We start from the raw sequence: 57,671 nt of genomic DNA, 5'->3' as shown, positions 1-57,671 counted from the left end.
TCTGCTCACATGATGCTTACGCCACCTTAAGTTTTACATTTCCTATGTATTAACTCATCACTGTCTAGTGATGTGGTGTAGTTGTGTGTCCGTATATCACATCACTAGCCTTTAAAAATTCCTAAAAAATAGGCTATTTCTATGTTTTCCAATATTCGAGCGCAATGGTTCTCCAATATCCGTGCGGATATTTTGGCTGGACTGGTTGTCGGTTTAGCACTGATCCCAGAAGCCATCGCCTTCTCTATTATTGCAGGGGTCGACCCCAAAGTCGGTTTATACGCTTCGTTCTGTATTGCGGTGGTGATTGCTTTCGTTGGTGGTCGCCCTGCCATGATTTCAGCCGCAACAGGCGCTATGGCCTTGGTCATGGCCAGTTTGGTTAAAGAGCATGGCTTACAATATCTGCTAGCTGCCACCTTGCTCACAGGTGTATTGCAAATTATCGCGGGTTATTTAAAACTGGCGAAACTCATGCGTTTTGTGTCCAAATCTGTGGTGATTGGATTCGTCAACGCACTGGCGATTTTGATCTTTACGGCGCAACTGCCTGAACTGGTCAATGTCACATGGCAGGTCTATGCCTTGGTGTTATTGGGCCTGCTCATTATCTACCTATTTCCGCTGATTCCGAAAATCGGTAAATTATTGCCTTCACCCTTGGTCTGCATCATCACGGTGACTTTGCTGGCAATCTACTTCGGCATTGATATTCGTACAGTGGGAGACATGGGTTCATTACCCGATACGCTTCCTGTGTTCTTAATTCCTGATATTCCCTTTAATTTTGAAACCTTAAAAATCATCTTTCCCTATGCAGTTGCGCTAGCAGCAGTCGGTTTACTTGAGTCGATGATGACGGCGACGATTATTGATGAAATGACCGATACACCAAGCGATAAATTTCAAGAATGTAAAGGTCAGGGTATCGCCAATATCGCTTCTGGTTTTATGGGCGGCATGGCGGGCTGTGCCATGATTGGGCAATCGATGATTAATGTAAAATCAGGTGGCTTGACCCGTTTATCGACCTTCTCAGCAGGGATTTTCCTTCTCATCTTGGTGGTATTTATCAGCGACTGGTTAAAAGTGATTCCCATGGCTGCCTTAGTTGCCGTGATGATCATGGTCTCGATTAGTACCTTTGAATGGAAATCCATCCGCAGTTTTAGCAAGAATCCAATCAGCAGTAATGTCGTGATGCTTGCCACTGTGGTTGTGGTCGTTGCAACCCATAATTTGGCCTTGGGCGTGCTTACAGGCGTGTTACTGTCTGCTTTATTCCTTGCCAATAAATTAGAGCAAGATATTCGAGTTGAGCGATATTTTGAAAATCAGGCACGCGTTTATAATCTGAAAGGTCAAATTTTCTTTAGTTCTTCAGAAAAATTTATGCAAAGCTTTGATTTCACTGAAGATGTGAAAGAAGTCATTATTGATTTAACCCATTCACATATTTGGGATGTCACTTCAGTAGCCATGATCGACAGTGTGGTGTATAAATTCCAGCGCAAAGGCGTACACGTCATTGTACGGGGTCTAAATGAAGCCAGTTCGATCATGATTGATAAATATGGTACGCATCAAAGCTCAAGCTAAGTTTGAAAAAGAATCCATAAATGCTACAGGTGCTTAAGCAATCAAACTTAAGCACCTTTTTTTAACGTTAATAAATCACGTTCCGAATAAAACGAACGCTACGATTACCCTGATTGAGATAACGATAATTGACAGAACTCTCAAATAAAATCGACTCGCCTGCCTGAATCACTCGATTTTCATGTTCAAAGGAAATCGTCAACACTCCATCCAGCACATAAATCAATTCTTGCCAGCCTTTTTGATCTGGTTCAGCCTGATACACCTCTCCAACAGCCAATGACCATGTCCATAATTCGATTTGTGTCTGGGTTGGCACAGCAGCCAACAGCGTGGCATGACTTTCAGTCTGTTGGCCCTGCCAAGCCAAGGTATTGACGATGGCAGATTCACTCAGCTCAGATGGGCTGACCAGCTTTTTAAAATCGACTGTTAAAGCCGTTGCAATCGCATCAAGCTTGGCCAGACTAATATTGACTTGTCCTGTTTCCAAAGCAGCAATAGTACGACGACTGACACCTGCTCGATCTGCCAAATCTTGCTGGCTGAGCTGACGTTCGGTACGAAACAGACGAATATTCTGTCCCACATCTTGCAATACCGTCTCTGAATGACTCATTCATTCCTACAGTGAAAATAAAAATCTGCGCAATATATTGCACAAAGATAACAAGCAATGCAATATGTGCAGTATATTGCACGTTACTCATGAGGATGGCTGCGTTGACCGCTTTGTCTCAATCTCCTAAAGCCGCACAATTCGCGCTTATTTTTATTACCATGATTTGGGGTGGCACATTTCTAGCCGTGCAATATGCACTGAATTTTAGTAGCCCCATGTTTTTTGTCGGCTGCCGTTTTGCAGTCGCGGCTTTGGCGATCTTCTTAATCTCAATTAAATCGATGCGTGGCCTAACCCTAAAAGAGGGCTTGGCTGGTACAGCCATCGGGATTGTAATCGCGATTGGCTATGGTACTCAAACCATTGGCCTACAAAGCATTCTCAGTAGCGAATCCGCCTTTCTAACCGCACTGTATGTGCCCTTAGTGCCCATTTTAATGTGGGTGATCTTTCAAAAGATGCCTTCTATGATGACTTGGGTCGGTACAGTACTGGCCTTTACCGGTTTGATCTTGTTAACAGGCAATGGCTTTTCCAGCATTAACTTTAGTTATGGACAAGTACTCACCCTAATTTGTGCCTTTGTGATTGCACTCGAAATTATACTAATTGGTTATTTTGCAGGGAAAGTGAATCTAAGAAGGGTCACAGTGATTCAACTGGCAGTCGCTTCATGCTTATCTTTTGCCAGTATGCCCTTAGTGGGTGAACACAGTATTCCTAACTTTTCATGGGGATTGCTGATTATTGCAGTGGCGCTCGGCTTAGCCAGTGCCTTGATTCAATTTGTGATGAACTGGGCACAACGTATGGTCGATCCAACACGTGCAGCGATTATTTATGCAGGTGAACCCGTCTGGGCGGGGGTGATCGGTCGTATTGCAGGAGAGCGTTTACCCTTACTGGCCTTGTTTGGAGGAGTATTGGTGGTGCTTGGAGTACTCGTCAGCGAATTAAAATTTAAATTCTTTACGAAGAAAACATTGCCAGAAAATAAATAGAGGCAGGCAAGCGCACAACAGTTTTAGTTCAATAAAACCTATTGTGCGCTGAGATCACTAAGCTGGAATTTCTTTTTGATTCGCAGCAATAGGACTATTGCCAATCTGCCACACGTACGGCAAAGGCGCTTGATTGACTTCCCAATCTCCAATCACTTTCTGTTTATACACCAATGGGTTGTGTGATGCGACCACACGAGCATTGCGCCAAAAACGGTCCAACTGCTTGTCAGTACTACTGGCCGATGCACCCAAAGCATTAAACAGCTCGGTACTCAAATTCAAGACCAACTCCGCAATTACCACTTGCCCCTGTGCCGATACTAATTCAGCACGCTCATTGGCCTCTAACTCAGCCTGTTCATCATTCTGAAAATGTTGTAAATACGCAGCATCCAAAGCTTCGGCAGTGCTCAGTGCAATACTTTGCGCCGCATAAGCTTGTGCAGACGCTTTGCCAATCACTTGCAGGATTTGTGCATCTTCACGTACCAAACTGGCATTGCCATGACTATAAATCCGCGTCCGCTGACGCACTTCCTGCTTAAAGGTCTCCACTGCACTGTGTGCAATCCCCGCCAAAGTCGCGAGATGCACCACCTGATAAAATGCGGTTTGATATTTAAATCGGTTTTCAAACACCAAAATATGATCTCGGGCAATTTCTACATTATTTAAGGTCAAGGTTCCGCTGCCCGTGGTTTTTTGCCCAAAGCCATCCCAATCATCCACAATATCAATGCCTTCTGCTTGCGTAGACACCGCAGCAATCACATGCTGATTGGTGGTTTCATCCAAAGCGAAGAGATCAATCCAGTCTGCGAAAATCGTACCTGTGGAATAATACTTCTGACCATTGATACGGAGTTTGCCATCTTGCGTTGCCTTGACACGAGTCGCCACATCTCCGATTTCAACTTTACCAATTTCTGTCCACGCATTCCCCACAATCTCACCACGGACAAAGCGTTCAAACCAGAGGGTCTGCGCTGCATTTTTTTGGGCATTTAAACGGTCTTCGACAAAGGCAAAATGCCCCCGTAAGGCCTGAACCACATTGGAATCTGCTTGAGCAAGTTCAATTAATAACTGAAACAGCTGCTTTTGCGAAACCCCATCACCACCAAAAGCCACAGGCACCCGTACCGCGCCAAAGCCAGCCTGTTTTAACCATTGAATCGGTTCATAGGGTAGGGTTCGGTTTTTTTCCCGTGCTAAAGCACCTTCCGCAATTCGCTTGAAGATCGGACGGAACTTGCCCGCCACCTGCTCATAATGCGCGCCCAAAGAGAGATTTTGATTCGTTTGACTGGTCATAATATCACCCTCCTAGCTCCACGCATGACGTGGCAATGCCACACCATTCAAATAATAATTACCCACAAGATTGTATTTCCAACGTACAGGATCATGCAGGGTATGCGTGCGTGCATTACGCCAATGCCGATCCAGATTCAACTCGGATAAGGTGGAACGGGTACCGGATAACTCAAATAATTTATTGGCTGCCAAGAGTGCGATTTCCGTGGTTAATACTTTCGATTCAGCCGTGAGTAAAGTTGCTTCTGTTACGCTGTCTTCGGTTGGATTGGCTAAAGCACGATCAATTGCCTCGCCTGCCAAAGCTAAAACCGCCTCTGCGGCGCGCAATTTAATTTTTAGCTCGCCAATATTGCTAATGGTATAGGGATCTTCACTGGCGTGTTCCACACCTGAATCAATCCACGGACGAGCATACTCACGCACATAGCGAATGGTTTCCTCAATGGCCCCACGCGCAATCCCCGCATCGACAGCGGACTGAATAATTTGCGAAATTGCACCTGCTGCTGTTGGACGTTCAAAAGCCTGATGAATCGGTACCACATATTTTAAATCGACTCGCACATGATCCAGCTGCACGCTGCCACTGGCTGTGGTGCGCTGACCAAAACTGCTCCAGTCATTCACAATGGTCAAACCAGGGGTATGTTGTGGAACCAGTGCTGCAAATACTTTGCCATCGTCACTCACAGCAACCACAGGAATCCAGTGTGCCAATAAAGCGCCTGTGGCAAAGAATTTTTGACCACTAATCAGTGCATAATCCTCTTTAAATTCAATTTTGGTGGTCAAATCCGCGACTGTTTTCGAGTTTTTTTCAGAGAATGCATTGCCTAAACGCTTGCCTTGCAGCACTTGTTCGAAGAAGAACTGCTGCTGTTCCAATGACGCATCCAAACGGATATGTTCTAAAAAGGCCCAATGATTTTGTGCAATCTGACCTAAAGATGAATCTGCGCTGGAAATAATGGTCACCACCTCAGCAAGGGTTTTATAACTCACCCCTGCACCACCGAACTGTTTTGGAATATTGATCCCCCACAGACCCGAGGCGGAATATTGCTGAATTTCCTGCAGTGGCAACTTGCGTTCATGGTCACGCTTTGCCGCCTCTTTAGCAAAAGCAGCCGCTACGCGATGGGCCACAGCAATGGCTTCTTGATCTGAAGCAATCACATGAGCTGACGTATTATTCAAGTAAAAATCTTGCGGAATACTCTGTGCATCTTCCAATTTTATTTCTATTTTTGAGGTCATTATAAATACTCATTTTCCAGTTATAAAAATAAACTAGCATTATTTTTATTGCATATTTATAAGTTAAATTTAGAACCTAATCTTTTTATTTAAAATAAACCCAGACCATTACTTATTTATTTAAAAAATAATTTAAAATCAAAAACAAACAACTCAACAAGACAAACTAGCGCGTCAACATACTTTGCTCGATCAAAAACAAAATAACATTTTGAATTTAATAAAAAATATTTTTTAAAACTACAATCTAAAACCCCATTAAATACATTCATGATAAACATTTATTTTTTTATGATTAATCAATTCAATCTTTTTTAATTAATATCAATAAAAATCTTTAATTTAGTAAAGAGCAATGAGCAAGCAAATTAGATTTAATGCCTTTGAAATGAACTGTATTGCGCATCAATCGCCTGGATTGTGGCGTCACCCTCAGGATCGCTCGACTGAATATAAAGACCTCGAATATTGGACCGATTTGGCCCAGATCTTAGAGCGTGGCAAGTTTGATGGGGTTTTTATTGCCGATGTTTTAGGTATTTATGATGTTTATCATCAATCAGCAGAACATGCGCTCACAGGTGCAGTACAAGTTCCCGTCAATGATCCCTTGCAAATCGTACCTGCTATGGCAGCAGTCACCAAACACTTAGGCTTCGGTCTGACGACTTCGATTTCGTTTGAACACCCTTATCCCTTTGCACGGCGCATGAGCACTTTAGATCACCTGACCAAAGGTCGCATTGGTTGGAACATCGTCACCTCATACTTGGAAAGTGGCTCAAAAAATTTGGGGCTTAAAACGCAAGTCAGTCATGACCAACGTTATGACATCGCTGATGAATATTTAGAAGTTCTCTATAAACTTTGGGAAGGTTCTTGGGAGCAAGATGCTGTGCTGCGTGATAAAGAAAAAGGTATTTTTGCAGACCATCGCAAAGTTCACCCAATCAATCATCAAGGTCAATATTTTAGCGTTCCCGGCATTCATATTTGCGAACCTTCACCACAACGCACCCCTGTACTCTACCAAGCAGGCGCATCTAGTCGTGGACAATTGTTTGCCAGCCAAAATGCAGAATGTGTATTTATTTCTGCGCCAACTAAAGCCGCGGTGAAAAAACTAGTGCAAGGCATTCGTTCCAACCTAGTTGAACAAGGCAAAGATCCTCATTCGATTTTGATCTATACCATGCTGTCGATTGTAGTGGATGAAACCGATGCAAAAGCCCAAGCAAAATTCAAAGAATATCAAAACTACGCCAGTTATCATGGCGGCTTAACTTTGGCCTCAGGTTGGTCAGGGGTCGACTTCTCGCAATTCCATGCAGAAGACAAAGTTGAATATATTCATACCAATGCGATTCAATCGATGCTCGACTCTTATGTAAAAGCCGACCCGGTTCGAATCTGGACCATTGAAGAGATTGCCAAATTTATTAGTATCGGTGGCAATGGCCCAGTACTGGTGGGCTCAGCTGCAACTGTGGCTGATCAACTACAGGCATGGACGGAAGAAACCGATATTGACGGCTTTAACTTGGCCTATATTTTGGCGCATCAAAGCTTTGAAGATGTGGTGGAATATCTGGTGCCGGAACTACAGCAACGTGGCGTGTATCCAACGGAATATACCGAAGGGACGTTGCGTGAGAAACTATTTGGACAAGGCCCATTGCTGACAGAACAGCATCGAGGAGCAAGCTATCGCTATCATGCAACAGCGAAAACCAATAACAATACAGAACTCGCTTAAGTTAATACGCCACCCAGCGAGTTCTAGCCGACCTTAGACTTGATACATCGGCTTATTGTCATTTAAGGCAATAAGACCACGGATGGCACGATAGACAATCCAGATCCATGCACCAAAAATTACCGCAAAGGCAAAAGTGGTTGCAGAAACCGCAACGCCTGCAAAGGCCGTGCCGTTATCACCAGTAAAGAACAGGAATGAGAACGGAATAAAGGCAATAATATTCCAAGCCAAATACCACCAGAAGGTGCGGATCTGCCAAGTAAAGTGGCTTTCAAAAATTGAGCCTTGTACATCACTACGTTTTACATAGTTAATGATCAAGGCAATGATTGCCAACAGACCACCAGTAAAAATTGCAATGATATAAAGTACATACAGCACCAAGGTCAAAGTACGGTTTGGATCTTGATCAACGGAATAATTCATTTTTATTTATCTCCAGAAACAAACTCCCTCAATCAATAGAACACATTGAGCGGAGAAATTAGCCAACATATCAATAGTATATGGAAGACTATGGTACAGAAATAAATCTTACGAAACGGTTGTTTTTGTGTTTTATGTCTCAGTTTTTGCTGAGCAAGCCAACCACCGCACCATCCACCCAAAGAATCCACGATATGTAAGGTCTGCTCTGGAATACGCCGATTGCCCAACTGCGCAGCTTCTTTATCTTGCGCATACAGCCAATAACTCAACACATTCATTAAGCTGACAAATAATAAAGTATACGGTGGCAGCAATTTACTAAAGCTTGCAATCACCATAAAAACAATATAAATCACAATACCAATCTGCATCGCAGACCAGCGTTTCGACGCTGTAGGCTGACTCGGACGAGCACGATGCTCAATCACCTGCGATGCTTTTAAATATGTCGCCTGCTGAGCGCGATAACGACCGCGCTCATCCAGAATCACCACATATTCCAAGGCGCAACCGACCAAGGGTCGCGGTCCTGTGCGAGCAAAGTCTTTGATATGGATAAAGACACGATCTTTTGCTGTGTCATTGGGTTGGATAAAGCCATAGCCTTTATCATCAAACCACTCAACTAAACGACCTTGATCTCGCATGTCTATTCCCTAAGCTGTGATTCGTTGTAAACGGTCTTGTAACATCATGCGCATTTCCAGCGGATCTTTTTGCAAAATATCATCGCCGGTACGCCCTTGCTCGGCATTTTTCTGCGCCACTTGTAAGCGCATGCTCCAGAAACGGCACGCCGCCATTGCCAAGAAGATATTTAAACAGGCCAATTCATCAACGGTGAGCTGACGAATACTTTGATAGGCCGCAAGAAAGGCATCGGCCTTGGCTTGATCTAAATGCGCTTGTGGATAGGCAGTACAGAAATCATTGATACTAATCGCAATATCAAATAACCATTCATCTTGATTCAATTCATAAAAATCAAGAATACCCTGTAGTTGATCGCCTTCAAACAAGGTGTTATCTCTAAATAAATCCGAATGAATAAAGCCCGTAGGACGGTCTGGATGCTGCTGGGTAATTGCCGCAAACTGCTGGAACACCTGAGCTAATAATTTCTGATCTTGCGCATTCATTTGTGGCTTAAGTTGTTCAGCGACATCTGACCAATATTGATGATTACGATTAAAATCACGTTCTAAAGGAAAGCCTTGTAACGCCAAATGCAATTTTGCCTGTGCTTGTGCAATCGCCTGAATTTGGATAATGCTGGCGTCTTCCGGATGCTCACCCATCAGGCGCGGCGCAATTTGTGCAGGTTTATCTGCAATACTATGAATGGCCTGACCACTATGCTTTAAAGGCACTGCCACAGGTACACCTGCCTCACCCAAACAATCCAGTACAGGTACTAGCTCACCTGCACCTTCAGCATCTAATTCTTCAAAAACCGTTAAAACATATTGTTTCTGTGATTGATCCACCAAAAAATAATTGGTGTTTTGAATACCGCCTTGGATTGGAATCAGGTCAATCACCGCTAAACCATAAGGCCCAGCAAAGGCTTGAACTTCTTCTAAACTCAACGGGGTATAAACCGACATGGAAAACCTGCAAAAAATAGCTGTGAAGTTTGATAGAATACCTGTTCCCTCCATGAAGGTGTAGCACCCCTTTCTTTATTGGCGATTTTTTGGAAAATTTTATGCTCGCAAAACGTATTATCCCTTGCTTAGATGTTGATAATGGTCGAGTCGTCAAAGGCGTTCAATTCCTTGATATTCGTGACGCAGGTGACCCTGTTGAAGTCGCCCGTCGTTATAACGAACAAGGCGCCGATGAAATTACCTTTTTAGATATTACTGCTACCCATCATGGACGCGACACCACTTACCGTACCGTAGAACGCATGGCCGAAAGCGTTTTTGTACCATTAACTGTGGGTGGTGGTGTCCGTAAAGTTGAAGATATCCGTTTATTGTTGAATGCAGGTGCCGATAAAGTCAGTATCAACTCGGCTGCCGTGTTTACTCCTGAGTTTGTCCAAGAAGCTTCACAACGCTTTGGTGCACAATGTATCGTGGTTGCGATTGATGCGAAAAAAACTGGCGAGAACAAGTGGGAAATTTTTACCCACGGCGGTCGTAAGCCTACAGGCATCGATGCGATTGAATGGGCGGTGAAAATGGCCGACTTCGGTGCAGGCGAACTGCTGATTACCAGTATGGATGCCGATGGAACCAAAGCAGGCTATGACATTGCCTTAATGCGTCAGATCAATGATCGTGTCAATATCCCGACCATCGCTTCGGGTGGTGTAGGCAACTTACAGCATTTGGCTGATGGCATCTTAAAAGGTGGTGCAGATGCAGTACTTGCTGCTTCTATTTTCCACTTTGGCCAACACACCATTCCAGAAGCAAAACAATATCTTGCCGCACAAGGCATTGAGATGCGTCTTTAATTAGATGAGCCATAAAAAACCTCTCGAGCGAGAGGTTTTTTTATTTAAAAATAGCTGTATACAGATAAAAAAATACCTTGCTGAGCAAGGTATGGAAACTGCGTTATACAACGCTAGAGGGTAAGCACAATATCATTATTTTGAACAAATTCTGAGCATTTAAAATGCTTGAGCTAAATTAGCGAGAAAAAGAGTAAAGATATTGACATTAAAAACCAATTTTATTGACAATTCACGACATACCTCTATTTTTATCGTCATGATTTGTCAATAAAAGCCTGCTCAGCCCACTAGATCAATCGAATTTAGGCCACCGATTCTTGCGATTGTTTTTGCGGTTGCTCAGCTACAGGTGCTTCCACCAATTTTGGTTTTTGCTCGACCCATTTTGCAGGAAAAACGGATTCAATCGCTTGCGTCAATGCTTTAGACAAAGCTGCTGGCAATGCAATACCTAATGGATTAGCCTCTTTTAAATCCGCAGAAGACACCACACGGGTACCCATCACATAATCAAACCATGGACGCGTCACACACCAGTTGGCATCTTGGTTTGAATTCATATGATGATCATAATGCCAAGGAATGGTTCGTTTTGCCCAATCTGGCTCTAAGTGTGCACGACGATGTACATAATAATAGTTGCCTGCACTATACAGTGCTGCCAAAGACATGCCTTTTGAAATTGGATAAAACGCCACACTGGCAACGCCTGCCACGACAGCCAATGACATGATTTCATTACGGGTACGCCAATGCTCCACGCCCTCAACATAGCAATCATCCGAAAACTGCTGTTTACGTACTTCACGATGATGCGCCCAGTGCGATTCCATGCTTTTCGGTACAGGGCTATAACGTGGCTGCCCCGGACGATGTACCCCATGCAAAATGTATTTATGTGCAAACCATTCAAAGGCATTTGCAACAGCCAAACCTGCGATAAAACCCTTAATCATGGTTTTCTCCAAATGTTTCCTTATTTTTATTAAAGATATAAATTTTTGTAGGCGAAGTATTGACGATACGATATATTTATATTGACAAAACACGACAAGATAAGGAGTGGACAGGATGTCTCAACTCAAGAACTATACAGGCTCTGTTTTTGGTGGTTTGGGGCATTTATTAAAAGCATATTGCGAAGCAGAGAACATCCATATTCCTGAACAATTACAACAGGTTCAAAACCTAGAGCGCTTTGATTATGTGATTTGGCGAGATTTGCTAGAAGATCTAAACCGACTGCATCCGAAGAGTGGTCTAGGCTTGGAAATCGCAGCATATGTACAACCCAAACACTTAGGTATCATTGCCTATCTGGCTTTATCCTGTGAAAACCTCGGTGAAGCTTTGGCACGCTATCATGATTTTCATCGCCTGATTTATGATGGCAGCCCCTTAGTGGTTGAATTTAATCCTCCCTATGCGTCAATTCGTTGGGAAGCTCCTGAACCACATCCGACCCAACTGACCGATGAAATTGCAATTGCCCTGATGGTACAGTTCCTTAAACTGTTTATGTCGGGTGACACGATTCATTTGCATGAAGTGCATTTCGTCAATGCTGCACCAAAAAACATCAGCATTTATGAGCAATATTTTCATTGTAAAGTCCGTTTTGAACAACCAAAAACCCAATTATTGTTACCAGTCAGCGAAGCTTTTAAGCCACTGCGAACAGGCGATCACACCTTGCAGCAATTGTTGTTACAGCAAGCCCAAGCCTTGCTGGATAAACTGCCTAATTCGACTCAACTGGATCAACGGCTACAACATGCCATTTTGACAGGTCTACAAAAAAACCAATATCAAATCGATTTTATCGCCGAAAAACTTGGCCTTTCTGTGCGTCAATTACAGCGTCATTTACAACAACAACGCACCACTTTTCAGGAGCGAGTGCAGCAAGTACGTTTTATGCTGGCGACCGAATATTTAAAAGATCCTCATCTGAGTTTGCAAGAAATCGCACTGCTACTCTGTTATTCTGAACAAAGTGCTTTTCAGCGAGCTTTTAAGATTTGGACGGGGCAAACCCCGCAACAGTGGCGAAACAACAACATAACTTACAATTCGTAATAAAAATACTGACGAACTAACGGTTTCGCAACTGATCGATTTTTTTGCCCGTTTTATATAAGAGCCTATATACCTATGTGAATTAGTTCACAATTTTTTCACTCAGGTTAAACATATCCATAATAAATTTTGGATGCTTGCTTTTTTATTTTTTTATAACTGATGTGGTGATAACAATGAACAAATATTTAGCAGAATTTTTGGGAACCTTTTGGCTTGTTTTTGGTGGTTGTGGTAGTGCTGTGCTTGCAGCTGCATTTCCAGAACTTGGCATTGGCTTCTTAGGTGTTGCATTAGCGTTTGGTTTAACTGTTTTGACAGGTGCTTACGCTTTCGGTCATATTTCTGGTGGTCACTTTAACCCTGCTGTCAGTGTAGGCTTATGGGTAGGTGGACGTTTTGACTCTAAAGATTTAGTCCCTTATATCGTGTCTCAAGTGATTGGTGGTGCGCTTGCAGCATTCGTGCTGTACATCATCGTACAAGGTCAAGCAGGCTTTGCAGGTACTGGCGGTTTCGCAACCAATGGTTATGGTGAACTCTCTCCAAACCATTTCTCTGTCGCATCTGCATTCTTGATTGAGGTTGTTTTAACTGCATTCTTCTTAATCGTGATTATGGGAGCAACGGATCGTCGTGCACCTGCTGGCTTTGCGCCAATTGCGATTGGTTTAGCTTTAACATTGATCCACTTGATCAGTATTCCAGTCACCAACACATCTGTTAACCCTGCACGTAGTACGGCAGTTGCGTTATTTGCTGAGACTGCAGCAATCAGCCAACTTTGGTTGTTCTGGGTTGCACCAATCATCGGTGCCATCATCGGTGCAGTGATCTACAAATTCGTGGGCAGCGAGAAAGACTAAGCGCAATACACCCCATAAAAAACCAGCCTGTAACGGCTGGTTTTTTATTTATAAGAATGGATTCTCAATGTCCTGCTCAGGCTTTCTGCCAATCTGTTCAGGAAGTTGTTCTTTTTCCAGAGCGGTAACCACATCATTAATAAAGCTTTGCAATACCTTTGCCGTTTTCAGCCCTGCCTGATCTTTGGTAATCTGTAAATTGCCATATAAGCTCACGCAATCGACCTGATTTTCCAAAGTCAGATCATAAATTGCTGAAGATTCATCACCCTGTTCAAAAGGCTTAAACATCTTTTTTCTCTCATTGTTGTTGTCTATCCCACAACATGATCCATGCAGGATGACTTTGCAAGATGTTCTACATTATCTCAACATTTGTAAGAAATACTGCAGTAGTGCATTTACCAATTGATTGATCAAGGCTTGTTTGGTCTCTTCATCAATTTGTGGGAATTTGCTTTCTGCGGCCTCAGTCTGCTGTGAAGTAAATTCACGTTGCTGCACTTGAATGGCATCCGTTTTAGCTTCTTCCGCACACTGACTCTGTCCATCCCAATGCGAATAACTGATGTCTTTATTCGGCTTCACTTGTACTGCAGAAAGTGGCAATTGATAAACATTACGCTTCTGTTGCTCCGTCAATTGAGGGAACAAGTTGATGCCAAGTTTCTCTTCCAAATAGCAAACACTGACCACTTTGACCTGCTGAGAATTATTATTTGGCGCATAGTAAGCACCAATAATCCCTTGCTTGGGTAAATACACCGCTTTATATACCGCAGTTGGGACAATCACGCCCTTACCAATAGTTTTCAGGCGTTTACCTTCAAATACTGGCCCTGTCAGTACATAGGCATCTTTATGTTGTTTGGTCACAACTGAACGTACCGCTTCTTCTAACTTACGCCAAACTTCCTGATTATTTTTAGGTGCTTGCGGAACCATATTGGCTAAAGAAAAGCTGTCGTACTGTGCCGCAGTATTATTCATATCACCATTGGGTGCCATATGCCCACGGTCATAGCCCGAACCACGATAGTCAGATAACAACGCCCGATGTGCAAGTTTGACCCGTGTTTCTTCGTGGAAATTATCTTCACGTTTAATCTTGATACTTAAACGTTCAGGTGTCAGATATTCTGCCGACCAAAGTGGTGTCTTGGAAATACCTGAATACATCACATTAAAATCATTAAAGCACAAGGCATAGCTGTCTTTTTTCAGACTGTCTTTGCTTAATAACGGTGGAACATCACGATAAAATTGCTTTAAACAAGCACCATTACTGGATTGAAATGGCATCAACTTCGAAATTTTTTCACTACCAAATGCGATCGCAAAACTTCCTGTCGCGACCAAAGCCAACACCATCTTTCCAATATTTTGGCTCAAAAAAGCAAATGGTGTTTTACTCTTTCGAGTTGGTCTCTTTGCCATAACTACATCAAAATCAATACGAACGCGCAGCTTAACAACTCAAAAGCCCTATGTATATTGAGTTTCAGCCCAGAGCGACACTTTATGTCGCAAATCTGTACACTTGATCTACAGACAATAAAAAAGGCACGCTCAGGTGCCTTTTTTATGCGTTTTTCTTAAATTTCGATCTGACTACCCAACTCCACTACACGGTTGGTTGGGATCTGATAGAAGTCACTCACAGGACTGGTATTACGCTGCATCGAGATGAATAACTTTTCACGCCACGGTGACATGCCATCACCCACGGTATGCACGATACGATCACGTGAAATGAAGAAACTCATTTGCATCATATCGAATTCAAAACCAAGCTCCTTATAAGCTTGCTCTAATGCATTCGGCACATTCGGCTGATCTTTAAATCCGTAGTACATATAAATTCGATAAAAATGCTCATCCAGTTTTTCAACTTTTAAGCGATCTGCTTCTGCTACATACGGAATATCTTGGGTGTACACCGTGACCATCACATTACGTTCATGCAGCACTTTATTGTGCTTGATGTTGTGTAACATCGCATGCGGCACAATATTCGGTGTACCTGTTAAGAAAATCGCTTCACCTGGTACGAAATGAGTTTCTTTGCTCATGCCAATACTTTTGATAAACAATTCAATTGGCAAGGCATTGGTTTCCATACGGTTATAGACAATTTCGCGACCACGTTTCCACGTCATCAAAATGGTATATACCACCACACCAATCAAGATCGGCACCCAGCCGCCTGAGAGGATTTTCAATGAGGTTGAACCGACAAAAATTAAATCAATAATCAGGAACGGCACCGCAAATATGGCCACTTTCCATAACGGCCAACGCCATACCCCATAGGCTAAAGTCGAGATTAAAATCGTACCGCAGAGCATGGTCATGGTCACCGCTACACCATAAGCACTCGCCAATTCTGCACTGCTTTCAAACAGTAAAATCAGAATCACCACCGAGATAAACAGCACCCAGTTAATAAAAGGCAAATAAATCTGCCCTTGTTCCACATCCGAAGTATGGTGCACAGTTAAGCGCGGTAAATAGCGTAATTGAATGGCTTGGTTCGCCATCGAAAATACGCCTGTAATGACTGCTTGGGAAGCAATCACAGCTGCTGCTGTTGCCAAGCCAATCATCGGGAATAAGGCCCAATCTGGAACCAGTAAATAGAACGGGTTTTCAATGGCTTTAGCGTCGCGTAATAGCAATGCACCTTGGCCTGCATAGTTCAAAAGCAAACAAGGAAGCACCACCAAGAACCACGCCAGTTTAATTGGCACGCGCCCAAAATGTCCCATGTCTGCATACAACGCCTCACCACCGGTCATGGTCAGAATCACGGCCCCCATGGTGATAAAGGCAACTGTCGGTTGATCAAAGACAAAATGGAATGCCCAATACGGATTGACCATCATCAAGACATACGGGGTCTGGATGATACTCCAGAGACCAATCAAACCAATAGACGCAAACCATAGCAGTGTAATCGGTCCAAAGAATTTCCCCATGGTGGCGGTACCATGCCGCTGCACCATAAATAATGCCGTGAGGATACCCAAAGCAATCGGAACCAACCAACGATCTAAAGCAGGTGTCACCAGACTTAAACCCTCAATCGCAGACAGTACTGAAATTGCTGGGGTAATGATCCCATCACCAAAAAACAGTGATGCGCCGATAAAGCCCAATGCGATCAGAAAGATTTTATTTTTATTGCTAAAAACAGAGGACCGTAGGTTGAGTGCGAGCAGTGACATGATCCCGCCTTCACCATTGTTGTCCGCACGCATGATCATTGAGACGTACTTAAAACTAATCGTTAGGTTCATACACCAGAAGATCAGCGAAAGAATACCTAAAATTGAACCTTCACTGATATCAACATGCCCTGTGACAAAGCATTGCCGTATTGCATAGAGTGGACTGGTTCCAATGTCTCCAAATACCACCCCTAATGCTGCCAGCGTCATCGCGGGCAATGCGGCTTTTTTTGCAGTACTTTGCATATGATGTTGTCTTCAAAATTGAACGTTATATGGCGCAATATTATCACTAGCCAAAAAGTTTTTCTGCAAATCTGTTCGACTACAACTTGGCAGCGTGCATTTTTTTGGGTACTATCGCACACCTTGGTGAGGTGTCCGAGTGGCTGAAGGAGCACGCCTGGAAAGTGTGTATACGTTTGCGCGTATCGAGGGTTCGAATCCCTCTCTCACCGCCAAGATTCTGTTTTAAAAACACCGAAGTACACCTAAAAGGCTTAAATCACAATGGTTTAAGCCTTTTTTAATGTTCTTTTAAATCCTTGGCTATCCTTGTACTCCTGAAACATCATGGGGGACAAGTGGGGGATGATTTGGTTATACTATAAATCGTCCCCCAAATTCCAAAGAAATAGCTAAAAATGCTGACAGATGCTCACGTTAGAAAAATAAAACCGCTTGAAAAGAAAAAGCGTTATGCCGATGAAAAAGGGCTATACCTTGAGGTCACGCCTTCAGGTGGAAGGTTCTGGCGATTGAAGTATCGCTTCAATGGTCGTGAAAGTACTTTAACCATTGGAAGCTATCCAGAAATCTCATTAGCTCAAGCTCGTCGCACCCGTGATGAAGCTCGTATACAGCTTTATAAAAATATTGATCCTAATGCCATAAAGAATGATCGCCTTCAGCAAACTGATGAAAGTAAGCTATTTAGAGTCCTTGCGATGGAATGGATGGAAGATCGTAAAGCCGTCATAAAAGAAGCAACTTATCTACGTGATTTATCTGTTTTCGAAAAAGATATATTCCCTGCATTGGGTAACATGCCCATTGATCAGATCAAAGGGAAAGATGTGCTTGCCTGCGCTAAAAAAATTGAAGCACGTGGTGCGCAAGAAATGGCCAAACGCTCCATTCCTTTAACTGGGCGTATTTTCCGTTTTGCGATTCGTAAAGGATTGATTGAGAATGATCCAACCCCTCACCTTCACGAAGCCTTAAAGCCTCGTAAGGTGAAGCATATGGCTCGATTGGATATTTCAGAATTTCCTCCTTTCCTTGAGCGTATGGATCGTTATCATGGTAATCCTGTGATTAAAACAGCATTACAACTGATGACTTTAACTTTTGTTCGAACTGCTGAACTCAGAATGATGAAATGGGAGGAAATCGATTTTGAGAATAAGATATGGCGTATACCAGCCGAAAAAATGAAAATGGCTTTACCTCATCTCGTTCCATTATCTACGCAAGCAATTGAACTACTAGAGAGCTTATTACCGCTCACAGGCAGAAAGCCCTATGTTTTTTATAACCACAGCACAGCCAAGCCTATGAGTAGCAATGCAATTTTGTGCGTGATCCGTACGATGGGCTACAACGGTAAAATGACTGGACATGGCTTCCGTGGACTTGCATCTACAACCCTACATGAACAAGGCTACATGCACGATGCGATTGAAATTCAATTAGCTCATAGAGTCGGTAATGCGGTTTCACAGGCGTATAACCATGCTCAGCATTTAGAATACCGAACCAAGATGATGCAGGAATGGTCTGATTTTATTGATAGTTTAAGAAATAAAATTGTGCCTTTTCCTAAGCATAGAAGAGCTTAGATCGAAAGCCACGCTCTTACCAAAGTAATAGAATTAGTATTAGAACTTGGGATTTATATACGAAAGGGATGTTATTTCTTTACCACAGTATGAGCATTTATAGATGCCTCTATATGAAGGAGCTAGATTTAAATGCTCATGTTTTTTCAAGATCTTGTTTTGCTTTTCACCTATTAGGACATAATTATGCCCCAATATATTCATACAACTCGTCTTAGTCATTTTTTAGAAACCAAAAATTAATTTGTTCAACAATATCATATTTATAATTGATTCAAGCATTTATAAATACCATCTAAGGCTTTCAAATATCTGATATTCTTCCTAGCACTGTGCAATCATTCAGATTAATGATTATAGAAATAATATTATAAGGATGTTGAGATTTCATTATTGGCTCACTCCATCAATTTGTACTTTAGAATAAGGCCCACTACTTTCACCCCAAGAAATCAAACGGCCTTCAAACTCAGGTACTAAAAACTCAATTAATTGATTTAAATCATGTTTATATATCTTATCGACCTCAGGCTGTTGAGTATATTTTTGATAGCGTTCTTTCCATTTACCTGAGCTATCTCTTTCATTTAATAAATTGGGTTTTCCTGTTACTTTTAAAGTAAGCATGAAATGCTTAATGTAAGCTGGATGATGTTCCATTAAGTTATGAGCCACACTCACCATTTCATTTATATTATTACCTACAGCATAACCAAATTTTGCACTTAAAATTGAATTGATCACTGTTTTATAGGGTGCATGTAAAAGATATTTAGGTGTACTAATTCCCATTAGCTCAAGCTCTTTACGAATAGAGAACCACTCATAGTTGAATTGATTGTCGGTAAGATAATGAGTTTTTATCCATAGTTCAGTAAAATCAACCAATAATTCAGATTTAGTTTTTGATGGGACTAGCGTATCAATATCAACCTGTTCTAATGATTCAATATACTTTTGAACTTTTAGTTTATCTTTTTGATTCTTACTCTCTTGTAAATAACTATGTTGTAAGCCTAATTTTTGCTTTAACTTTCGATATTCTGACTCATAATCAAAAAAGTATATTTGCTTTGTTGCTTCGTTCTGGACTAAGTTTTTAAATTCGACGAACTCAGTATTCCACTGATTAACGATTTGATTATTCTTTATTTCAGGCTTTAAATAATGACACTCTAAAGTAAAAACTTTTGTTTTAATTGATTGAGCGACTGTAGAATCATTCACTACAAATGCATTTGCATTATTGTTGTAGTAAATATCTTGCATTGACTGCTTCTTCGCTTTTTCTGTGGGTTCAAAATGATTAAAAATCCACAGTAAGCAAGCATTGTTATCTTGATAAAAAATCTTACGATCAATAATCACATTCAAAAAAGTTGTAGAAAGTTGTCCTTCAAAAACAACTAATTGCTTTTTATATAATGACGATACATCTGGTCTACGCCATTGTTTTAAGTCAATGCTTTTACGAACTTGCTCAATATGAATATCACTAAAAGCCTCATCTGCTTGAAGACTCTTATATATATTCTCTTTTAGCAATTTATGTTGTCGAGTTTCTTTCGCAATTTGATATTTTAAAGCAGTTTTTTCTTGCTCTGATAACTGCTTGATATGTTTTACAGGACATTGAAAAGTGGGGTTATTTTCCAACTCAGGAATATGTTTAAAAAAGAAAGTTGCAGAGGAGTTGACCTGCATGTGATCTGTGCGTCTTGATAGAATTACAGGTGATTGGCACCAAGCACAAGTTAAATGTGGCTTGGTTTTATCTCGTTTATATCGTTCCCTTATTTGACTACGCCATTGTGTAAGCTCCATTTCAGATTGTTGGAAGAATACATCCACATCAATCCACATATTTTGATCTGTATCAATGATATGAACTAGCTTCATGACTTCTCCAACGACCTATAAATTAGCTTTCAAGTTTCAATTCACTGGAAAAAAACCTACTCTTTCATTACTAGTAGCACTTCGCCCTAGAAATTCCGTGTAACTTAGTTGAAGTTTTTGTTGAACACTAGGCTCTTCATTCTCTAGAACAATAATTTGTCCATTATTATTCCGTGCTGTTAACCATCCATAAAAGCTATCTTTAACACCTTCTGGTAACAACTCTCCATCTGAATTCACATCATGTTCATGTAATTCTTCTTTTGAATGTTTAGGGTCTTTGTAAGTAACGACTGGAGAATCTATAATTACAAATCCTAGATGAGGTAAATTATTTTCAATATTAAGTTCCATCAAAGCAACCATATAAGCAGTTAAAAATATCCCTCGCTTTCCTTTTCCATACGAAACTCTAGCTCTTTGATTAATCTTTATGTCAACACACTTATCATCAAAGTCAATCGTTCGAACATCAGGAACTTTCCATTCTTCTAATAGCTCTTTGATTCTTACAGATAAATTCGTTGCCGAATTAGCATGATTTCTTTCTATTTTCTGAGTCATACGCTTAGATTTTGGTATTTCTTTCTCTAATTGTATTTGTAATCTTTCAATAATTTTAAAATTATTCAAATAAATCGACAACTCAGTTTTTCTCTCAGTAAGTTCATTTAGGTTATCTTTAATACTTAAACCATCTGCTTCTAATAATTTTTTTTGCTGTATTTTATTACTCTCCAAATTATACTTTAAACTATCCAATTTTAGAGAAAGTTCTGAAATTTCTGACTCGATATCTTCTATGGCGTACTTTAAACCATCTCTTAATCGATTTATTTTTTGAATTTCTACGGCAGCACCATTTCTTATTTTAGCAAAATCTTCTTCTGAAATATGATGCCTTTTTTGGTGATCTAATGTAGTTAAACAAATTGGACAGGATCTATTCGGTAAATTAGCTACGATTGAGGCAGATATATTTGTCATCTCCAGTCTACTAATATCATTAAGATACTTCTGATCAAGTATAGAAAATTGCTCTTTAGCTTCTATTAGACTTATTACTTTCGGATTAGTTTCGTTTATTTCTCGCTCAAATAAAGAAAACTCACTTTTTAATTCTCTTAATGCTTGATAGTCATATGACAAAAAATTATTAATTTCATCTATTTGCAAAGAGATCTTATCAAGATTATCTTCAACATCTTCCTTACTTATATCTTTTGGAATTTCATCACTAAGTATCTGTATCTGTTCCTGTAATGATGACACTTGTCCTTTAGCTTGATTTCTAGCATCCGTTGAAATAGCTAAAGGCATCTGTGAATCATCAGAACCTGTTAAGAAAAAAGATAAAGCAGATCTATTTCTTACCTTTGTATTGGAGTCTTTACCTTCAAAACTAATATTATCGAGAGTCTGAATCTCATCAAATATACTAATGCGCCTTAAATCGTTTGCTGTAACACGACCTAAAGTTCCCAATTTAACTAATATTTTGTTTTCTTGAATATTATTCTCAGTTAGCAGAAAATCATCTACTTTAAGATCAAGTTTTTGGTCTAAGTCTACTGGGACATCTGAATATATTCCTTCATGTACACTTTCTTGACCATTAGCTAAACTTTTAAAAATTGTAAATTCTTTTCCATTATTCGATTCAATCTGTAGAATAGCTAAGCTGTATCCTTCACTAAAACCTACATCCTTAGGGATTTTTTCACCTCCTAAGCAAAACCTAATACACTCAACGATATATGATTTTCCAGTATCAGTTGGGCCAAAAATTAAGTGAGATTTTTTATCAAAATTTAATATAGCTGGTTTTTTATTATTTCCAATAACTATCAAAGATTTTATAAAAAACTTCATTTAACTATTCACCTAATTAATTTAAATTTGATTCATCAGAACCAACAACTATACTTTCATTAAAAAAAATATTTCGCAATTCATCTTCGCTATAGCTACCAAATTTGTTAGCAACCCATTCGCATCTCTTAATTAATTTTTTTGAATATTCATTGTTCATTACCGAAATAATACTAGGTCCATTATCTCCTATATAATAATTGACCCCATCATCATCAATAACAACATCGATCAGAGAGCGATTTAACATTAAAAATATACCACTTTCTAAAGCATCTTTCTTGTTCGAAAACTCCCCACCCCGAAAAGGCACTAATGTATGTAAACTTGAAGGACCACCAAAATCTGAAGAATAAATTACAGCATAGTCAAGATATGCTAATTTATGGATATCTGCTCCCCTAGGATATAAAGCTCCTAAGAGATAAACCATTCGCACCCCTAATTCTAAGGAAGTATTAAAAATATCATTCATCGTCAATCCATTGAATTTTTTCTTGATTAACTAAATGATGACAAGATCCTTGTAAATCACCAGCTTGGAGTCGTGCATGTAGAGGGTTTGATGTAACTTGCAGTGAAGATGCTACATTTAAAACACTACGAATTTTTTCATAGCCTGTTTCATGTGGATAAAGGACCTCATTTCCAATGCCTAGCTCAACCTGCACCAGCATCTCATCAAAAGCACCTGGTAACTTGTCACGACTAAAACGATTCAGACCTTCCGCAGAATAAAATAGTCTTCGCTGCATCATCAAATGTTTATTATACTGTTTTGGCAAAGTTGTAAGTTCTACTAAATTCCCACCAACTTCTTTATATACTTTTAGCAATTCCTTTAAATATATCTCTTCTTCTTTCTCATGTGCCGTTGGGACTTCAGGATTTTGTTCTCGAGGCCCTAATACACCGAATAAACTCCAATGATTTGGCGATCTCGCATGTATTTCTAAAAGCTCATTGGATGGTTTGATTTTAATTATTTCAAAATCAAAACCATTGATAAAATTTTCTAGCTCATCAGAAAATGGGTAACTGAACTCTCCCTTTTTCCATGTTGCTAAAATCCATTCTTTTAAATCTGTAGGCTTCATTACGTAATCGTATAATTTCGGACCTACTTTTAAAGCACAAATAAAATAAGATCTAGGAATTGTATATTCGCGCTTAAATACACACCAAATAAATTTTGCTAATTCTCCTCCAAAGTTACTAGGACTCAAACTATCCCCATAATGTTTAGCCTGATATAAATCCCATGTACCTGTTTCAGGCTTTTCTAAAGTGAGGCCACATACATCTCGGCCTTTATCTCCTGCACCACCTAACCTATGTACATGTTTATAATTGTTCTCATTCTTTAATTGCACAACACATTGTTCAATAAATAACTCCCAATCATCTTCATTCATTAAAAAAAGACGTTGCTCAGGAGTTGGCTGTGCTGGGCCAGTGTTGTATGGCAATTGACTCATATTCAAATACCTTTTACTTATAGTAAGTATCACAGAAATCTATGATACTTTTTCACTTTATTGAATTAAATTTACATTATTAGATAATACTTTGCGGCCAAGTAGCTGTTGGTAAATATGCGCATTTACATCAGTTCCCTTAATCATTTTATATTCAATCTGACTATGGCTTGCATACTCTTTAGCAGCCTTAGCTTTAGCTAAAACAATAGGATCGTCATATTGATGGTCACCTTTCACCTCTACAATAATGTACTGACCATTTTTCAACTGTACTAAGAAATCAGGGTAATAATTTCTCAATGCGTATGAATCTGGGTCAATATATTGGAAGTAAAATTCTGTTTTAGATTTATCTGTAAACATACCTGTAAAGTAAATTTTTTCAACATCATCGTCTTTCAATAAATCCCAAAACAAAGCATATTCTGGGTTTGAGTCAAAGGTATAAGTATCTAGATTAAAACTCTTATCTCTATATTTTTCTTGTGTATCAGCATAGGTCGAGGTTCCACCTTTTCCTTCTGCAATTTCATAGAAAGCTAATTCACCTATCGCTGGTGGAATGATCAGCTGTACTTCTTTCTCTATTGTTTCTGATTCAATTTCTTGTTCGTACAATGCTGTAAATAATCGAGGGATCACAACATCATACAAAAGCTCATTGAACTGATTTACACAGAATAAAATACTTTCTATGCCCTCTTTGGTTTGATCAAGCATTCGCTCAATTTTGATCGGACTCAGATTTAAATATCGAGATATCTCAGCAACTAAACTTAAACTTGTATATTCAACCTTTTCTTTCTCATTCGTACGATCTTTGGACTTTGTGTATTGAGCTGTATTAAAGTCATTGGCCTGTAGATTTGTCGTCGTAGTTTGAATGATTAAATATTTACTCGTAAGTTCATGCCAAGCTTCTTCATTTGTCGGATCGAGATCAAGCACTGTCCCTTTCACAAACTCTTTTTCTTTAAGCTTGATCGTTTGCTTAACATGTTTGAGCTTGATCTTTACATCTTCCCTCACTTGAACATTCAACAGGTTTTTAGGCTTAGGCCCTTGATCTGAAAATTCAGAAGCAGTCATCCTGAAGTTAGCTTCAAGCTCAGCATCAAGTATCTTATAATTTTCATCGCTCAAATAAACAGAACCGGTATATTGCTGTTTTCCAATTGAACGTAAACAACGCATAGTTGCCTGTAAAACAAAAACTTTTGATTTTGGTGAACGGTACATTGCAACGCCAAATAATGAACGGCAATTCCAACCTTCACGACCTTTATTTACCAAAAGAATAAATTGTTTTTCAGATCCTTCCGTTCCAACTACATCCAAATTATTGAAGTTTCGAATTTCATCAGAGCTTGTATGGGATGTATCACCAACGTTTACTAAAATCTTATCAGATGAAATACTATGTTTTGCTAACTGACGTTCTAGTTCAGGTTTTAACTCTTTAGTAAGCTCTTCTACAGTCGAAGCAAAAAAAGCAAGTTTAGGTAATAGACCTTCAGGCTTAAGGCCTTGTGTAGCTTTCAAGAAATCTTTCACCACAATCTTCACAAACTCTTCTGTACGTGTCGTTGTATAAGAGTTTACTTCTGGGCTTTTTAAATAACGTTCTTGAATCGCATTCTTTAAATTGAATGCATATACAACCTCTGGTAATACGTCCTTACCTACATAAGGGGTACCTGTATAGTTGAAGCATGCTACAACTCGTGTACCAGCTTCATTTAAATTCTTAGCAAGTTCATCAATAGTTCTTCGTAAACTATTATCCACCTTTGTCGTACCACCCATCATGTCTTTTTTCAAAGCTTGGCCGAATGAATGATGTGCTTCATCTACAAAAATACCGAGTTGTGGTAACCGTGATAATTTTTCAAAACGTTGGTTTGTCTTTAAATCATCTTCATTGGCTGGTAGACCCAAATCCCCAAGCAACTCCGTCAGCTCACCAAAATCAGGCTGATCATTTTCAAATAGTTTTTGAGTTGCCGTCTTCTCAGCATGCTGACGCTTGAGAATGATCTTCTGAGTATTCGAAACAATCAAATTAAACTTTGAGCCATCCATAGTACTTAGCGAAGTTCCAGCTTCATCAAGAAAGTGGAACTTCAAATTGGCATCAAAAATACCCACATACTCCTTCGGAACCACCTTGGAAATATCAAATGACTCAATCTCTCGAAGGGACTGCAAAACTGTTTTATCTGGTGCAAAAATTAATGCATTGTGGCAGTATTTCTTATCCTTTGGCCATTTATTTGCTAATAAGAATTCATAAAAAATACATGTTGCCATGAGTAGGGTTTTACCCGTTCCCATAGTGAGTGCAAAAATATAGTTAGGATAATCACGGCTATTTGATTTCATAGCCTTCAAAATTTTTTCATAGTTGATAACCGTATTATCAACTTCTGTCTGATCTAATTCTAAACTACCTTGAATCGAGTTCTGATCAGTGACATTTGAAACCTTCCGTCCTTCAAACTTATTTTGCCCTTTGTACCAATCTTCAAAGAGTTTTTCGACTTTTTCATTATCTAAAAATTCTTTTAGAAAAATATAAATTTCTAAAGCCTCAAACTGAGGACGACGGAGGAAAGCATCTCGTCTATTCGCTGGATGGTTATAATCTAAAAACTTCCTCGTGAGCTCACGGTAGTTTTTAGTAATTTGACCTCTATTCGCATCGTAAAATGTCCAAAGAATATTAAAAAATGCGAAATCTAAATTAACCTTAGTGGCTTGTTTAGCTTTAGCCATTCGCTAACTCCTCTTCTGTCAAATCACGCTCTAATGACTCAGAAAGAAGATCTGTGATCTTGATGCGAATTGTGCCAGCTTCTTCAGGGATTACATAAACACCTTGGACAAATTCATTTTTAGCAGGAATGTCTGTTAGTGCGGGTTGGAATACCGCACCATCATAATTCCAATCGATCATGATACTGTCAACCATTTCACGCCAATCAGAAACTGATTCTTTTGTTTGTGAAAGTTTTTGAAGCAAGTTCATCGGATAGAATTTATCTACAACTAAATTACCTTCTTCAACTTTGAATAAAGCTTCAGAGTCACGTTTAAATTGAAGATCAGTACGATCACGTAAAATGTCTACAACTTCTATATCTAATTTATAACCAATAGACTGCTCTACAAATGCAGCTAAATCAGGTTCATGCCCCATACAATAAATAGTAATTTTTTCAACAGGTTGATTTGATCTTTCTTCTTTACGTTTTTCGAAAGCTTTGTAATCTACGCCGTGAATCAAATCGGCAACGTCAGCTTTAGTTGCAAGATGGTTCACTGACATGAGTTTTACCATTCGACCATCTTTTTCACCGTCATACACACTGTTAGGAATTGGCTGAATATCCAAAGCTTGGATCAGCAATTCTTTAGCTTGAACTGGGTTTCTAAATACATCGTAATGATTGACGTTATAGACCTCAAATCCTTTATATATAATTGATAAATCTTTACTATTATAGTCATCATTTGTTAAACCGTTCTTAATCTTAGGGAATGAATTAGTTGTATTATCAGATATTAATTTAATAGCCCTTGAAACACTTGTATGAATAGCTGTCAAGTTAATGTCACATCCAATAAATTTCCTGCCCATTTTTATAGCAACATTTTGAGTTGTTCCTGATCCTAAAAAGCAATCAAGTACTAAATCGCCTTGATTAGAGTAAGCATAAATTAGTCTTTCAATAAGTGCTTCCGGTTTTTGTGTTGGATAATTTGTAACCTCAATTTTATCTGCTGGTTGAAGCATTGACATGCGCCAGACATCATCCAATGTTTTATGCGTGGAAGTTATATATATTACATTCCCATTTTCATCCTTAGCATTTACTAAAGCTTTTTTTCCTCCATCCCATATACGTTTGATTTGCTGAACTGGCTCATCTCTTAATTCTTTTATCTTGTTAAATGTGTAATTCGATGATTTAGAATACACATAGAGAACATCATGATTAGACGCAAATCTACCAATATTTCCTTGCATCTTGTTATAGTAATGCCAAACAATTTCGTTAACAAAATTATTCCCACCAAATATTTCATCTAAAACTAGTCGAATATAATGACTTTTATGCCAATCACAATGAAAGACTAGTACTCCGTCTTTACTTAACAGCTCTTTAAGCAAAATAGTTCTATCATAAATAAATTGCAGATACTCATCATTAACCCATATATCAGAGTACTGCTTTTCTTCAAATGTATTTGTATCAGTTTCAGCAGTTTTACTTTTTAGAGAAATTTTCTTTTTATATTGAATTTTAGAATCAAACGGTGGATCAATATAAATCAAGTCTACTTTGCCACGGAATTCACGTAGCAAATGTGACATAACTTGAAGATTATCCCCCCAAAAAATTTTATTTAACCAACCATTAACTGCTTCACCATGCTGTTCTTTTAATTGAGCAGGATAATAACGAGTTGATGTAAAAGGACGCTTACCTTGCCAACGCAGCATCGGATAGCCTTTAATTGGCTCAAACTTAAATACACCTTCTTGAGGGTTTTCTTCAGTCAAATCTAAAGTGTTATTTTCAGTCGTCATTTAAAGACTTTCCTTCACAAAATTCCAATTTTTACGATCACAGTAAAAACGCATGTCACAGTTGGGACACAGCTTATCAGGTCTGCAACTCATCCCATAATCTTTCGCTTCAATACGAGATACAACTTGATCAAACTGTTTCACTGTCTGTTCAATCTGATCATTTCTCTTCTCAAAACTCACATAAGGCGAACCTTCTGTTTCACCTGTATAGTAAAGATGCATTCGGCTCACAGTTTGTCCCGTTTTTTCTTCCAACAAATGAGCATACAATTGAAGTTGCCTTTGATAGGTTTCAAATCTCATTTTTTCTTTCTCTAAATCAGGCTTACGTTCTGATTTAAAATCAATAATTTCTACCGTACCATTTTCACCACGAATTAAATCAATACTTCCTTTTAAAATGTACTGATCTTTCACTAATGAAATTTCAACTTCGGCTTCTTGCAGACGATCAAGCTGTCTCTTTTCACGATCGTAATAATTTACAACATGCCTTTCAATCGCCTTTAAAGTATTCGGCGACAAAAACTGTCGTTCTTTTTTAGACAAATAAATATAATTAGTATTCAACCAATTCTGTATTTGCTCATGACTCACCAAATGGCCTTCATTGCGCAACACAGCTTTATGAATATCTTCAATAGTTTGATGAACTAGAGTACCGAAGATCTGCGCACCTGCTCGAACTGGATGAAACTCAAGCTCTTTAAAAAAACGATATTGTTCAGGACACGCTTCGAATAAAAGAATATGTGAGGTAAAAGCATACTCCCGCTTCAAATTCATCTCTTTCACTTGAGCAAAGTCGATCTTCGATAAATCTAATTCATGATGCTTCCAATCGACCAAGCCATCAACGACTGATCTAAAATATTTTGATGGTGAACTACCAGCACCCTTTTTTACTTCTGCTGAAAGTACCAATAAGTTCTGAGCACGTGAAAACGCCGTGTAATACAAACGCCAAAAGTCAAAGTTTTTAATTAATTCAAAAGGTTCATAAGGTGGCTTGCTGAAGTAATTATTTTCAAGAATTTCATCTAAGTCATTGTGACTTTTTCTAGGAACACCCTCTAAACTACAAGTGACAACAACTGGATATTCCAATCCCTTAGATTGGTGAATCGTCAGGAATGATACACATCCACTTGGTGCATATTCAGAGTCATCCTCATATTCACCGATACCACCATCTTTCAAAAACCTGAAATATTGGTTAAATAAGTCTGTCAGATTCTTATCTACAAATTCACGAGAAATAACCGTAACGTAATGAAGATGTTCAAACTTTGCCAAAAGAGATGAAAATTTAGATAAGTTTCGAGCGGCCCGACCTTTATCAAGACCATTCAAAGCTTCATCTGAAAAATATTTGCTAAATAAAGGAAATTGTAGCGCCTGATAAAATAATGCTGTGAAAGCATAGTCAGTATTTTCAACAAGTTGATAGTGTGTCCGAGCACGTTCCTGTGCCCACTTTAATAAATCCTGATTTTCAGGCTTAAGTAATTCCTCTTTAATTAAAGGAATACATAGCTGATCATAGTAGTCCCAAACGGCAAGCTTAAGATTTTCATTCCATTTACGGATATTGAAATACTGCGGGAATAAAAAAATAAATAGTCCAATAAGTAACTTGATCTCTTCACGATCAAAAAATTGATTTGAACGTGGAGAATAAACAGGTATGCCTTTTTCTTCTAAATAGTTAGCGAGACCAACCGCTCGATCACCTTGTACTGATCTAAATAAAAATGCGACCTGATTCCAATCAGTCAGACCATCATTTTTTAAAGATAATAGGAACTGATAATTTTCTTCATACCAATCTCCACGCCCTTCTGCTACAACTTTAATCACCGAAGGAACTTCAGGAAAGTTATCTTCTCTAGCACGTATGTTTTTATCATAACGAAAACGATTATCTCCTGATCCCCATTCTAGCCTTTGCATCCACTGACCAAAGAAATTCACAATATCAGGATGAGAACGATAGTTAGTTGTGAGCTGAATTTGCTTACATTTATGTTCATCAAAGTTCTTAGGAAACTCTAAAATATTCCGAATTGTTGCCCCACGAAAACGATAGAGACCTTGGTCATCATCACCAACGACACAAAGATTTTGAGCTGCTCCCATCAATAATTTTAAAATACGTTCTTGGATGGTGTTGGTATCTTGATATTCATCTACCATTAAATACTTAAGCTTTTGCTGTAATTCCAATACGACTGTTGGCTGATTCTCTAATAACGATAATGTCTCGTATTGAATCGTCGAAAAATCGAGGGCATTGTTTTCTTCTAACAACTGATGATATTTTTCTAAACATTCGCCTAATATCGCTACCTCAATATCAGGAGCTTTTTTTAGCTCATCAGAGGTTAAAGCTTCTTCTGTTACTTTATTAAGTAAAATCAAAAGTTCACTCGCCTGATTCCAGCGTGACTGTTCTTCTTTAATGAGCAAATGAAAATTTTCAATCTCAGCAAACTTTTTCATCTTTTTATACAAAAGAAACTGTTGATCAAACTGATCATACAAAGTAAAACTACGCTTCAAACGTGTGTACTGCTGATTCTCTTCTAATATTCTTAAACAAATTGAATGAAACGTCCCCAAATACATTTCATTCAAATTCAGGTCGATTTTTAATTCAAGCAATCGATTCGAAATACGTGTCGTTAACTCTCTTGCAGCCTTCTCGGTAAACGTAACGACCAAGATCGACTCAGGCTGAACACCCTTCACTTGAATTAGCTTTACGATTCTTTCTACTAACGTGAAAGTCTTACCTGAACCTGGACCAGCAATAATGAGTACAGGGCCATCTAAAGTATTTAGTGCCTCTTGCTGAGCTTTATTGATATTCGACATTATTAGCCTCACCCAACTGTTCTAAGTTCTCACTTAAGAAATTTAATCCAAGTAATGCAACCTTTTCTTCTATTGAGAGCTTGTTCTGATCTTCATCTAATTTGAACAATATGAAATCTAAAATTTCTAAACCACGATTTTTAACATGATCAGGGCTCCAAGTAGATTCATTTGCAACTAATTGAGCACTTAAAGAATCATATCGATATCCCCTGTTACGATATTGAATACCTTTTTCAGATTGATCGACTTTAAACTTGAAGGGATCATTCTGCATACTTGAATTATCTGAATGAGTAATCGCTAATAAATTACCGAGACTATTACATAACCGCTTTCTTTCATCTTCATTAAAAATACTAAACTCATGCCAATTCAGTTGTAACTCATCGTACGCACTTTTACGTTCTGGTGAATCATCACTATTACAAAAAGTTTCTAAACTCTGAAAAGCACTTTGTGGATAAATATGCTCTATCGAATCTCTATTTTTAAAATCTTGCCAAATTAACTGTGAACTAACAGCAGATACTTTATTTTTTGCTCTTAAAAACTGATCATACTCAAAAAATATATATTTCAAACCACTCCACTTATAAAACCCTTTCTTCTCCTCAACAAGGTATTCAATCAAGTTTTTAAATTTCGTAAAGCTATAATATTCATTTGTGTAATTATCAATTGAATCACAAATTGTTTGAGAACTTATTTCTCCTCTATAAACTGATGCAGACAATCGGTAAAGCTTACTATCTCCTGTATTTGACTGCCGATCAGCAGCATGAAAAACTTTAAAAGCAAATTTTTCTAGATGTGTGCAAATATCAGGTAAATTTAATTTATCTGTATTATGTAATATTGCTAAAACTAGTGGTTTAAACGCTGCTCTAAATCCAACACGATGCAGTCCTAAAATTTTAATACGTGCATTCTCATCAGCATCTTCAAAATATTTAGGATGATGTATTTTATTCCAATAAACTGAGCTTTTCTGCAAAGATTTAACGTATTTTTGAATATCTAAGGCTTGTAATTCATTTACATATACACGTTCAATCGTAAAAAAATGATTAAATAGATGTTGAGCATAAACATTAGACTCTGACCGATCATATTGCCCAAAATACATGATCCAATGAGCTTTAATAAAATCATCATCATCTAAAGGTGTGCTCTTTTCAGCACCTAAAGATTGATAAATTGTGATCCATGCAGTGTTCACTGATTTTATAAGTTCATTTTTATCATCAAAACTTAAACTCATTTTATCAATAAGATACATAAGTCTGTTCTTCAATTTCTCAAGTTGAGATAAAGGTTTCCCTCTATTATTCATCGTTTCAAAAACTACATATTCATCTAACTCATTAGGTAAAATATATTCATTAAGCCTTAATCCTGTTGTTACCTTATCAAACAGAAATTGCAATGCTTCTATCTTATTGGAAGCATCTTCTAGATAAAACCCAACAACTTTCTCAAAAAACTTACGTGCTTTAATCAGGTTTTCTGTATAAATACTTTCCTTACTATCCCCTTCAATTTCATCAAGATTAAGTATATGTTTTCTAAAATATTTATCACTTGGATTGTCTTGATCATAACCAAAAATATATGCTTTTCTTGTGCCTTTAGATATATAAAGATAATGAAATTCCGTATCTCCATCACGATCCCCGAACTCATACTCGAATTGTTTCGAGTATTTAACCAATACGGTAATTAAAATCAGAATCGAAGTAATTCGCTGTTGACCATCAACTATCGAATATTGTGCTTTTCTAGGTAACCACTCTTTATAATCTGGACACGTATGTTCAGCTAATGTTAATAATCCAGTATAATGCCATTTATCATTAGGAATATTTTGAATATCATTCCAAAGATCCATCAATTGGCCTTTAATTTTTACTAGATCTTTACGCTCTTTAATTTCAGCATCATTACCCCAAGAGTAACCTCTCTGATATGAAGGGATTCTTAAAATTCTATCTGTAAAAATTGTGTGTACTGATTTTAAATCCATTGAGCCCTCATATTGTTAAATATTAGAATAATAAGACTATTTTAAATCATATTAACCCATTTTACATAACCCCCCAGTTAAGTTAAAACAAAAAAACATGGGGGCTCCCCCCCACTTTGCATTAGCTCTTAAAATTAGACTTATAGAACTAAAAAGCTGCTCAAATAGTATATAAATCACTCAACTCACCACACTCACACTCCTCTGCAACCCTCTCTGCACATCCTGCACAAAACCATCTCCTCGATTCGGTCTAGGCTTTGCTTTGGCTCTAATTGACGTTTCAGGCTGAACCTGATCAGTGTTAGTATCTTGATATTCATCAGAATAAAACTCATCAATCAAATCCAAGCCCTCATCGCCATTCACTTCAAACTGTGCATTAGCAAAACCCTGCCTTGCCGTCTGATCTAACGCTGATTGATTAAAACCTGATGCTTTGCTTTGTTGATCAATGTCTTTCGCCATCTGAATCGCTTGTTGAAGATTAACTCCATCCCTGAGTGTTAAATCCACGTAATACACAGGGGTACGATAGCTTTGTGTGGTGGACTTACCTCGAAGTGTCAGTTGTAGTGGCAGGCAGGAAAGTAAACCATCGGATGCAGCATGGTAATAACTCAGTCTAGCCGCCAAGGTCCGAATACTATTAAAACCTGTGGTTCTAAAAATGAATGCACCCAGTTCATCTGTTTCATCCAAATTCACATGTAATCGTCCAAAAGGTTTACAGTTGCCTCCTTGTGCCAATGGGCATAAATCAGGTGATGGGCATGGTTGTTGTTCTACGCCTTGGTTGGTCAGTCGTTGGCATGTTTGACCATTGCCGACACAAATAGGGCGACCTGTTTGGCGGTCGAATAAACTGTACTCCGCTCGCAGATTTAATTCAGGATCATTAAAGATCATCCGTACTGGAATACTACGAAGTTTATTGTTGCTAGACTTAGTCCGCAGGGTTTCATCCAATGGATGTTTCACCCAACCGTCTTTACCTTGTATTTGACTAGTAATGGTAAATTGATCATCCTTTTCAGGGAGTCGCTTGCCGTTCTTTTCGATGACTTTACCAATACTGATACGCCCCAATATTGGTGGGGTAATCGCTAAACCTTTAATCATGTTGTTTGTCCTATAAATAAAATTTTATTGCTTACCCCTTGTTATGTAAGTAAACAGAAATATGAAAAGCTATGACTTCGCAAAAACCGCCATTGTTGGTCTACCGCTCCTTCGGGAGTCGGTAGATCGGAGGTGGTTTTTTGCGCTTTTTGGAAGATTGGAAATATCGACGTGATGGATTCAGTCATCGCTATAAATCTGAAAACGTCGTGTCCCTGCTTTGTTTTGTGGAAATTGCTCAAGCATTTCGGGATGAAGTTTGAGTACAGCCTTACTGTCTAAGCCAATCGAGTCTTTAGATCGTTTCCACGTCACTGAACCATTGGCAAAAGTTGCTCGTTCAGCATCTTTCATTAACATCTGAATTTGATGCTTAGTTTCATCAAAGCTGTTTTGGTGTTTTTCAATGTGATGCTTTTCTTGAATCAGTTGAGCAAACAACTGATTAGCTTGTTCATTTTGACTGAGATCTTCGACACTGAGTGGAATATGTTGAGGATAGAGTTGCTGAATGGCTTTAGCTGCCGATTCACTTGCATCGACTGAAGGTGGCGTGTCATTTTCCACACACTCCCAAAAGTATCGCTCAGCATTCACAATATGTTGAATGACTGATTCACTGCGTACCACTTTATAGATACGAGTTTCATGACCACAGATCAGCACACAAATATGCGCTGCCTTTTTGCCTGTTACAGCGAGTTGATGTTGCACCTGACACAATACGTATAAAGGCACACCATCTCGCCATAACTTTGCTCCATATTCCCCTGCGGTTTTGCATTCTAAAATCTGTACTTCCTCACTACCTACCACCGAGTAATCTAAGTTAGCCAGCATAAAATGCTTATTCTCATCAGGATGTTGTAGTACGGCATTGATACGACGGACTTTGTTGTTGGTATGAATGCTGTAGTATTCAGCGACCAAAGGTTCAAGTTGTTTGCCCCAATATAAAGGGGCATGACCTGTGCTTTCATCTTCAATGGATTGTTTGACTCGACCTGTCTTGATCATCCATAGTTCAAGCATCGACATATAGGGATTGAGTCCACACGCTGCGGCACAATCACTACTACCGATGCCTTGACGACGTACTTCAAGCCATTCTGCTTGAGTCATGTTTTTGGTATTGACCAAGCGTTTGGCTGTGAATAATTTTGGGGCAATAAATGGAGTACTTGCCTGTTGAATGGATGGATTTAAAATTGCGGTATTCATATTGAAGTCCTGATTATTTTGCTATGTAAAATGATGGGGATCACAAAAAATGGGCATAAAAAACCACAGCCGAAGCTATGGTTTTAATAATTTTTAAAATTCGAAATTCCATTTAAAAATGCTTGGTTAGGTCTAACTTTCCATGATTGAAAAATGCATATTTCGCACTATGCAAGCATGTTAAGTGCCTGTTCCAATCCTCGTTGTTTGATCGATGCGCCAGCACCAAACCAAGCTGAATCAAGTCGGTGATCGGTACTCATGGCACGACGTTCGTGGTCTATAAATTCCGTGATTGAACACAGTAATCCATAGGCTGTTCCTTTGGCTGAACTTAGCTCCGCACCTCGTCCTTGACCATTAAACATTTCCATAGCTCGACTCATCGATTTCGCATTTGGTTCAGCTTTGTCCTTGCCATTGGCTTGGGCTTGCAAGGCTACATCACGGTAGAACTGAATGATGTTATCCTCCTGATCTAATACGTTGTTCATGGTGCTGTTATTGAATACTGCATCAAAGTAAGCAGAGGCTTCCATCTGACTCACTTTACGTTGTGTCAGTTGCTTCATTTCATACATGTGTTCATCCCATGCACGTACTGAAATACCGAGTTGCTGTTTGACCTTATCTGCATCAAATTTAGTACTGTGTGGAACTTTGACCACACCTGCACTGCTGTTCTGTCCTTTTAAGGCAATCGCTAAAGTGTTGTTACACACCACTCGGATCGAGGTAAATTGTGCGGTGGTGGCAAGGGTTCCGTCACATGCTGTTGCCAAGAGCATATAGCCATTACTGACATCTTTGCCCTTTAATATGGATGTTTGCCCTGTCCGTGCCAGTGCCCAGAATTTCTTACCACCTTTAAGCACGCCTGCGGTTTCAAGCTCAAAACCTGATTGTTCAGTCAAGTCACGATAGAATTCTAAAATCTCTCTCGGTTGAACTTCCTGAAAGCGTTGGCTAACGACTGATAGTGGTGCATGGGTGTCTGAGCGATAAAGTACTCGTTGCTCTTCATAAGGCATGATGATGCTCTGCCCTCGTTCGTTCTGTGCCATATAACTGACATTGGAAGATTCAATGCGCCAGTCCATGCCTGCCTGCTGTGCCCAGACTTCAATCGGTTGGTTTTGACTTAGTTGATTACCTAGACCATGCCAAGGGGTATCACCGACATAAGCCATTTGTTCAAGTTGATGTGCCATGGTTTTATTCCTTTTAAATGAAACTGAAATTTGAATCTGTGTAGATATGAGTAATCTTTAGTGCAAAAGATGACTTGGAAATTTTTGATAACAGTTGTGGCAGAAACACAAATTCTGGTGTGTCGGTGCGCTTGGTTCTGTGAATGCATTCAAAACACTGCCGAGTACCGTTCCTGCGATTCCACCGACAATCGGTGGCAGATTGAAAGACTTTGCTACCGTAGCTCCCAATGCAGCTAATGTGGCTGGTGTCCCAAGACTAGATAAGGCTGTATTGGATTGTTGTGTACTTGCTTCAACCAACATCACATTCGGTGAATGGCAAAATGGACAGCTCAAGCTCATGGCTCGACTCCTAAATTTTGGGCATAAAAAAGCCTGCTCGATGGCAGGCTCTGTTTTCATATTTTCATGTCCTCTCAAAAGAGTTTCATGATTCTCATTAGTATGTTATGTATATGAAATTATTTGGAATATAGCCCTGACCAAGCTATTATTTTAATGATCTCAAAGAGTTGATGCTCTTACCGTCATTTCCCGCTCTTTTAAAGAGCCGTCGGTCTAGTTTTCACTGCTTTAATTTACTGCAAAAGATTCTCATTTTGATGGTCTCTAATGACTGTATGCAGACGAACAAAACTTGATCTGAGATCATCACTTACAAGAGGACAAGCTTTACTCAAAAAAGCTGAAAAACCTCGTTTTTATTTATAGTTATAACTTTCAAATAAGATGGAAAATTCCCATGAATACCAGCAATAGCCCTACAGGAAGCAATACCTCAACAGCAGAGACTAAGTTTCTTGAAATACCCATAGTTCAATTTGTCATTTTTATTATCATCACTGGCATTTACTTTTTTGGTATCTATCATTTTTTTGGGGTTGATTTTAATAAAATAAAAGCACTTGAACCCAATGCCCTTGGGGATTTTCTAGCGGGAACATTTGCCCCATTAGGATTCATTTTATTAATTCTAGGTTATATGCTCAATACAAGCGCCTTGAAAATTCAAGCCCAAGAACTTAGAAATAGCGTACAAGAACAGCAAGCATTAGTTGAAACAGCTAAAAATGAGTATGATTTGCTGATCACCCAATATAATCAAAACCAAAGTAATTTAGCTAATCAACGTAGCGATCAAGAGTTAAAAGATGAGCTGAATTCAATGCCTGTTATCCAGTTTAAATTCGCAGGAAATTACAACTATTTTGAAGTCATTAATATCGGCTCTCCCGTTATTGATATTTCTTTAATTAAAGACCAAAACATTGAGCATATGACCTCTTACATTCCTGTACTGAAAACGAATACCACAACACGAGAAGTCACAATTACAATTTCTGCAAATAAAGACGCTATCTTTAGTTTTGAAATGGTATTTAAGACGACTAAGGGATTAAAATATAAACAAAAATTTAAAAATGACAGATCAGAGTTTGATCATAATTTATTTATTATTACAGCTCAAAATGACCCTGAAAAAATTGAAATTATAGACTGCTAATCCCCCTTAGCATCATCAAGATATATTTCCACTTCATCATGAAGTGGAAATATACAAATTCAATCAGCGCTCTTGGATTCTGCTTTACTTCCATAATCAATGATATAAATGTCTCCAGCAATGACCAACCTCAAGCCTGCACAAGCATTCAATATAAATCGATCATTTATTGTCATTGTTAAATAAACCCCTAACCTCACATAAAATGCATTTTCTACCTTTGATTTTATTTGTTTTTTCACACCACTTGATTGACTCAGCGAAACCTTAATTTTATCATTCAACTGCTGACCTACATCGTCAGTCGGTTTTAGCAGACCGTTCAGCCAAAGCACACTAAAAAGTATATCTTTTTGGTGGGCGACCCTGCGTGCCCCCTCTGCGGCGGAACGGGAGGGGGACACCTTCGGGTGTGCTGATCCTTTGGCTATCAGTCTGCTAACCCTCTTTCGTTTCGCCACCATTATTTAGCAGTAACGTGGTGAAGCTTCTTTCATAGCCAAAGGAGTCATACCCATGACTAAGTTTTTCCTATCTATATTGTTTTCCCTGAAACGATTTTATATTCCTCTGTTGCATTAACAGCATTCATAAATTTTTGCTTATTTGACTAATCTAAACGCTGTCTAGCCTTGGAAAGCTTTGTTGCATCTACACTTTAGTCCATTCAGCAAAATTTATTACACATCAAATAACACAATAAAAAATTAGGGGAAATGATGAAAATTCAAACTTCACTTGTACTCATCTCTGTTGCATTAATGGCTTCAGGTTGTGCCAGCAAAACCGAACGTCAGTTTATCAGTGGTTGTAAAACAGGTGGTATTGATGGCAATACATGTTCATGTATCTACGACAAACTTGAAGATAAATATGGAGAGGATGGTCTTAAAAACAATCTGTACACCCTTCAACAAACTGAATCCTTCCAAAGAGATATGGTCAATATTTCCTATCAGTGCATGAAGGAATAGCCATGAGAACACTTGCAGGCATTATCTGCATCATTGCAGTGATTTGCTTTTTAGGTTTGCCATTTATTGGCTTCATGATCGTAATGGGAATTTTTATTGCATTAGCAAAATATGCAACTGGGGGAAAGTAAATGAATTCAAATATTAAGACATGGGTGATTAGTAGCTACTTAGTGATTGGTTTTTTCTTTGCCATCTATCAACACTTTTGGGGGCAGTATAACTACAAGCCATTTACTTACAATTTGGGGCAAGGATTATTCTGGCCTGCGGTAATGTTTCCAGTCATCGGTAAAATTGTAGGTGGTATCTTGATCCTATTATTCATTTGGTTCGTTGTTATTCGACCTAAGTTATAACGGAGTGCAATCATGAAAAAAATACTTTCCACTGTAGCACTTTCAACTTTACTGATCGCTTGTAGTCAAAACAATCAGTCAGCTCAACAAAGTGTTCCAGATCAAGCTGAACACAGCTCATCTAATACTGCTACACAGAAGGAACAATCTAAATATGCTCCATATAGCAAGGAAGAGGTTGAAGCCAAAGTACAAGCCTTAACTCAGATTGTAGAAAATGATACCGAGTATTTGCCTGCTGCGGTCAAACAAGCTCAGTCATTTCTTGAGAGTTGGGAAAAATATCCTGAAGCGCTCAAATCCATGATGGAGTCTGATCTTGATCCAAACAATCCTGATTACAGTAATAATATTCCCATGGAAACGGAACAGCCTGCATTATCTGTTCGTGCTCAAATTACCAGTCGGGAGTCACAATCTGCTTTTAATGTACAAGGGGCGATTGAATATATTCTAGAAATTCAGTCAACCAACGATCAACCTTTTGTTTTACAAGGTATGAGCATTAATCGTGGTCGTTGTGGTTATTACACCGCAGATTTCCATAGCAAGATGCCTGTACAAATGGGTTATAGTTCAACGGTATCGTACTTATTGAAATGCCGTGGAGATCAGGTACTTGAAGCTGAATTAATGACCGATCAAGGCAATGTAAGTTTGTCTTTTTGATGTCAGACTATGAAATAGAGAGAACACGGTTAATGCTGGTGCTCTCTCTTCTAATAATATTACTTACGTTCACAAAAATGATAATCACCTAGTTCTTCTGAAATTTTAGAAAAATCCACTAAATGAGATTTATCTTGAACGGAATTTTCTTGTTTTAATATTTGGGGTGATTGATGTAACTTTTTTCTTCTCTCAAGATTCTTTCTAATTGACTCATGCTTTAGAGATAAACGTATCTCACTGTTGGTTAATTTTATTTCTACACCTTCCAATCCCTCTTTGTAGGACGGATGCTCAAACTTATAACCACCATCTGCTATCTTATTAAGCTCAGTAGTCAAAGCCGTATATAAAAATTTGTTAAACCCATTTGGTTCAGATAGCCCATCTTTACAATATTCGTCTTTTTTAAACATACAAAAATATTCGAGTATTAATGCTTCATATGCAACTAATGTGGACTTTTCTTTCATATGTGCATTTTTTTTCGAAGTTAGTTTTTTTGATAAAAATTCAATAATTTCTTCCAGTTCATCAATATTTTTCCAAGTTTTTGATGTTAGGTTTTTATTCAATAGTAAGTACAGAGCATAATAATTTGAAAAAAATATTTCATGGAATGAAGAGTCCTCACCTATGGGAATTTGAAAATTTAAAATTCCTTCCTGCATTTCCACAATTTTATTTTCACTATCTCGCCCAACCAAGTTACTCCAAGATAGATGGTTTAATGGTTGCAGCAATACTGAACTAGCACCACGTTTCAATGTATCTATTGGAGTGAGAAAATTAACTAAAGCATAGTAACCTTCGAAATTTTCCTCCCGATAAGATAGAGTCTGCAATCCCATAAAAAACTCTAAATACATAGGAATTATATATTTATCTAAATCTACCTGAGTGCGATAGCTCAAAGCAGCTAAATCATAGCAACTAGCTAATTGCTGTACTTCTAAATATATAGCATTAAAATCAGCGTTTTTTCGAATTAAACAAAATACTTCAAAATAAGCTGAATGAAACTCTCTAGTCGAATTGAGATTAAACCAATTATGGATCGGATTCTTAAAATCTTGTCCATATTGAGCATTACCCCAAAAACAGGCTATCACCTCGCAATTAAAATAATCTTGAGAATTCAGACTTAGGATTTTTTTTACCTTCCCCATAGATGGATGTAAATTTTCCTCAATAGTAGCCCATGATTTTTGTAGGAATAAATTCAGAACGTATTCATTTAGCTCTTTCAATGAGTTCAATAATTCAGGCTGAGATTTAAGTAGAGAAAAATAATCGAATTCTTGTTCAATAAAACTTTGAGTGCGTATTAGACATGCTGTCTTAAGCAGTTCTTTTTGCTTCTGATTCATTTTTCCCCATTCGGAATTAGATCCGCTGTTTTTTGTCCGAAGACTTGCTGTTAATTTTGGCTTATTCAATCACGGAGTCAAACACCATGCAATCAAATATATATCCAAGACCAACCATCCTTCGACTCAAAGAAGTAATTGGCTTTACGGGGGTAAGTCGTTCAGTTATATATGAAAAATTAAATGAGAAATCGAAAAGTTACGATCCGCACTTTCCCAGACCCATCAAGCTCAGTTCGAATGCTGTGGGATGGTTTGAACATGAATTAGTTAAGTGGCTTGAGCTTAAAGCTAAGCAACGTTTTACCTGCTAACTTTCCAAATCGACTTTCAACTGAGAAAGTCGATATTTCTGAAGAATAGATGAAATGGATTGTTGGAATTATGGTTCTCATATTTTTCAACAATTTAGGATTTTATATTTAATTAATAAGTATTAATAATCAATATATTCTATTGATAAATAATACATTTAATTAAATTCATTATTCAGCCAACAACTCTTCTAAAACCTACATCAAACATATCACGACTCATACCAAGGCTACCCCATGCCTTGGTAGGGATTCACTTACTTAAAATTTACCTGAAAGAGCATTATATGAACACAGACCAAAACCCATATCTCATGACTCAAAATGAAAAAAAAGTAACGTTGGATGTTGAACCAATTACGGATCATGCTGAACCTAAAGAATTTAATGAGGAAGAGGCTTACAAGCAACTTGAGTTCATTTGTCTCGTACACCACGTAAAGAAGAGTGGTAATAATCCTGTCTATCGTATTCATTTAAAAAGACAAGATACATTTGTTATTGTACTTAAAAACATTCATGATTCACTTAACCGTATTGATCCTTTCTATATGGAAGATGACACATGTACAAGTCCCGAAGCGGACTTATGTCGAAAAATATTCAGAGCTGTTCTACCACAACATATCCTTGCTGATCGTCAAACTGACTTTTGGCATAAAAGTCAAAGTGATCTAGTCGCTATTGCACCTCAACAATTTGTATTTAAAGCTGAATTGATCAATGTACTGTGCCATCAACTGAGCTATGCCATAGCGAATGATGAAGACTACAAAAAAGCGCAGCAATTACGCCATGCGAAAAGCTTAAACCAAAGACTGAAAGCCAAACAGCTTATTCGAAAATTGATTCATAAGTTCAGTAAATTACTGGTAATCAGAATTGATTTTGCAATTTATCGAGAATTTAAAATCACACTTGAGCTTCTAAAAAATTACCTGAGAATGTTCATTAAACAACTCCATACCCCAAATAATGCAGTTCCCCCAATTGTCGGTTTTATTTGGAAATTAGAATATGGGATTCAAAAGGGCTATCACTATCATTTTATCTTTTTTATGGATGGCAATATCTATAAGCAAGATACCTACTTTGCGGATCTACTTGGCAAATTATGGAAAAATATTACCCAGAACAAAGGGTCTTACCATAGCTGCAATCACGATAAGGCTTTTTATCAAAAACTTGCAATTGGGACACTTGTGCATAATGATCAGGAAAAAATTGACGCACTAGACCAGTTAGTTGTCAACTACCTCACTAAAACCAGTCAATTCATCATCGAAAAGAGTCAAGTCAAACAACGGACTTTTGGCTATAGCACTCGCAACCTTGAAAGAAGCAATGTTGGAAGACCCCGTAAGCTTCTCCTAGAGACCAGAGTAACTTAATTCAAAATATTCAAATCATGCCCTCAGTCAGCCTTAGAGAGCTTTGCTTCCCTATTTAAAAAACGAGATTACAATGAACATGTCAATGCAACCTACCAATACGACAGAAAGTACCAATCTACCTAATTTTTGTTTGGGTGAGTTGAACCTATCCATCATGCAAACAGTTTCAGAAATCGTGACGAATCCCAACTATCACCCTTTCAAGCAAAAAACCAAAAAAAATGGTCAGACATTTATCCAATACTATGTCAGTAATAGCCCACATACAGATCATGCTTTTTATTATTTGCAATCTATTTACCCCATCAGTACTCCACTATTACAACATCCTGCTTTCAAGATCAGTCAGAGTGTCAAGGCTGTAAATCAGGCATATACGAATTTGGGTTACGTTTCGGATGGACCTATTAATCCAATGCTATTACACAATGAACATTATGTTGAGCAGATAAAACCTGTTGTAGATGCATTCGTATATGAATTGAAAAATCATTCAACCAGTAAAAGTGCAATTGACGATCGTGATAAGCGAATTACGTTAATCAAAGAAATACGCAAAGCAAATGTACCTGTGATGAAAAAGCTATTTAAAACTCAGCAACGGTTTAATCTTAATGTTTTCACTTATACATTTCACATGGAAAAATGTGAATTTCGTGATAAAGCATTTGTAGAACGAGGACTTACGAAACAAATTTCAGATATGACTGATCAATTTCATGAAAATCATGAATCAGAGATATTAGCTTTATTTTTTTGTGTGCAACGTAATTTATCAAATAACTACGTCTTAACTGTATATTGTGCTACAGAACGAGAATGCCAACCTCTTTCAATGAAAGATTGCATTCAATTACGGAATGGCAACTACATAATTGTTGCACCAACTTCCAATATTTCGTTAAATATTGATGAATTCAGCTATCTAATGGATATTCAAGGCGTAGACGGCATAAATGAAAAGACATGGAAAGCTATTTTTGGACAGCTAGTTGAAAAATACAAATATGTCTATTATGAATCTGAATTCGTATCACCAAAATTCATATACATAGAGTGTGACAGCAAAAATTGACGAGGAAGGGCTTTGCCCTTCTTTTACTTTCCTAGATTCCTAAAACTGTTTGATATGGCTTGAATCCCTCCAATACAACAGCAGCAACTAAGTTATTAAATGGCTCACTATTGCCATAAGCCATCCATTGATCCAGGGCCTCATAGTAGGCTAAACGATTTTCGACAGTAATCACACTCGGTGGATAACCAGCTTTCATCAACTCAAGATTCATCAACAATCGAGATGTACGTCCATTCCCATCCACAAAAGGATGGATACCCACAAAATCAGCATGAACTTTGGCTGCTCGCTCAATTGGATGTAATGTATGGGCTTCCATGTTATACCAATCTATAAATTGAGCCATCTTATCATTGAGCAATGTGTGATCTGGAGGATTGGTGGTAGCACCTGAGATTAAGACATTTTGCTGACGATATCGCCCTGCATTTTCATCATCAATATTTTTTAAAATCAATTGATGAATATTCCGAATTTGCCATTCTGAAAACGGTTCTTGTTTTTTTATGATGTCTTCAACATATAAAATTGCATCACGATGGTTGATCGCTTCAAAATGCTCCCTTAACGCTTTCCCACCTACAGTAATTCCTTCTAAAACTACTTTAGTCTCTAGTAAAGTTAAAGTATTACCTTCAATCGCATTAGAATGATAAGTCCAGCGTAGGATCAAGTCTTCATGTAGATTTTTAACAATCGCAGATGAAAGAGGTCGATGCTGATCTAATTTAGCTTTTAAATCATCAATGATCTCAAACATGGTTTATCTCTACAGATGCAATCAAATGATCATACATGAAAAAATCATGGCAATGAAATTTGACAGCTACAGCATTACTTTGATGTATAATAAAAGTGGTTCTTCAAATGCTAATCTAAGTTTTTTTATAGACTGGGGGACGATTGGGGGATTAAATAAAATGTATAATTTTTTATTTAAATTTTATCAGTCACTTAATCCTTAAATATGATTCCCTCTCTCGCCAAGATTACTTTCTATGATATCGCATAGATTCCTAAAAGCTTAAATCTAAAGGGTTTAGGCTTTTTTCTTTTAAGAAAATAGTGTTTCTTCGTACCCAAATCTTTCATTAAAATAATCAATTAAATAAATAACGATATTCACATCTCAGCAAACAGCATCTTCGATTAGCTAATTGTTGCACCACCCGTCATATTCACCACAGTTGCTGTCATTGCTCCAGCCTGATCAGATGCTAAAAATGCAGCCATTTCTGCAACTTGCTCAAGTGTTGGTAATCGCTTTAACATAGTACTTTGTGCAGCTCCTTCTAACCACTGTTCTACTGTGAGTCCCATTGCTTGGGCTTTTGCAGCAAATACCTCACGAGTATATGAACCAGCCTGGATTGCATCAGAAATTGCATGTGATCTTATACAAACAGCCCGAATATTCTTAGGTCCAAGTTCACTTGCCAACGCTTTGACAAAAGCCTCTATAGCAGCGCATCCTACAATGTGACCCAAATGTCCAGGCACAGCCATTGAAGCTGCAGGCGCAACAACACTAATGATGACTCCTGCACGATCATGCCCTCCCATAAAGGGAAGCACTGCTTTGCATAGATTAAATTGTGCGCTAAGAAAAGGGGTGACCCCTAATAAAAATTCATTCAGATTCAATTCTTCAATGACTTTACCTTGGTCATGTATAAAACCCATCGCATTGACCACAATATCAATGCCACCTGTTTTTTCTGCTAAATTAATGATTTGTTGATTCACCTGCACGTCATCAAAGACATCAACAATAAACGTATCAACACGCCCCCCAGCATTACGTATCTTCTCTCTCACCAGATCTAATCTGTTTTGATTACGTGCACCCAGACAAACATGAGCGCCTTCTCGCGCTAAAACAGCTGCAATTGCGCCACCAATTGCACCACTTCCACCAAAGATCACCGCAACTTTATCTTTAACGAACATGTCGATACTATCCTTTTTAGCCCATATCACTCAAGTTATTGCACAAAATTTAAACACACACAATTTTAGGCGATCAGTTGCGTTTCGATTGGAAAATCTTGAGTTATCTCTGCTACTCTATTCGTTTTACTTTTCTACCTTTCACTATGCTCAGTTTATTTGTTTACGGGACTCTAGGACCAAACCGTCCTAATGCCCATATCATGGAAAATATTGGTGGCACATGGGCAGAAGCACATGTATTTGGTACACTCAAACAACAAGGTTGGGGAGCTGAATTGGGTTTTCCAGGTATTGTTTTAGATCAAAGCGAGCATAAAGTCTCTGGCTTTGTATTTTTCTCTGACAACCTAAAACAACACTGGCAAGCACTGGATGAATTCGAGGGTGCAGGCTATCAACGGGTGCCTGTCAAAGCCCATTTAAGCACAGGTGAAGTGATTGATTCTTTTGTCTATGCCCTCAATAGCTAAGCTGAAATTGGCGAAAATTCGACAATCCAATTAAATTTATCTGATTGCTCATTTTTTCGCTTGTTTTTTTAAACAGATTCTGTAGAATTCTCGCCACGTTGCCGGCATAGCTCAGTTGGTAGAGCAACTGACTTGTAATCAGTAGGTCCACAGTTCGAATCCGTGTGCCGGCACCATTTCTCGCTTTACTCTCGTTTCTTCCCCATCATTTTCTCAAAATGCGAAATATTCGGATTTAATAAATCCCATTCATTTGCATGACTCACAAAACATTCTGCTTGCGGTTGATACAGATTTGGATCATCCAATGTTCCTGCACGGATCGAAATCATCTCAGGTACGAGTTCTGGTAGACCAAACATTTGTGAACCACAGTTTGGGCAAAATGCACGGCGGATTGGCTTGCCAGATAATCCCAAAGACTCAAAATATTTTAATTCGCCATTAATTTTCAGTTCAGATTGATGAAAGAAAGCTATCGGTGCATAAGCACTGCCTGTAGCCTTCTGACAATCACGACAATGACAATTAAAACGATAACGTGGCGCAACCTGCGCCTGATAGCTCACTGCCCCACACAGGCATGAACCTTTATATTCATTTGGCATCTTGTTCTCACTTTTTTACTGCACTGATTTGAATATAACGTACTAATCCATCTTGGTAGAGTTTTCGGCACAACTTGGCAGTCATGTTTATTTTGAGTTGAGCCAAATCAAATGCTGATTTTTCAATTTTCCGTGTTTCGATATATTCAGCAAAACCATTCAACACCGGCTCAGAAAAATCCTGAATTTGAATATCAGTAAAACCATGCTGCGCTAAAGTCTGCCCTAGCTGCTGCTGATCCATCACATGCTGCCAATTCACATCGGCACTTTTTAACAGATAGCGATATTTTTGTTTTTGTAGCGCAGAACACTGTAGCCAATTTTCCGACCACATCAGGGTGTGAAACGCGATCCGACCTTTTGAATTCAAAACTGAAGATGCTGAATAGAGAAATGAATTCAAATCACTGTGATAAGCCGCATCTATACACAGCACCACATCACATGAATTCAAAAGTTGCAGTGCTTTTAAATTCAAAAAAGATCCACAATGAATTTGAACCTGCGGTAATTGTTTTTGAATTCGTTTGACACAATCAGGCTGCAACTCAACTGCACTGAGTTGTTGAATGTGATAATGCTGGGTCCAGTGCAACAAACTGGCACCTTGTCCACAGCCTAGATCTAAAACATGATCTGTGGATTTCAGTTGAATCGATTGTGCAATTTGATCGGCCAGACTTTGGCAGGCCTGTGGATAACAATGATGTTGGCCTTGCCAAAAACCTAAATTACTCCAAGCAAGCCATGCATCATCACCGAGCCGTTTGGCATCAATCGCATATTTATGCCCTATGACTTTTTCGATCAACGCTTGCTTGAAGGTGGCCATGCTTAATAACCGAGTTCAGGCGCAACTTTGACTTTTGGTTTTAATCCAACAAATGGAACGGCGGCACCTAAGATTTCAGAAATATGCATCGCAGAGGTCACAGCAGATTCCAAGATCGGCAAACCATCACACGACCATGAACCGCAATAGAATACTTTACGGTTTAAATCCAAATGACGTTGCTGAATTTGTTTATTCAGAGCGACCGTTTCTGAATCGACCACCGCACGGGTAAGTTTGACTTTAGAAATGATTTTCTTCGGATCGATATCAATCACTGGACACCACGTCTGGAACACGGCATTTTTACCAACCAAGCTTGGTTCAATCGCATTGATCCACACGGTAAATTGCTGACGGGTAAATTTACGATCCATCATATAACTCAATACCGCCCAATCTTTACGGCGTTGTGGCATCACGATTGGATCGGTATGAATCACCAAATCACCTTGTTCAAAGCGGAATTTTTTCAGTAAGGCAATATCATCGGCAAATTGTGGCTGCTTGAGGAAATCTTCAATCACTGGGGTTGGTGTCGCAATCACCACGCGGTCAAATAATTGGCTTTCACCCTGTGCATTTTCCACCAGAACTTTTTCGCCCTGCTCTTCAACTTTTTGAACAGGCGAACCACTATGAATTTCAATGCCTTCAATCAAGCGATTAACCAGTGCAGGCGTTCCACCTTTCATTCGTAATAAGGCTTCACCTTCCGTCAACTGACGAATAAATTCCAATAAAGGTTTGGCTGGCCATTCCCCAATGGTTTTAGGATGGCAAGTACAAATGGTATACAGCACTGGCATCACGGTACCATGCCAGAACACTTCCTCAATATGATATTGATTCATGAATTCAGCTAGTGTGATGTCCTGATTATCTGATTTAAAAAATTGATGCACCGCTGTTTTCAGCTGCAACATGCCTTTGACCAAGCGCCAGCCATATTGCTGAATACCTTTGCGGTTATTAATAATCGGGAAATTGCCAATTCGGCTGCGCGACGTCGTCAACCATGTATCAGTTTTATCTTCAAACAACCAACTGCAAGCCATAAAAGTACGGACAGGGAAAGTTTCTATGCCCAAGTAGCTTGCCAAACTGAGCGTATTTTGCCAAAGCTTTGGATTCATTACGCGTAGCGGGGCATCAATAATACCACCATCAAAATCAATACTATGACTATCCATGCCTCGCCCTGCGAGTGCTTCGAATATCGTGACCTTATGCCCTGCATCATGTAGGATTCTGGCTGAGGCAAGTCCTGCCATTCCACTGCCAATAATTGCAATATCCAAAATTATGTCCCATCAGTTGATGATTTTTCTTGATTATGACCGATAGTTAAGCGAAACGCGGTATTAAAAAATACCAGATTGAAGGCTTCTGCCAGACTTTTGTCGTAATATCGTTGTTGGATTCTTGTTACATTTTATCACAATTTGCATTTCGACCTTAACATGATGAAAAAGTTAAATTTATTACACTTTAGGACACAAAAACATACAGAACATTCTATATTTTTTCATTTTCAAAGCTTTATAGCCTTTGCAAAGCCCAATATTAGTGCTATTTTTATTAAACAATAACGAGAACAAAGTCACATAACAAGCTGAATAATTATAAGTGACATAATATTAAAAAAATCAATAGAGGACCCTTACAGCGAAAGCCTATCACTCTAAAGGAGTGATAGGCTTTCTTATATAAGCAACTGATTTAATTTACAATTAAGCTTCCATCGAACCAAATTTACCACTATTGAAATCACGAACTGCTTCAACGATTTCTGCTTTGCTATTCATGACAAAAGGTCCATAGCCTTCAATCGGTTCATTCAGTGGCTGACCAGTCAAAATCAAGAATTTACTGTCTTGTTCGGCCTTGATGCTAAAGTCGATTTCTTCACGGCTCAGCACCACCAAACTTGGTGCCTCTATGCTTTGGCTTTCATTTAAGATCATCTGCCCTGAGAGCAATACTAATAATGCAGTATGACCTTCAGTTGCATAAAAGGTATGTTCTTGACCTTGTACAATCGTACCATCCCAAACATTGACTGGGCTAAACGTCGTCGCAGCACCTGTAGTATCTTGGTATTGACCCGCAATAATACGCATTTCACTACCTGCATCATCCAGTGCAATATGCTGAATTTGATCTGCTTCAATGGCTTGGTATTTTGCTGGCGTCATTTTTGAATGCGCTGGCAAATTGACCCACAACTGAACCATTTCAAACAAACCACCTTGATGGGCGAACTCAGGGGAATGGAACTCTTGATGTAAAATACCACCGCCAGCAGTCATCCATTGCACATCACCTGCTTTGATCGTTCCACCACCACCACTTGAGTCTTTATGCGTTACTTCACCTTTATAGGCAATGGTGACGGTCTCAAAGCCACGATGAGGATGTGAACCTACACCATGCTGTGCTGTGGTTGGATCAAAACGATACGGTGCTGCATAGTCCAATAACAGGAATGGGCTGAGGCTTTGGCCTAAACGGTCATAGGAAAACAAGTTATAAACTGGGAAACCATCACCGACCCAGTGCATGTGTTTGTTCTGATACACACCCAGAATTCTTTTCATTTGGTTTCTCCTATAGAGTAGAAGTTCTGTTCTTGGGATCTATTTTACGCCTCAAGCCGGTGTGCTTATAGCCTCAGAATGGCAACACATTATTCTACATATAGGACAATTAAAAATTAAAAAGCTAATTAATCCCTAAACATTATCAATCATCCTATTTTTGATATTGTTTATCTCATTTTTTGCGCTTCATCTACATGAAAAATTTAACTAGCATAATTTCAAGCAGTACGGAAATTCACTTTCTTTTCCGTGTTCTTTTTACAAAAACATGAGGATACAACAATGGCTAAAGACTATATTCGCCTAGACAAAGACAACGCAGCCGTACTTTTGGTCGATCACCAAGCTGGCCTACTTTCATTGGTTCGGGATATTGATCCAGATAAATTCAAAAACAATGTCTTGGCATTGGCAGATGCCGCAAAATACTTCAACTTACCGACAATTCTCACCACCAGCTTTGAAAATGGCCCAAACGGTCCACTGGTCCCTGAACTGAAAGAACTGTTCCCAGATGCCCCTTATATTGCTCGTCCAGGCCAAATCAATGCTTGGGACAATGAAGACTTTGTCAAAGCGGTGAAAGCAACTGGTAAAAAACAATTGATTATTGCCGGTGTGGTCACGGAAGTCTGTGTCGCATTCCCAGCCTTATCTGCACTGGCAGAAGATTTTGAAGTATTTGTGATTACCGATGCTTCAGGAACCTTTAATGCGCTCACTCGCGATGCAGCATGGGATCGTATGTCACAAGCAGGCGCACAGCTGATGACCTGGTTTGGTATGGCCTGTGAACTGCACCGTGATTGGCGCAATGATATCGAAGGCTTAGGCGCTTTATTCTCGAATCATATTCCTGATTATCGCAACTTGATGACCAGCTATTTCACCAATACTGCAGAAAAATAACCCGTCATATCAAGATTAGGAGAGTTAATGCTATCCTAATCTTGTCATATTTATCGGATTCGCTTTGCCTTGATCAACTCATTTGATGACTTCCATTATTTCTATTTGGTGGTGAAACACGGCGGATTTAGCGCAGCCAGCGAAGCTGAAAATATCAGCAAATCCAAGCTCAGCCGTCGCATCATTGAACTTGAACATAAATTTAATGTCAGCTTGATTCAACGCACTACCCGTCATTTTAAAGTCACGGATTTAGGCCAAGAGTTTTATGAAGAATGCTGCAAAGTGATTGCACAAGTCGAGTGTGCCGAGAATGTCTTGCTCAAGCAGAAAAATGAGCCACAAGGCATGGTCAAGATCAGTTGCCCGCCCTTGATGATGCATTTTCAGATTCGTAAATTACTCAATCAATTTTTAAAAACCTACCCCAAAGTTGAAATCTCTTTAGAACTGACCAGCCGCCGCGTCGATGTGCTTCACGATGACATTGATATTGCGATCCGAACCAGTTTTGAACCCAATCAGGATTCCAGTTTAATCGTCCGCGATGTGATTCGAACCGAACATTGTCTGGTCGCTGCACCCGAATTACTGCAAGGTAAAAGCATTACTCATTACTCAGACTTACAGCACTATCCGAGTGTGGCCTTGGGCATTCAAAAGCATCAATATTATTGGCACTTATGCCAGGTTGATAGTGATGAAAGCGTCGATGTACCTTATCAGCCACGAGTGAAAAGTAATGATTTGGCTGGGGTCTATTATGCGGTCAATGATGGTTTGGGCATTGCTGATCTGCCTTATCTCACCGTTCAAGCTGATATTCAGAAAGGTAAATTGATTCATTTGTTACCCGAATGGAAATCTAATCGCGGTACAGTTCAGTTGGTCTATGCTTCACGCAAGGGTCAACGCTTGGTGGTAGAAAAGCTGATCGAAACCCTCATGGAAGGCCTGCGAGAATTGGCAAAAACTGACAGTGGTTATTCTTTATAGTGCAGTTTTTAGTATAAAACTGAGCTCTGCTGTTTTAGCTCAGCAAATTTTTGCACCAGAAATTAAAATGCTGCTTGCAATAAAAAAGCCTCTATCTAGAGGCTTTTTACTTATGTACTTTTAGATCGACTGGTTTTCTTGCAGCAGGGCATTTTTCTCGACTTTGCTCCTGCTCAATTTCTGAACAAAAAATCCAAGCAATACAATCGACAACGCTAGCATTGAGGTATAGGTTACTTCTTTAAAATAAGTCCCTTCGACCAACATTACCCCCAATGATCCAATAATAACGAAAATCACGGCATAGGTAATCCATGGGAAAAACCACATTTTAAAGTCGATATGTTTACCTTCACGTTCGTATTTTTTCCGCATCCGTAATTGAGAAAATGCAATTGCCAAATACACATACAAAGCGACCGTTCCTGTTGCCATCATTAAAACATCATAGACATTCATACTTTCTGTAGCGGTTAAATACACAGCAACGAGTGCGAATAGGCTGGAAAATAAAACACCAATCCATGGACTACCTTGACGATTAGTCAAAGCTAAACATTTTGGGGCATCACCACGCTTGGAAAGTGAAAATAGCATACGGGAACAGGTATAAAGTGCTGAGTTAAAACAACTACATACAGATGTGAGTACAACAAAATTCACAATATGACGTGCTTCAGGAATCCCAAGCGCAGTCAGTGTGACACTATAGGTCCCCCAAGTCGGATCTTTGAGTAAAGGATTGTCATGTGGAATTAAACAGACTGTAATCAGCATTGATCCCACATAGAACAATAAAATACGCCAAACCACCGAATTAGAAGCCTTTCGAATCTCTTTTTCAGGGCTCTTTGATTCCGCAGCAGCGACGGTTACAATTTCGGCACCAACATAGGCAAACATCACACCTAACAAAGCTGTAATCACGGGTGCAATACCATTGGGCATAAATTCTTTTTGAAATAAGAGGTTCCCCGAATGAGTCTGAGAAATATCTCCCCATGGCCATAAGTGCAGAATAGCTAAACTACCAATCACTAAAAATATGATAATCGCCACGACTTTAATTAAGGCAAACCAGAACTCAAACTCACCATAGCTTTTGACATCTTTTAGATTCACCCAGATCAGAGACACGATCACAAGCAACATATATCCCCAAATGGGAATAAAAGGAAACCAGCTATGTAGGATTTTACCTGCGACATAAGCCTCCCAACCCATGAGCAGCGTCCAGAAACACCAATACAGCCAGCCGATTGAAAAACCAGCCCAACGGCCAATCGCCCGATCTGCGTAGGTTGAAAATGAACCACTATCTGGATTAAGTACGGCCATTTCAGCCAGCATACGCATAATAAAAAGAACTAACAAACCGCCTAGTGCATAAGCCAATATTACCGCTGGGCCAGCTGAATAAATCACATTACCAGAACCAACAAACAGTGCACCACCAATCACTCCAGCAATGGAAATCATGGTCAAATGGCGAGACTTCAATCCACTTTGTAAACCCTGGGCTCGATTAGGCTCAGAACAATCAGGCTGTACTGCCATATTATTTTCCTTAACATATGGGGAATACTCATACTTCAGAGCAATGCACTCTGAAATAAAAAATACTCTCTAAAAATTTAGTCGTTTTGTTCATCATCCATTCATGGATCTTTATATGACTAAACCGACACTTCCGTATGCATACGTTCAATACACTTAATCTGTCGTTTCAGCAGTAAACAAACAAGAGCCACTTTTATAATAAAAATAAGAGCCAATTTCAGAATTGGGGTACAAAGAAGAGAGCTTAGAGACAGCTTTTCAGAGGTGTTTTCAACTTGTTTGTTAAGAATAAAAATATTGAAGTTATATAAAAAAGAGCGTACTTCTATTGTTATGGCTGTAAAAATTATTCAATAAAAAAGCGAGGTATAACCTAAGTTATCCTCGCTTTTGTTCTTTGCTTTGGCTTAGAACGGTAAATCGTCATCTAAATCCGCAGGTGCTGCAGCCGGTTGTGGTGCAGCTTTTGGTGTATTAAAACCATTACCTGCTTGAGGGCTACCCGCATAATTGCCTTGGTTACCACCGCCTTGACCATAACCACCTTGATTGTTGTTATTGTTATAGCCTGTATTTTGGTAACCGCCACCTTGGTTATTATTGTTATTAAAACGAGGTTGGTTAAAGTCACCACCGCTCTGCTCGCCTTGTTGACGGCTATCGAGCATTTGCATTTGATCACCACGAATTTCAGTGCTGTAACGCTCTTGACCATTTTGGTCTGTCCATTGGCGGGTACGCAATGAACCTTCGATATACACTTTTGAACCTTTACGCAGATATTGCTGCGCAATTTCACCTAAACGGTTATGTAACACGATACGGTGCCATTCTGTTTGCTCTTTACGCTCACCTGTACTTTTGTCCATCCACGATTCACTTGTCGCAATCGAGAATTGAGTTAATGATCCACCATTTGGAAAAGTTTTTGTTTCCGGATCTTTACCTAAAGTACCTACTAAAATAACTTTATTCACACCACGCATTAGCTGTCTTCATCCTATATATTTCTACGTTTTACTTTATAAGAGTTATGATTAAATGGCTACCTCTTTGCCAATCAAGTGCGTTAAATCTTGTCGCCCGGCATCATCAATGCTCTGTTTATCGACTTTAATATACGCAACTTGCTGTTCTGGCATCACCACGACTTCTTCAATACCACGAATCGCCAACAGTTTTGAAGTCCATTCATCTGTTTGTATTGCTTGAGGTAAAGGCAACACAATGGAAGATAAATATCTCGGCTGAGCCAGACCAAAACTAATTAGCAGCCATATTATAGCAATCCCCGTAAGCACACTCCACCCGAGCGCAGTATTCTGTAACATCAAAAGCTGCCCACCCAAGGTCCCGCCAAAGAAAGCGCCGAGGAACTGGCTACTGGCATTCACCCCCATCGCAGTCGCTTTTGACTGGATCGGCGCGGCCTTAGACAACCATGATGGCAATAATGCTTCCATCACGTTAAATGCAATAAAGAACAGGCCTAATCCAGTTAATAAAACATATTTTGATTCATAGCCAAAAATCAGGATCAGTAGGCCACCGATAATCCCTGCAATTGCAGTAAGAAAAATGCCGCGCATTTTGCGATATTTTTCCGCGATGATAATGCTTGGAAAAGCAAAAAACAGGCTGATTACCAATAAGGGTAAATAGACTAAACCATGCTTTGCCAATGGAATTCCTGCATATTCAATGAGCTGTGAAGGCACATAAATAAACATCGCAGTCAGCAATAAATGCAGTGCAAAGACAGAGACATGCAGACGATTTAACTCGCCCATTTGGATGACTTGTTTGAGCTGATTCAGATAACCTTGCTGATAGTTGCGATGGTGTCGCGTGACTTTAGGGACCAGCAAGAGCATTGCAATTGCAGCCAAACCCATAATCGTGGTCACAAAGAATAGACCTGAAATGCCCACCAAGCTAGTCAGCCACGGCCCTAAGCTAAAGGCCACTACAAAAGACAAACCAATACTCATGCCCATTGCGGCCATGGCTTTGGTCCGCTGTTCTTCACGGGTCACATCGGCCAGTAAAGCCATGACCACAGCCGATACCGCACCTGCGCCTGCAATCGCCCGACCAATAATCACGCCATAAATCGTGTCAGATAAACCTGCGATTGCACCACCAATTGCAAATAACAATAAACCCAAAACCACTAAAGGCTTACGACTAAACCGGTCAGCCAATAAGCTAAACGGAATCTGTAAAATTGCTTGGGTTAAGCCATATACCCCAACCGCAAGACCAATTAAGGCTGGCGTCGCGTATTGATAGGATTGCCCTGCGACTGAAAACACAGGAATAATCATGAACAAGCCCAACATGCGCAAGGCAAAAATGCTACTTAAAGCAAAGGTTGAACGGCGTTCTAAAGCATTCATTGTTGATAAGACACTATAACTGGCTCAGCGAATTATAAGCCATTCGCCTGCAAAGGTTGTAAGTTAGATCATGAAAAACACAATCTTTCTTCGGAGAAAAAATAAAGGAGCGATATTCGCTCCTCTATTTACAATAGCTGACCAAGCTGAAAACAAGCTTAAGAGGCTTGTTGTTCGCGCTTACTATATTGGATCGAGGCGATGACTGCCCAAACAATAAAGGCCACACCGATCAGACCCGTCACGATTTCAGGTACATGTAAGCCAGTACCGCTGGCAATCATGATGAATGCTAAGGCACCAATCGCATAATGCGCACCATGTTCCAAGAAGATATAGGCATCCAAAGTGCCTTTCTCAACCAAATAAATGGTCATCGAACGAACGAAGATCGCACCAATTGCTAGACCCAGCATGATAATGACCACATCGCTGGTAATTGCAAATGCACCAATCACACCATCAAAACTGAACGATGCATCAAGTACTTCAAGGTAAAGGAAACCACCGAAACCTGCTTTCACCACGCCTGTAGCTGCACCATTTGAATCATGGGTCACTGCATTGCCATTCTCATCAACCTCAGGTTCACCACCCAATAAATGACTCAGCACTTGTACACCGATATACACCACGATGCCCCAGATACCCGCCATGGTCACCGCCAAACGTGCCGATTCTTCCACGTTTGCAGCCATAATAATCATCGCAATTAAGGCAAGGAAAACAGACATTGCAGGCACGCTAGCCAAATGCGCCAGTTTCGCTTCTAACCATTTAAACCAATGGGTTTCTTTACCATCATCAAAGAAGAAGTTCAGGAATACCAATAATAAGAAGGTACCACCAAATGCTGCAATTTCAGCATGATGTGCCATTAACCGCTCTGAA

The 57,671-nt window shown here is 39.1% G+C and carries 52 protein-coding genes and 2 tRNA genes (1 of these 54 running past the window's edge); 20 read left to right on the top strand and 34 right to left on the bottom strand.

Translation table 11 applies throughout. The features are described 5' to 3' along the window. The first annotated feature begins 141 nt into the window (after nucleotides 1-141). On the top strand, nucleotides 142-1,599 hold the full coding sequence (locus GBI66_RS05860; RefSeq protein WP_151715470.1) for a SulP family inorganic anion transporter: 1,458 nt from the start codon (nucleotides 142-144) through the stop codon (nucleotides 1,597-1,599). Between the two features lie 67 nt (nucleotides 1,600-1,666). Here GBI66_RS05860 and GBI66_RS05855 read toward each other — a convergent pair whose 3' ends face one another. Then, nucleotides 1,667-2,218: a helix-turn-helix domain-containing protein gene (locus GBI66_RS05855; protein ID WP_151715469.1), complete on the bottom strand. Its 552-nt coding sequence runs from the start codon at nucleotides 2,216-2,218 to the stop codon at nucleotides 1,667-1,669. A gap of 95 nt (nucleotides 2,219-2,313) precedes the next feature. Here GBI66_RS05855 and GBI66_RS05845 point away from each other — a divergent pair, with 95 nt between their 5' ends. Continuing rightward, the gene (locus tag GBI66_RS05845) at nucleotides 2,314-3,222 is read left to right on the top strand and encodes a DMT family transporter (protein WP_151715468.1); all 909 of its coding nucleotides are present in this window, start codon (nucleotides 2,314-2,316) and stop codon (nucleotides 3,220-3,222) included. Between the two features lie 57 nt (nucleotides 3,223-3,279). On the opposite strand, the gene GBI66_RS05840 is transcribed toward GBI66_RS05845, so the two are convergent. Both GBI66_RS05840 and GBI66_RS05835 read right to left on the bottom strand, forming a co-directional pair. Continuing rightward, nucleotides 3,280-4,539: a monooxygenase gene (locus GBI66_RS05840; RefSeq protein ID WP_151715467.1), complete on the bottom strand. Its 1,260-nt coding sequence runs from the start codon at nucleotides 4,537-4,539 to the stop codon at nucleotides 3,280-3,282. 12 nt (nucleotides 4,540-4,551) lie between these two features. Next, the gene (locus tag GBI66_RS05835; RefSeq protein ID WP_151715466.1) at nucleotides 4,552-5,802 is read right to left on the bottom strand and encodes an SfnB family sulfur acquisition oxidoreductase; all 1,251 of its coding nucleotides are present in this window, start codon (nucleotides 5,800-5,802) and stop codon (nucleotides 4,552-4,554) included. Nucleotides 5,803-6,157: 355 nt separating this feature from the next. On the opposite strand from GBI66_RS05835, the gene GBI66_RS05830 reads away from it, so the two are divergent. Further along, nucleotides 6,158-7,558, top strand: a complete 1,401-nt coding sequence (locus GBI66_RS05830; RefSeq protein WP_151715465.1) for an LLM class flavin-dependent oxidoreductase — start codon at nucleotides 6,158-6,160, stop codon at nucleotides 7,556-7,558. Between the two features lie 33 nt (nucleotides 7,559-7,591). On the opposite strand, the gene GBI66_RS05825 is transcribed toward GBI66_RS05830, so the two are convergent. From GBI66_RS05825 to GBI66_RS05815, 3 genes are read right to left on the bottom strand one after another with little or no spacing between them, the layout of a single operon-like run. Continuing rightward, the gene (locus tag GBI66_RS05825) at nucleotides 7,592-7,987 is read right to left on the bottom strand and encodes a hypothetical protein (protein WP_151715464.1); all 396 of its coding nucleotides are present in this window, start codon (nucleotides 7,985-7,987) and stop codon (nucleotides 7,592-7,594) included. 32 nt (nucleotides 7,988-8,019) lie between these two features. Beyond that, complete coding sequence (locus GBI66_RS05820; RefSeq protein ID WP_005209318.1) at nucleotides 8,020-8,637, bottom strand: DUF1294 domain-containing protein; 618 nt, start codon at nucleotides 8,635-8,637, stop codon at nucleotides 8,020-8,022. 9 nt (nucleotides 8,638-8,646) lie between these two features. Continuing rightward, complete coding sequence (locus GBI66_RS05815; protein WP_151715463.1) at nucleotides 8,647-9,597, bottom strand: homoserine kinase; 951 nt, start codon at nucleotides 9,595-9,597, stop codon at nucleotides 8,647-8,649. A 101-nt stretch (nucleotides 9,598-9,698) separates the two neighbouring features. Here GBI66_RS05815 and hisF point away from each other — a divergent pair, with 101 nt between their 5' ends. Further along, on the top strand, nucleotides 9,699-10,457 hold the full coding sequence (gene hisF, locus GBI66_RS05810; protein ID WP_004657307.1) for an imidazole glycerol phosphate synthase subunit HisF: 759 nt from the start codon (nucleotides 9,699-9,701) through the stop codon (nucleotides 10,455-10,457). 305 nt (nucleotides 10,458-10,762) lie between these two features. On the opposite strand, the gene GBI66_RS05805 is transcribed toward hisF, so the two are convergent. Further along, entirely contained in the window at nucleotides 10,763-11,416 is a 654-nt protein-coding gene (locus GBI66_RS05805) for a sterol desaturase family protein (RefSeq protein WP_005185684.1), read from the bottom strand. Between the two features lie 115 nt (nucleotides 11,417-11,531). On the opposite strand from GBI66_RS05805, the gene GBI66_RS05800 reads away from it, so the two are divergent. Both GBI66_RS05800 and aqpZ read left to right on the top strand, forming a co-directional pair. Continuing rightward, entirely contained in the window at nucleotides 11,532-12,539 is a 1,008-nt protein-coding gene (locus GBI66_RS05800) for an AraC family transcriptional regulator (RefSeq protein ID WP_151715462.1), read from the top strand. Nucleotides 12,540-12,715: 176 nt separating this feature from the next. Further along, the gene (aqpZ, locus tag GBI66_RS05795) at nucleotides 12,716-13,405 is read left to right on the top strand and encodes an aquaporin Z (RefSeq protein ID WP_005185688.1); all 690 of its coding nucleotides are present in this window, start codon (nucleotides 12,716-12,718) and stop codon (nucleotides 13,403-13,405) included. A 48-nt stretch (nucleotides 13,406-13,453) separates the two neighbouring features. Here aqpZ and GBI66_RS05790 read toward each other — a convergent pair whose 3' ends face one another. The 3 genes from GBI66_RS05790 to GBI66_RS05780 form a co-directional block, all read right to left on the bottom strand. Then, the gene (locus GBI66_RS05790; RefSeq protein WP_151715461.1) at nucleotides 13,454-13,696 is read right to left on the bottom strand and encodes a hypothetical protein; all 243 of its coding nucleotides are present in this window, start codon (nucleotides 13,694-13,696) and stop codon (nucleotides 13,454-13,456) included. Nucleotides 13,697-13,768: 72 nt separating this feature from the next. Beyond that, nucleotides 13,769-14,842 carry a DNA/RNA non-specific endonuclease gene (locus GBI66_RS05785; RefSeq protein ID WP_151715460.1) on the bottom strand — a complete coding sequence of 358 codons (1,074 nt, stop codon included), beginning with the start codon at nucleotides 14,840-14,842 and terminating at the stop codon, nucleotides 13,769-13,771. Between the two features lie 158 nt (nucleotides 14,843-15,000). Beyond that, on the bottom strand, nucleotides 15,001-16,881 hold the full coding sequence (locus tag GBI66_RS05780) for a potassium transporter Kup (protein WP_005209331.1): 1,881 nt from the start codon (nucleotides 16,879-16,881) through the stop codon (nucleotides 15,001-15,003). A gap of 125 nt (nucleotides 16,882-17,006) precedes the next feature. Between GBI66_RS05780 and GBI66_RS05775 the strand changes: the two genes are divergently transcribed. Both GBI66_RS05775 and GBI66_RS05770 read left to right on the top strand, forming a co-directional pair. Beyond that, nucleotides 17,007-17,096: transfer RNA gene (locus tag GBI66_RS05775), tRNA-Ser, on the top strand. Between the two features lie 183 nt (nucleotides 17,097-17,279). After that, a complete protein-coding gene (locus GBI66_RS05770) occupies nucleotides 17,280-18,476 on the top strand; it encodes an integrase arm-type DNA-binding domain-containing protein (RefSeq protein ID WP_009391962.1) in 1,197 nt (398 codons plus the stop codon). 390 nt (nucleotides 18,477-18,866) lie between these two features. Here GBI66_RS05770 and GBI66_RS05765 read toward each other — a convergent pair whose 3' ends face one another. The 12 genes from GBI66_RS05765 to GBI66_RS05710 all read right to left on the bottom strand — a co-directional run bounded on the left by GBI66_RS05765 (nucleotide 18,867) and on the right by GBI66_RS05710 (nucleotide 37,127). Beyond that, nucleotides 18,867-20,375 carry a DUF6035 family protein gene (locus GBI66_RS05765; protein WP_151715459.1) on the bottom strand — a complete coding sequence of 503 codons (1,509 nt, stop codon included), beginning with the start codon at nucleotides 20,373-20,375 and terminating at the stop codon, nucleotides 18,867-18,869. Between the two features lie 36 nt (nucleotides 20,376-20,411). Beyond that, nucleotides 20,412-22,247, bottom strand: coding sequence for a hypothetical protein (locus GBI66_RS05760; RefSeq protein WP_151715458.1), 1,836 nt, complete (start codon nucleotides 22,245-22,247; stop codon nucleotides 20,412-20,414). A 16-nt stretch (nucleotides 22,248-22,263) separates the two neighbouring features. Further along, a complete protein-coding gene (locus GBI66_RS05755; RefSeq protein ID WP_151715457.1) occupies nucleotides 22,264-22,722 on the bottom strand; it encodes an ABC-three component system middle component 2 in 459 nt (152 codons plus the stop codon). Beyond that, on the bottom strand, nucleotides 22,715-23,725 hold the full coding sequence (locus tag GBI66_RS05750) for an ABC-three component system protein (protein ID WP_151715456.1): 1,011 nt from the start codon (nucleotides 23,723-23,725) through the stop codon (nucleotides 22,715-22,717). The genes GBI66_RS05755 and GBI66_RS05750 overlap by 8 nt, the downstream gene beginning before the upstream one ends. A gap of 57 nt (nucleotides 23,726-23,782) precedes the next feature. Next, nucleotides 23,783-26,503: a TnsA endonuclease N-terminal domain-containing protein gene (locus GBI66_RS05745; protein ID WP_151715455.1), complete on the bottom strand. Its 2,721-nt coding sequence runs from the start codon at nucleotides 26,501-26,503 to the stop codon at nucleotides 23,783-23,785. Then, nucleotides 26,496-28,322 carry a DNA methyltransferase gene (locus tag GBI66_RS05740; RefSeq protein WP_151715454.1) on the bottom strand — a complete coding sequence of 609 codons (1,827 nt, stop codon included), beginning with the start codon at nucleotides 28,320-28,322 and terminating at the stop codon, nucleotides 26,496-26,498. The genes GBI66_RS05745 and GBI66_RS05740 overlap by 8 nt, the downstream gene beginning before the upstream one ends. Next, nucleotides 28,323-31,202, bottom strand: coding sequence for an ATP-dependent DNA helicase (locus tag GBI66_RS05735; protein ID WP_151715453.1), 2,880 nt, complete (start codon nucleotides 31,200-31,202; stop codon nucleotides 28,323-28,325). Further along, entirely contained in the window at nucleotides 31,186-33,228 is a 2,043-nt protein-coding gene (locus GBI66_RS05730; protein WP_151715452.1) for a DUF262 domain-containing protein, read from the bottom strand. Before GBI66_RS05730 ends, GBI66_RS05735 begins: the two co-directional genes overlap by 17 nt. Nucleotides 33,229-33,408: 180 nt before the next feature. Beyond that, the gene (locus tag GBI66_RS05725) at nucleotides 33,409-34,350 is read right to left on the bottom strand and encodes a hydrolase or metal-binding protein (RefSeq protein WP_151715451.1); all 942 of its coding nucleotides are present in this window, start codon (nucleotides 34,348-34,350) and stop codon (nucleotides 33,409-33,411) included. 180 nt (nucleotides 34,351-34,530) lie between these two features. After that, a complete protein-coding gene (locus GBI66_RS05720) occupies nucleotides 34,531-35,571 on the bottom strand; it encodes a YqaJ viral recombinase family protein (RefSeq protein WP_151715450.1) in 1,041 nt (346 codons plus the stop codon). Between the two features lie 167 nt (nucleotides 35,572-35,738). Next, nucleotides 35,739-36,782 (bottom strand): DUF932 domain-containing protein, encoded by a 1,044-nt coding sequence (locus GBI66_RS05715; protein ID WP_151715449.1) that lies wholly within the window; start codon nucleotides 36,780-36,782, stop codon nucleotides 35,739-35,741. 57 nt (nucleotides 36,783-36,839) lie between these two features. Next, nucleotides 36,840-37,127: a hypothetical protein gene (locus GBI66_RS05710; protein ID WP_151715448.1), complete on the bottom strand. Its 288-nt coding sequence runs from the start codon at nucleotides 37,125-37,127 to the stop codon at nucleotides 36,840-36,842. 400 nt (nucleotides 37,128-37,527) lie between these two features. Between GBI66_RS05710 and GBI66_RS05705 the strand changes: the two genes are divergently transcribed. Next, entirely contained in the window at nucleotides 37,528-38,289 is a 762-nt protein-coding gene (locus GBI66_RS05705; protein ID WP_005275668.1) for a hypothetical protein, read from the top strand. A 59-nt stretch (nucleotides 38,290-38,348) separates the two neighbouring features. On the opposite strand, the gene GBI66_RS19725 is transcribed toward GBI66_RS05705, so the two are convergent. Continuing rightward, nucleotides 38,349-38,693 carry a hypothetical protein gene (locus GBI66_RS19725; RefSeq protein WP_228267286.1) on the bottom strand — a complete coding sequence of 115 codons (345 nt, stop codon included), beginning with the start codon at nucleotides 38,691-38,693 and terminating at the stop codon, nucleotides 38,349-38,351. Between the two features lie 315 nt (nucleotides 38,694-39,008). Here GBI66_RS19725 and GBI66_RS05695 point away from each other — a divergent pair, with 315 nt between their 5' ends. From GBI66_RS05695 to GBI66_RS05685, 4 genes are read left to right on the top strand one after another with little or no spacing between them, the layout of a single operon-like run. Continuing rightward, nucleotides 39,009-39,263 (top strand): hypothetical protein, encoded by a 255-nt coding sequence (locus GBI66_RS05695; RefSeq protein WP_005275667.1) that lies wholly within the window; start codon nucleotides 39,009-39,011, stop codon nucleotides 39,261-39,263. Between the two features lie 2 nt (nucleotides 39,264-39,265). Further along, nucleotides 39,266-39,394: a hypothetical protein gene (locus GBI66_RS19815; RefSeq protein WP_005275665.1), complete on the top strand. Its 129-nt coding sequence runs from the start codon at nucleotides 39,266-39,268 to the stop codon at nucleotides 39,392-39,394. After that, nucleotides 39,395-39,622 carry a hypothetical protein gene (locus GBI66_RS05690; RefSeq protein WP_005275663.1) on the top strand — a complete coding sequence of 76 codons (228 nt, stop codon included), beginning with the start codon at nucleotides 39,395-39,397 and terminating at the stop codon, nucleotides 39,620-39,622. Nucleotides 39,623-39,634: 12 nt separating this feature from the next. Next, nucleotides 39,635-40,291, top strand: coding sequence for a hypothetical protein (locus GBI66_RS05685; RefSeq protein ID WP_151715446.1), 657 nt, complete (start codon nucleotides 39,635-39,637; stop codon nucleotides 40,289-40,291). Between the two features lie 59 nt (nucleotides 40,292-40,350). Here GBI66_RS05685 and GBI66_RS05680 read toward each other — a convergent pair whose 3' ends face one another. Then, nucleotides 40,351-41,661 carry a hypothetical protein gene (locus GBI66_RS05680; protein ID WP_151715445.1) on the bottom strand — a complete coding sequence of 437 codons (1,311 nt, stop codon included), beginning with the start codon at nucleotides 41,659-41,661 and terminating at the stop codon, nucleotides 40,351-40,353. Between the two features lie 86 nt (nucleotides 41,662-41,747). Here GBI66_RS05680 and GBI66_RS05675 point away from each other — a divergent pair, with 86 nt between their 5' ends. The 3 genes from GBI66_RS05675 (at nucleotide 41,748) to GBI66_RS05665 (ending at nucleotide 44,444) form a co-directional block, all read left to right on the top strand. Next, the gene (locus tag GBI66_RS05675; RefSeq protein WP_151715444.1) at nucleotides 41,748-41,975 is read left to right on the top strand and encodes an AlpA family transcriptional regulator; all 228 of its coding nucleotides are present in this window, start codon (nucleotides 41,748-41,750) and stop codon (nucleotides 41,973-41,975) included. Between the two features lie 287 nt (nucleotides 41,976-42,262). After that, nucleotides 42,263-43,366, top strand: coding sequence for an inovirus-type Gp2 protein (locus GBI66_RS19720; RefSeq protein WP_228267285.1), 1,104 nt, complete (start codon nucleotides 42,263-42,265; stop codon nucleotides 43,364-43,366). A 73-nt stretch (nucleotides 43,367-43,439) separates the two neighbouring features. Then, entirely contained in the window at nucleotides 43,440-44,444 is a 1,005-nt protein-coding gene (locus GBI66_RS05665) for a hypothetical protein (RefSeq protein WP_151715443.1), read from the top strand. 31 nt (nucleotides 44,445-44,475) lie between these two features. On the opposite strand, the gene GBI66_RS05660 is transcribed toward GBI66_RS05665, so the two are convergent. Together GBI66_RS05660 and GBI66_RS05655 are read right to left on the bottom strand one after the other, a co-directional pair. Further along, the gene (locus GBI66_RS05660) at nucleotides 44,476-45,207 is read right to left on the bottom strand and encodes a Fic family protein (protein WP_151715442.1); all 732 of its coding nucleotides are present in this window, start codon (nucleotides 45,205-45,207) and stop codon (nucleotides 44,476-44,478) included. Nucleotides 45,208-45,596: 389 nt separating this feature from the next. Then, nucleotides 45,597-46,397, bottom strand: coding sequence for an SDR family NAD(P)-dependent oxidoreductase (locus GBI66_RS05655; RefSeq protein ID WP_151715441.1), 801 nt, complete (start codon nucleotides 46,395-46,397; stop codon nucleotides 45,597-45,599). A 146-nt stretch (nucleotides 46,398-46,543) separates the two neighbouring features. On the opposite strand from GBI66_RS05655, the gene GBI66_RS05650 reads away from it, so the two are divergent. Together GBI66_RS05650 and GBI66_RS05645 are read left to right on the top strand one after the other, a co-directional pair. Beyond that, nucleotides 46,544-46,870, top strand: a complete 327-nt coding sequence (locus GBI66_RS05650; RefSeq protein WP_151715479.1) for a gamma-glutamylcyclotransferase family protein — start codon at nucleotides 46,544-46,546, stop codon at nucleotides 46,868-46,870. Nucleotides 46,871-46,970: 100 nt separating this feature from the next. Next, nucleotides 46,971-47,046: transfer RNA gene (locus GBI66_RS05645), tRNA-Thr, on the top strand. Between the two features lie 9 nt (nucleotides 47,047-47,055). On the opposite strand, the gene GBI66_RS05640 is transcribed toward GBI66_RS05645, so the two are convergent. The 4 genes from GBI66_RS05640 to GBI66_RS05625 all read right to left on the bottom strand — a co-directional run bounded on the left by GBI66_RS05640 (nucleotide 47,056) and on the right by GBI66_RS05625 (nucleotide 50,913). Next, nucleotides 47,056-47,478, bottom strand: a complete 423-nt coding sequence (locus tag GBI66_RS05640) for a GFA family protein (RefSeq protein WP_151715440.1) — start codon at nucleotides 47,476-47,478, stop codon at nucleotides 47,056-47,058. Between the two features lie 7 nt (nucleotides 47,479-47,485). Further along, nucleotides 47,486-48,313, bottom strand: a complete 828-nt coding sequence (locus GBI66_RS05635; RefSeq protein WP_151715439.1) for a cyclopropane-fatty-acyl-phospholipid synthase family protein — start codon at nucleotides 48,311-48,313, stop codon at nucleotides 47,486-47,488. A 2-nt stretch (nucleotides 48,314-48,315) separates the two neighbouring features. Then, a complete protein-coding gene (locus GBI66_RS05630; protein WP_004803715.1) occupies nucleotides 48,316-49,614 on the bottom strand; it encodes an FAD-dependent oxidoreductase in 1,299 nt (432 codons plus the stop codon). A 432-nt stretch (nucleotides 49,615-50,046) separates the two neighbouring features. Further along, complete coding sequence (locus GBI66_RS05625) at nucleotides 50,047-50,913, bottom strand: pirin family protein (protein WP_005185772.1); 867 nt, start codon at nucleotides 50,911-50,913, stop codon at nucleotides 50,047-50,049. Between the two features lie 285 nt (nucleotides 50,914-51,198). Here GBI66_RS05625 and ycaC point away from each other — a divergent pair, with 285 nt between their 5' ends. Continuing rightward, nucleotides 51,199-51,825: an isochorismate family cysteine hydrolase YcaC gene (ycaC, locus tag GBI66_RS05620; protein ID WP_004657244.1), complete on the top strand. Its 627-nt coding sequence runs from the start codon at nucleotides 51,199-51,201 to the stop codon at nucleotides 51,823-51,825. Between the two features lie 69 nt (nucleotides 51,826-51,894). Continuing rightward, nucleotides 51,895-52,821 (top strand): LysR substrate-binding domain-containing protein, encoded by a 927-nt coding sequence (locus GBI66_RS05615; protein WP_005185781.1) that lies wholly within the window; start codon nucleotides 51,895-51,897, stop codon nucleotides 52,819-52,821. Nucleotides 52,822-52,941: 120 nt separating this feature from the next. Here GBI66_RS05615 and GBI66_RS05610 read toward each other — a convergent pair whose 3' ends face one another. From GBI66_RS05610 to GBI66_RS05595, 4 genes are all read right to left on the bottom strand, one after another. Continuing rightward, nucleotides 52,942-54,378, bottom strand: coding sequence for an amino acid permease (locus GBI66_RS05610; protein WP_005185783.1), 1,437 nt, complete (start codon nucleotides 54,376-54,378; stop codon nucleotides 52,942-52,944). Between the two features lie 410 nt (nucleotides 54,379-54,788). After that, nucleotides 54,789-55,367, bottom strand: coding sequence for a single-stranded DNA-binding protein (ssb, locus tag GBI66_RS05605; protein ID WP_151715438.1), 579 nt, complete (start codon nucleotides 55,365-55,367; stop codon nucleotides 54,789-54,791). Nucleotides 55,368-55,418: 51 nt separating this feature from the next. Beyond that, entirely contained in the window at nucleotides 55,419-56,780 is a 1,362-nt protein-coding gene (locus GBI66_RS05600; protein WP_005185787.1) for an MFS transporter, read from the bottom strand. Nucleotides 56,781-56,938: 158 nt separating this feature from the next. Next, a protein-coding gene (locus GBI66_RS05595) for a DUF475 domain-containing protein (RefSeq protein WP_005185790.1) crosses the window boundary here: on the bottom strand, nucleotides 56,939-57,671 show its 3' portion. The gene runs 350 nt beyond the window's last position; the window shows 733 of its 1,083 coding nt (coding positions 351-1,083); its start codon lies beyond the right edge, outside the window; its stop codon occupies nucleotides 56,939-56,941.

This window comes from Acinetobacter sp. TUM15071 (assembly GCF_008980925.1).
GTDB classification, from domain to species: domain Bacteria; phylum Pseudomonadota; class Gammaproteobacteria; order Pseudomonadales; family Moraxellaceae; genus Acinetobacter; species Acinetobacter dispersus.
Note: the sequence above shows the minus strand (reverse complement) of the source record. Positions and strands in the feature narration are given on the sequence as shown.

Coding starts and splice junctions, on each gene's coding strand:
- GBI66_RS05750 (WP_151715456.1), bottom strand. CDS start 23,725: ATGAGTCAATTGCCATACAACACTGGCCCAGCACAGCCAACTCCTGAG.
- GBI66_RS05730 (WP_151715452.1), bottom strand. CDS start 33,228: ATGGATTTAAAATCAGTACACACAATTTTTACAGATAGAATTTTAAGA.
- GBI66_RS05825 (WP_151715464.1), bottom strand. CDS start 7,987: ATGAATTATTCCGTTGATCAAGATCCAAACCGTACTTTGACCTTGGTG.
- GBI66_RS05685 (WP_151715446.1), top strand. CDS start 39,635: ATGAAAAAAATACTTTCCACTGTAGCACTTTCAACTTTACTGATCGCT.
- hisF (WP_004657307.1), top strand. CDS start 9,699: ATGCTCGCAAAACGTATTATCCCTTGCTTAGATGTTGATAATGGTCGA.
- GBI66_RS05760 (WP_151715458.1), bottom strand. CDS start 22,247: ATGAAGTTTTTTATAAAATCTTTGATAGTTATTGGAAATAATAAAAAA.
- GBI66_RS05635 (WP_151715439.1), bottom strand. CDS start 48,313: ATGGCCACCTTCAAGCAAGCGTTGATCGAAAAAGTCATAGGGCATAAA.
- GBI66_RS05600 (WP_005185787.1), bottom strand. CDS start 56,780: ATGAATGCTTTAGAACGCCGTTCAACCTTTGCTTTAAGTAGCATTTTT.
- GBI66_RS05770 (WP_009391962.1), top strand. CDS start 17,280: ATGCTGACAGATGCTCACGTTAGAAAAATAAAACCGCTTGAAAAGAAA.
- GBI66_RS05755 (WP_151715457.1), bottom strand. CDS start 22,722: ATGAATGATATTTTTAATACTTCCTTAGAATTAGGGGTGCGAATGGTT.
- ssb (WP_151715438.1), bottom strand. CDS start 55,367: ATGCGTGGTGTGAATAAAGTTATTTTAGTAGGTACTTTAGGTAAAGAT.
- GBI66_RS05855 (WP_151715469.1), bottom strand. CDS start 2,218: ATGAGTCATTCAGAGACGGTATTGCAAGATGTGGGACAGAATATTCGT.
- GBI66_RS05655 (WP_151715441.1), bottom strand. CDS start 46,397: ATGTTCGTTAAAGATAAAGTTGCGGTGATCTTTGGTGGAAGTGGTGCA.
- GBI66_RS19720 (WP_228267285.1), top strand. CDS start 42,263: ATGAACACAGACCAAAACCCATATCTCATGACTCAAAATGAAAAAAAA.
- GBI66_RS05820 (WP_005209318.1), bottom strand. CDS start 8,637: ATGCGAGATCAAGGTCGTTTAGTTGAGTGGTTTGATGATAAAGGCTAT.
- GBI66_RS05835 (WP_151715466.1), bottom strand. CDS start 5,802: ATGACCTCAAAAATAGAAATAAAATTGGAAGATGCACAGAGTATTCCG.
- GBI66_RS05745 (WP_151715455.1), bottom strand. CDS start 26,503: ATGGCTAAAGCTAAACAAGCCACTAAGGTTAATTTAGATTTCGCATTT.
- GBI66_RS05650 (WP_151715479.1), top strand. CDS start 46,544: ATGCTCAGTTTATTTGTTTACGGGACTCTAGGACCAAACCGTCCTAAT.
- GBI66_RS05740 (WP_151715454.1), bottom strand. CDS start 28,322: ATGACGACTGAAAATAACACTTTAGATTTGACTGAAGAAAACCCTCAA.
- GBI66_RS05690 (WP_005275663.1), top strand. CDS start 39,395: ATGAATTCAAATATTAAGACATGGGTGATTAGTAGCTACTTAGTGATT.
- GBI66_RS05610 (WP_005185783.1), bottom strand. CDS start 54,378: ATGGCAGTACAGCCTGATTGTTCTGAGCCTAATCGAGCCCAGGGTTTA.
- GBI66_RS05800 (WP_151715462.1), top strand. CDS start 11,532: ATGTCTCAACTCAAGAACTATACAGGCTCTGTTTTTGGTGGTTTGGGG.
- GBI66_RS05705 (WP_005275668.1), top strand. CDS start 37,528: ATGAATACCAGCAATAGCCCTACAGGAAGCAATACCTCAACAGCAGAG.
- GBI66_RS05765 (WP_151715459.1), bottom strand. CDS start 20,375: ATGAAGCTAGTTCATATCATTGATACAGATCAAAATATGTGGATTGAT.
- GBI66_RS05840 (WP_151715467.1), bottom strand. CDS start 4,539: ATGACCAGTCAAACGAATCAAAATCTCTCTTTGGGCGCGCATTATGAG.
- GBI66_RS05845 (WP_151715468.1), top strand. CDS start 2,314: ATGGCTGCGTTGACCGCTTTGTCTCAATCTCCTAAAGCCGCACAATTC.
- GBI66_RS05725 (WP_151715451.1), bottom strand. CDS start 34,350: ATGATTAAAGGTTTAGCGATTACCCCACCAATATTGGGGCGTATCAGT.
- GBI66_RS05815 (WP_151715463.1), bottom strand. CDS start 9,597: ATGTCGGTTTATACCCCGTTGAGTTTAGAAGAAGTTCAAGCCTTTGCT.
- GBI66_RS05805 (WP_005185684.1), bottom strand. CDS start 11,416: ATGATTAAGGGTTTTATCGCAGGTTTGGCTGTTGCAAATGCCTTTGAA.
- GBI66_RS05640 (WP_151715440.1), bottom strand. CDS start 47,478: ATGCCAAATGAATATAAAGGTTCATGCCTGTGTGGGGCAGTGAGCTAT.
- ycaC (WP_004657244.1), top strand. CDS start 51,199: ATGGCTAAAGACTATATTCGCCTAGACAAAGACAACGCAGCCGTACTT.
- GBI66_RS05735 (WP_151715453.1), bottom strand. CDS start 31,202: ATGTCGAATATCAATAAAGCTCAGCAAGAGGCACTAAATACTTTAGAT.
- GBI66_RS05665 (WP_151715443.1), top strand. CDS start 43,440: ATGAACATGTCAATGCAACCTACCAATACGACAGAAAGTACCAATCTA.
- GBI66_RS05830 (WP_151715465.1), top strand. CDS start 6,158: ATGAGCAAGCAAATTAGATTTAATGCCTTTGAAATGAACTGTATTGCG.
- GBI66_RS05680 (WP_151715445.1), bottom strand. CDS start 41,661: ATGAATCAGAAGCAAAAAGAACTGCTTAAGACAGCATGTCTAATACGC.
- GBI66_RS05790 (WP_151715461.1), bottom strand. CDS start 13,696: ATGTTTAAGCCTTTTGAACAGGGTGATGAATCTTCAGCAATTTATGAT.
- GBI66_RS05785 (WP_151715460.1), bottom strand. CDS start 14,842: ATGGCAAAGAGACCAACTCGAAAGAGTAAAACACCATTTGCTTTTTTG.
- GBI66_RS05780 (WP_005209331.1), bottom strand. CDS start 16,881: ATGCAAAGTACTGCAAAAAAAGCCGCATTGCCCGCGATGACGCTGGCA.
- GBI66_RS05695 (WP_005275667.1), top strand. CDS start 39,009: ATGAAAATTCAAACTTCACTTGTACTCATCTCTGTTGCATTAATGGCT.
- GBI66_RS05860 (WP_151715470.1), top strand. CDS start 142: ATGTTTTCCAATATTCGAGCGCAATGGTTCTCCAATATCCGTGCGGAT.
- GBI66_RS05715 (WP_151715449.1), bottom strand. CDS start 36,782: ATGGCACATCAACTTGAACAAATGGCTTATGTCGGTGATACCCCTTGG.
- GBI66_RS05625 (WP_005185772.1), bottom strand. CDS start 50,913: ATGAAAAGAATTCTGGGTGTGTATCAGAACAAACACATGCACTGGGTC.
- GBI66_RS05675 (WP_151715444.1), top strand. CDS start 41,748: ATGCAATCAAATATATATCCAAGACCAACCATCCTTCGACTCAAAGAA.
- GBI66_RS05710 (WP_151715448.1), bottom strand. CDS start 37,127: ATGAGCTTGAGCTGTCCATTTTGCCATTCACCGAATGTGATGTTGGTT.
- aqpZ (WP_005185688.1), top strand. CDS start 12,716: ATGAACAAATATTTAGCAGAATTTTTGGGAACCTTTTGGCTTGTTTTT.
- GBI66_RS05720 (WP_151715450.1), bottom strand. CDS start 35,571: ATGAATACCGCAATTTTAAATCCATCCATTCAACAGGCAAGTACTCCA.
- GBI66_RS19815 (WP_005275665.1), top strand. CDS start 39,266: ATGAGAACACTTGCAGGCATTATCTGCATCATTGCAGTGATTTGCTTT.
- GBI66_RS05660 (WP_151715442.1), bottom strand. CDS start 45,207: ATGTTTGAGATCATTGATGATTTAAAAGCTAAATTAGATCAGCATCGA.